The sequence below is a fragment of the Bartonella sp. MR100HLJHH genome (genome assembly GCF_042194215.1).
Taxonomy (GTDB): domain Bacteria; phylum Pseudomonadota; class Alphaproteobacteria; order Rhizobiales; family Rhizobiaceae; genus Bartonella; species Bartonella grahamii.
Map to the genome: position 1 here is coordinate 1 of NZ_JBHIMR010000010.1, position 57,671 is coordinate 57,671.

The following is a 57,671-nucleotide window of genomic DNA, read 5'->3' on the forward strand; positions in this document are numbered from 1 at the left end:
TCTTCCCATGATCAACGTGACCAATCGTACCAATATTAACATGCGGTTTTGTTCGTTCAAACTTGCTCTTCGCCATCGCTATTAATCTCTTGTTTTATTCCCTATTCTTGTTAGCACCTAGGGACAGTCCTGCAAAACTCAATCCGACTAGGCTGTAACCAGCTCAATCACCACAACTCTTAGACGGAAAACCCCACCCAATCTATAAATGGAATATCCTCCATCATACCTATTTGCCCAATCACCAACAACTATTTGGAGCGGGTAGCGGGAATCGAACCCGCATATTCAGCTTGGAAGGCTGCTGCTCTACCATTGAGCTATACCCGCTTGACTCACATAATAACTCTCCTTCGATGAATGGTGGAGGGGGTTGGATTCGAACCAACGTAGCATACGCAACGGATTTACAGTCCGCCCCCTTTAACCACTCGGGCACCCCTCCATTACACCGGTAAAGTCGCGCAATGAGACATTACGAAAACCATCTTGAATACCCATTCAATTCAATCTGATTGCGAAGTGGTTATGACGATTACTATTGTATCTGTCAACAGAATAAATACAATTCTGTACAAATTTCCTGCTCATAACTTTAAATCACAGATTTTTTCTCTCTATTTTTCTTATTAACACGCTATAAAGAAGCTATGAAAGAAAAAACATCACAAAATTCTCATTATGCTCGTTTACGTCGCCGATATCGCGATACAAAAGGCTCTCCTTCTCGATCTTTTACACACCTAAAGAAGAAAGCTGCTTCTTTACAGCAAGGGATCATCCATCTTTATGGCATTCATTCTGTTCAGGCAGCTTTAGAAAACCCAAAAAGAATTTTAAAATGTCTTTACGTTACACAAAATGCCTTAAAACGATTAAATATATCCGAATCAGATTATCCTTGCTCTGTTACATTATGCACCCCCAAATATCTTGATTCGCTTGTTGGAAGTGAGGCTGTTCATCAAGGTATTGTTTTGGAAACTTTACCCCTCAAACCATGCAAACTTTCGGAACTAACCAATACTGATCTGGTCATTGTCATGGATCAAATTACCGATCCGCATAATGTTGGCGCTATTATGCGCTCTGCAGTTGCATTGAAAGCTAAAGCGCTTATTACAACTTGCCGTCACTCTCCCCACGAAAGCGGTGTTCTTGCGAAAGCGGCATCTGGAGCTCTGGAAATGATTCATTATATTACCGTACGAAACCTCGCTGAAGCTCTTCAAGAACTTCATCAAACAGGTTTTACAAGCTTTGGTCTCGATTCAGAAGGGGACAAACCTCTAGAAACAGCATTAACAGGGAATAAAATTGCTCTTGTTTTAGGAGCAGAAGGTAAAGGTTTACGTAAAAAAACACGTGAAACCGTTTGCGCTTTAACACGCCTTGATATGCCTGGAAATATTAAATCATTAAATGTTTCAAATGCAGCAACAATAGCGCTTTATGTGGCACATAAATATCTTAGATTCTAGTTTTTAATTTTTTTGTGAAACATCAAAAAAACCAACCAACAAAAAACCCGCAAGAAACCCGCCAATATGAGCTTCCCATGCTATTGAGATGCCATTTTCTTCAAACAAAATAGAAGAAATACCTATGATAAAATCAGCCGTCAGCCATACACTCATATAAACAAGTACCCCCTTAGAACACAGAGCTTTTTTGACGGACAATAAAGGTCCCAAAAAATTTTCGTTCTGCGCATTAACAGATAGATAACCACTAGAAAAACCGTAACGTGCAATAGCTCCCATCATTCCAGATACGGCACCTGACGCCCCAATAAGTGATATGGTACTTTCTTGATGAAATGTAAAATAAGTCAAAACAGAAATAACTGCCGTTAACACCCAAAAAATTAAAAAACGTAAAACACCAAAATGCCTTGCTAAAGGAGAGCCAAAAACCAAAAGCCAAACCATATTAAGAGCAACATGTTTAAAACTACTATGCATAAATGAATAACTCACCATGGTATAACAGAGTGCTACAGGATCCCTCTTAAACAATGCTGGTATAAATGAAAAAAATTCAAGACTTTCAACATAAACCTTATGAGAAAAAAAATACTGAGAAATGCAATAAAGACAAAAACAAAATGCTATCAAAACAACTATAATAAATGGAACATTCAACAAGGGTTCTTTAGGTTGTTTCGGTAATCGAGAAACATTATTATGTTGGTGACTAGAAACTTTCATTTTATAAAATCTCGTATTCTTTAGAGAATGGGTTATTCTTTATACAAAATAAATATACCACTCCCAGTGATGCAGAATCTTTTCAACGCCTCTTCGAAGCCCCTTTTTAAATTTTCAATAGCTCTACATGAAAACACGTGTATTTTATACAAAAGATTTTAAAAAGCACGGATATCAAGAATATGATTTACAAACTTAGCGGTATCCTGCTTATTTAAATGTGAAGTTATCATGTAATATACAAGAACTTACGAATAGACAAACTCACTTATGAGGTGGTGTATAATAAAAATATATAAACATTGTTTTTTTACTAGAAACATACTGATCATTGCATTTTATAACCAAACTATACTTCGATTGATAAACTTTAAATAATCTTAAATCTCAATTTTTCCATTAATATAGCTTGCATTGCTTCTACTCTTTGAATGAAAAACAACATCTCTATGAGAAAAAACTGTCAACACATCTTTCTCTAGATATACTCATTGGTGTTTTATGATGAACTACTCACTTGGTAGTCTGTTTCCCTCATAAATGTAAAAGCTTCAGTTCATCTCTTTAACAAATATCAACAAGCCTTTCATTTCAACCTCTAACAAATATAATTCAAGAACTGTCTCCTATGAAACACTGCAAAATATGTTGATTTTAATGATGCATCTTTGAATTTAAACAGTTCATGAAGGAAATTTTTATTCCTTATCTTAGAGAATCTTATCTGCACATCCGACACTTGTAATGCGCAAGAGAATAATTTGGATTAATTCAATATAGAAAAATTTTAAATGAGGCAATCATAGGAAATTGAACCTCTTATTAAGTTGTAAAACGATAAAGGACCATTATAAATCAATGTATTATAAATAGATAACACACTAATCATTGAAGAGGAAGATCTTGAGAATTCTGCTTGCAATCCTTTAACCACACATCATAAATAGGATGCTCAACAGCGTTCAAACCAGGACTATCTGCAAACATCCATCCTGTAAAAATACGCCGTACTTTTTTATCTAATGTCACTTCATTGACTTCAACAAAACCAGTTGTACGCGTTGGTTCATCTTTAGAGCTCGTATAACACGCACGTGGCGTTACCTGTAATGCACCGTACTGATAAATTTTACCAAGAGTAACTTCAAAACGTGTGGTCCGCCCCGTGATTTTGTCAAGACCTGCAAAAACAGCAATTCCATTGCTAATACGCTCAGCCCGCACTCCACTATTTAAGGATAAAAATACTAAAACTCCCATTAAAGAAATATATATAAAATGCTTCACCCCTAACAATAAAAAAAATCTCATCATATCAAAATCAATCGCATCTTAAAAAATAATTCTTTTCATAACATAGAGTCAAATAAGACAAAAATACACGCACACACTAAAATCTTTTATTTTTTAGGTGACCACGCATCATAATCTTCATGCACACAAGAACGCTCTCCATTGGAGGTGATAGCCCCCTTTGGTCGATAGTCCTCACTTGTTCCTGTCATATTTGCAACATGAGGCTTTTCCCATTCATAAGGATGATAATCCTCCTGTGTTGGTGGGCACTCACAGCGATGATGAATCCAGCCGTGCCAACCTGGTGGAATAGTAGAGGCCTCAGAATAGTCTTTATAGATAACCCAACGGTGCGGATAACCATCCTTATGAAGTCCCCCTTCATAATATATATTTCCAAATTGATCTTCCCCTATCCGCTTACCTTTGCGCCATGTGAAAAAACGCGTACCAATGGTATTGCCATTCCACCATGTGAAGATTTGCTTAAAAAAACGAGCCATCTGCTATTCCATTCATTTAGTGCGCTCATGAAATTAATCGTTGGAATAAAACTGTTAACGATTGAAATTACCGAAAAAGTTACTAGTAAATTCAGCTACAATTCCAATTGATAGGATAACGTGCTATCCCTTAATTTCAAGAAGATATCATATGTATGGCTTCTTCTCCACCCCATAAAATTTAATCTATGCCAAGTTTCATCTTAACCAATTCATTAACAGCTTGAGGGTTTGCCTTACCACCTGTTGCTTTCATTACCTGTCCAACAAACCAACCAGCTAAAGCGGGTTTCTGTTTTGCTTGCGCAACTTTATCAGAATTATTAGCAATGATTTCATCAACGGCTCTTTCAATTGCCTTTGTATCTGTCACCTGCTTCATATTTCGCTCTTCTACAATTTGGCGTGCATCTCCCCCCTCATTCCAAATAATCTCAAAAAGATCTTTGGCAATTTTTCCAGAAATAACTCCTTCTTTTATGAGATCAATAATGCTTCCCAATTGATTTGGCGATACCGGTGACTCTTCAATCTCACAATTATCTTTATTTAAAGCCCCTAAAAGGTCATTAATCACCCAATTGGCAACTATTTTGCCATCACGCCCACGTGCTACTTCTTCAAAATAATCAGCAATAGCCTTTTCTGTCACAAGAATGGAAGCATCATACACTGTCAATCCCATTTCCTTAACAAAACGTGCTTTTATAGCGTCAGGCAATTCTGGTAAGTCTGCTGCCAAAGCATCCACAAACGCTTGATCAAATTCTAATGGTAAAAGATCAGGATCAGGAAAATAACGATAGTCATGTGCTTCTTCTTTTGAGCGCATAGAGCGCGTTTCACCTTTAGCCGCATCAAAAAGCCGAGTCTCTTGATCTATGACGCCTCCATCTTCTAAAATTGCGATCTGACGACGCGCTTCATACTCAATGGCTTGACCAATAAAGCGAATAGAATTAACGTTTTTAATTTCACAGCGCGTTCCAAAATTTTCACCAGGACGACGAACAGATACGTTGACATCTGCACGCATAGAACCTTCATCCATATTGCCATCGCAAGTGCCCAAATAACGAACAATCGTACGCAATTTTGTCATATAGGCTTTGGCTTCATCTGATGAGCGCATATCAGGTTTGGAAACAATTTCCATAAGAGCAACACCAGAACGATTAAGATCTACAAAAGACATCGTTGGATGTTGATCGTGCATCGATTTTCCAGCATCCTGTTCAAGATGCAACCTCTCAATTCCTACTTCAATATCCTCAAATTGGCCATTCGAATCTGGACCAACAGATATGATAATCTTTCCCTCTCCTACAATGGGATAGCGAAATTGAGAGATCTGATACCCCTGCGGTAAATCTGGATAAAAATAATTTTTGCGATCAAAAACAGATTTTAAATTAATATGCGCCTTTAATCCTAACCCCGTTCGAACCGCTTGACGGACACATTCTTGATTAAGAACAGGCAACATACCTGGCATGGCTGCATCAATAAGTGATACATGATTGTTTGGCTCTGCACCAAATTTGGTTGATGCTCCTGAAAAAAGTTTTGAATTTGATATGATTTGCGCATGAACTTCCATGCCAATGATGACTTCCCAATCACCTGTAACTCCAGAAATAAAACGCTTAGAATCAGGAGTACGCGTATCAATGATGCTCATTGCCAATCCACTACCAATATTTTAAAATATACTCATGGCTTATCTAAAACCATTCTCTCAGTGCAATCCTAGGATATAAATCTTACAAAAAGCCCGATTCTATCGGGCTTTTTCTGTTTGCATAAATATTAAGCTTTTTTAGGAGCTTTTTTCTTAGCTGATGTTTTCTCTGTAGACGTTTCTTTCACTGCAGACTTTTTCTTTGCCGGCTTTTCTTCAGGGACATCTGATTCGTCATATTCTTTCATCAACTCTTCAACCGTCACTTCTTTATCTGTGACTTTTATCTGTGCTAATAAATGATCAATGACCTTTTCTTCAAAAATCGGAGCACGTAGATTTTCAACAGCTTCCGGAGTCCTGCGGAAAAAATCCATAATCTCTTTCTCTTGTCCAGGATACTGGCGAACCTGATCAAAAACGGCTGCTTTTAGCTCATCCTCACTAACTTTAACACCAACCTTCATTCCAATTTCAGAAAGCACCAAACCAAGACGAACACGACGTTGCGCAAGGACACGATATTCCTCCCGTGCCTTTTCTTCTGTAATACCTTCATCTTCAAAACTGCGCCCAGCCTTTTTCAAATCATCATTAACCTGAGCCCATATATTGTTAAACTCAATCTCTAAAAGTTCCTCAGGAATCTCAAAATTATAATCAGCATCTAAAGCATCAAGAATTTGACGCTTAACTTTTTGACGTGTCACTGAACCATATTGGCTTTCAATCTGCCCACGAACGACCTCACGTAAGCGATCTAGAGACTCTAAACCAACTTTTTGTGCTGCTTCATCATCAATTTTTAATTCATCTGGTTTAAAGACAGCTTTGACAGTAATGTCAAACTCTGCTTCCCGTCCGGCCAAATGTGCTGCACTGTAATCATCAGGAAATTTAACAAAAATCGTTTTTGCATCCCCAGCTTTCACACCAACCAATTGCTCTTCAAAACCAGGAATAAATTGTTTTGATCCAAGAATCAGTTGTGCATCACTATCTGCCCCACCTTCAAATGGAACGCCTTCAAGCTTACCTTGATAATCTATGGTAATACGATCACCTTCTTCAGAAGCCCCCTCTTTTAGGGAATAATTACGCGTAGAAGAAAGGACGCGATTGATTTGATCATCAATATCCTGTTCAGGAATAGTTGCAATTTCACGGATAACCTTAATATGTTCAAAATCTTTAATTTCAATTTTTGGTAAAACTTCATACTTTAAACTAAAAGTAAAATCAGCTTTGCCATCTAGAATTTTTTCATCTTCATCTATATCAATTTTTGGCTGCATCGCTGCACGTTCATTGCGATCTGCTAAAATAGACCGAGGCGCATCACTGAGTATCTCATTGAGAATCTCCGCCATAAAGGATTTACCATACATTTTTCGCAAATGCCCACTAGGCACTTTACCGGGACGAAAACCATTAAGCTTGATTTTTCCCTTGGTATCATCCAATCTTTCATTCAGCTTTTCTTCTAAATCTTTCGCTGGAACCACGATCTTAATTTCGCGCTTCAGTCCTTCATTAAGCGTCTCGGTAACCTGCATTAAACACCTTCATTTTCCTAAGGAGAGGGATAAACCCACTCTAATAATCATTACATTCTAACACTTCAAGTGTTACATTTACCATGAAGCGGAATTTCAGACACGTAGAAATCCGTAGCACTTAAGGGATTGCTTTGGTGCGGATGGAGGGACTCGAACCCCCACGGTCTCCCGCCAGAACCTAAATCTGGTGCGTCTACCAATTTCGCCACATCCGCTCAAACTTACAAGCTAATAACCTTATACAAGCGGCGTCTCTATACCATTAATTACGGGAAAAAAGCAAACAAATATATTAAAAAAAACAAAATCTATGCTTTTCATACATAACTGCTTACGCTAAAAGTCAATTATGTTAAAGACATTCGATATCCCAATTCATATCATCGGTGGTGGTCTTGCGGGGTGTGAAGCAAGCTGGCAAATCGCTCAATCAGGAATTCCTGTTGTTTTGCATGAAATGCGACCCGAAAAAAAATCCGATGCCCATAAAACCGATAATTTGGCAGAACTGGTTTGTTCAAATTCATTTCGTTGCGATGATTCATTAACAAATGCCGTAGGGCTTTTACATGCTGAAATGCGATTAGCGAAATCGTTAATTATGAAAGCTGCTGATGCCAACAAAGTTCCCGCAGGTAGTGCCCTTGCTGTTGACCGTGATGGATTTTCAAAAACCGTTACGACAGCAATCGAAAACCATCCTCTTATAACAATCAAACGTGAAGAAGTTCAAGAAATTCCTAAAGCTTGGAAACATGTTGTCATTGCAACGGGTCCCCTTACATCACCTGCACTTGCTCAAGAATTACAAGCAATAACCGGTATAAAAGCTCTTTCTTTTTTTGATGCGATTGCACCTATTATCCATACCGATAGTATTGATATCAACATTTGTTGGTATCAGTCTCGCTATGATAAAATTGGTCCTGAGGGAACAGGAAAAGATTATCTTAATTGTCCCCTCAACAAAGAACAATATAAAACATTCGTTGAAGCATTAAAAAATGCTGAAAAAACAGAGTTTCGTGACTTTGAAAAAACGCCCTATTTTGATGGATGCCTCCCCATTGAAATTATGGCTGAGCGCGGACTTGAAACGTTAAGACACGGTCCTATGAAACCTATGGGCTTAACCAATGCCCATAACCCTACAGTTAAACCCTATGCTGTCGCTCAATTACGCCAAGATAATAAACTTGGAACGCTTTACAATATGGTCGGCTTTCAAACAAAACTGAAATATGGTGAACAAATTCGCATTTTTAGAATGATTCCCGGTCTTGAAAAAGCAGAGTTTGCGCGTCTTGGTGGTCTTCACCGCAATACCTACCTCAACTCGCCAATTATTCTTGATCAAACCCTTCGTTTAAAACAAAAAAAACAACTACGCTTTGCAGGGCAAATTACCGGATGTGAAGGTTATGTAGAATCAGCGGCAATAGGGCTTCTTGCTGGACGTTTTGCTGCTGCCGAATATCATCATATTTCCCCTTGCCTACCCCCACAAACGACAGCATTCGGAGCCCTTTTGAATCATATTACAGGGGGACACATCATAGATGAAAAAGCAGAAACACAGTCCTTTCAGCCAATGAATATCAATTTCGGACTCTTTCCCCCTATTGCTTCTATTAGACATTCAGGAAAACGCTTAGCAAGTAAAGAAAAAAAATTAGTAAAAAAACAAGCCATCACAGCAAGAGCTCTCAATGATTGTACTCAGTGGTTAGCAGATAAAGAATAAAAGAGTTCCTTATAAAAATACACGATTCGCCTCTCATCTACTGAATAGATCTTTATGACTTTCGTGAAAAAATCATTCTAAAGCCTTTTAAAGACTGTCTCCCCCAATCAATAAATACTACTCTACGTTTCATCATTTATTTAATTATGTAGGTGCTTGTAAAATAACTTTTGGCTATAAAAAACCTTTACCGCTATCAACAATTTAATATGATTTAATGACTAAAAATAAAATAATCATATCAATATATTATAAATAATAAAAAATTAAATAGATGGAAAATAAACAAGCAATACTGTATTATCTCTATTAATATTTTTTATATTACGTAATATACATTATTTTATAAGAGTAATTTTTCTGTTTTTTAACTTCCTCCATCAAAATTTGTGATATTCTCTCACTTTAACTCTTGTGTGATGAAGAAAAAACGCTCGCTTGCATACCACAAGTGAAATAGGGATATGGAAAAAATATTTGTAGGATAGAGCTGGATCTATCTCTTCCCTCTCAAATGCCAAGAAAAATCAAAATATTGAAAGTGAAATCTGAATATCATAAGATTCTTTCATTTCAGAATCTCTTATAATAAATCAATAAAAATTATTCTCTTGGTGCGTCACAAGCAAGGTTGGCGTATAAGTAAAAGAATAAAACTATCCCTTATACACTCGTCTCAGATATTGAGGGCTAATTGCAACATTATAGGAACTGAGAAAAACAGTACGGCGGCACCAACATGCACTTTTATTAAGCGTAAATGGTGGTATATAATAACTTTTATAGAGTTTACAGAGTTTTTTGCCTCATACTATTTACGGATCTTGTTTTGAAATAAATACCGTAACACTTCAGCGTAATAAAAGTTAACATTACATTTTATAAGCCACACTGGTACTGCATTAATACAGTGCAATATTTTACTGAAAAGGCTAAAAAATATATTTTAAGCTGACAGTATTTTATACAACACTTAAAATTATTTTCAAAAATACAAGTAATACATGAAAATAAAAAATATCGCAAAGATCTCAACGTGTTATATGAAAAATGGGCATAATACATGTGTTAAAAAAAACCCGCTTATAAATAAATCGGGTTTTTTTATGTAGCTTAAATTATTTTTTATTAACTGCTTCTTTAAGGCTTTTTCCTGCAGAAAATTTGGGTACAGAACGTGCCGGAATATCGATTTCAGCACCAGTTGAAGGATTACGCCCCTTTGTTGCAGCACGATGAGAAACTTCAAAAGAGCCAAAACCTGGAAGACGAACATCTCCCCCTGAAGCCAAAGCTTCTGTTACAGAAGCCATAAAAGCATCAACAACAGCACCAGCTTGCGCTTTCGAAACACCTGCCTTTTCAGCAACGGAGCTAACCAATTCACTTTTATTCATAAAATATTTCCTTTCCCTATATTACCTGACAACATGACTTAATCATGTTATTGGTCAGTTTATTGAAAAGTACAGCAAACAGAAGTCTTATTTTTATCCAAAACATTGTTTTTTTAGCAATAATCACAGTTATTCACGGAATTTTTCACTTTTTCCAACAAAAAACAGAATAATAACCTCAACAACGCCTTCTGCCACCTAAAAAATGCCGTTATAAATGAGATAAGTGAATCAGTGTGCAATCTGTATTCCTTCACTATCACTTCCCTCTGACCGGATTGGGACAGCCACCGTAGAGGGTTCTTTCCATTCAATAGTGTCTGGAAAACGAACCAAAGCGTGTTTCAAAACTTCACTCACATGATTTACCGGAATAATTTCCATATTATTTTTGACATCGTCAGGAATATCAACCAAATCTTTTGCGTTTTCTTCAGGAATAAGTACCTTTTTTATCCCTCCTCGAAGAGCTGCTAGGAGTTTTTCTTTTAATCCACCAATTGGTAAAACGCGTCCACGTAAAGTAATTTCACCAGTCATTGCAATATCTTTATGCACAGCTACTCCTGTAAGAACCGAAACAATTGCTGTCACCATTGCAATCCCAGCAGATGGGCCATCTTTTGGCGTAGCACCCTCTGGAACATGAACATGGATATCGCGTTTTTCAAAAAGTGGAGGTTCAATACCAAAATCAACAGCACGAGAACGTACATAAGATGCTGCCGCTGAAATGGACTCCTTCATAATATCACGTAAATTTCCAGTTACAGTCATCTTACCTTTGCCGGGCATCATAACTCCTTCAATGGTCAATAACTCTCCACCGACTTCTGTCCACGCAAGGCCTGTCACAACACCAATTTGATTTTCTCCTTCAATCTGATTGTAATGATAACGTTTAACACCCAAGAAATCATGAATATTACTTTCTGTAACTTTTACAGATTTTTGATGCGTTTTGAGAATTTTTGTAACAGATTTGCGGGAAATTTTCATGAGTTCACGCTCAAGGTTACGAACGCCTGCCTCACGTGTATAAAACTGAATAATTGACCTTAGTGCTCCATCAGAAATACTGAGTTCTTTTTTAGACAAACAGTGATCTTTTAGTGCCTTTGGTAAAAGATGCTGTTTAACAATTTCCATTTTCTCACATTCAGTATAACCAGCAATACGAATAATTTCCATACGATCCATTAACGGACCTGGAATATTAAGCGTATTGGCAGTTGTGATAAACATGACATCAGAAAGATCATATTCAACTTCCAAATAGTGATCAATGAATGTACTATTTTGTTCAGGATCAAGAACTTCTAATAAAGCGGATGAAGGATCTCCACGAAAATCTTGTCCCATTTTATCAATTTCATCAAGCAAGAAAAGAGGATTAGATTTTTTTGCTTTTTTCATAGACTGGATAATTTTTCCAGGCATCGAACCAATATATGTTCGACGATGTCCGCGAATTTCTGCTTCATCCCGCACACCTCCCAATGAGATACGAACATACTCACGCCCCGTCGCCTTTGCAATAGAGCGCGCTAATGATGTTTTCCCTACACCAGGAGGACCTAACAAACAAATAATGGGACCTTTTATCTTTGACGCGCGACTTTGTACAGCCAAATATTCAATAATTCGCTCCTTAACTTTTTCAAGACCGAAATGTTCATTATTCATGACCTTTTCAGCAAAATCTAAATTGTTTTTAATCTTAGATTTTTTACCCCAAGGCATTGCTAATAACCAATCAAGATAGTTACGGACAACTGTCGCTTCTGCAGACATAGGAGACATATTCCGTAATTTTCTCAATTCTGCCCCAGCTTTTTCCTGTGCTTCCTTGGATAGTTTTGTATTCTTGATACGTTCTTCTAATTCAGAGAGTTCATCTCGGCTATCATCACCTGCCCCTAACTCTTTTTGAATAGCCTTCATCTGCTCATTGAGATAATATTCTCGTTGGTTTTTTTCCATTTGCCGTTTAACATGCGAACGAATACGTTTTTCAACCTGCAAAACAGAAATTTCTCCTTCCATGAAGGACAAAACACGTTCAAGACGGGCCCGTACAGGTAAGAGCTCTAATATTTCCTGTTTTTCTGCAAGTTTAATCATCAAATGAGAAGCAATCGTATCAGCAAGCTTAGAAGGATTATCAATCTGACCAATCGCATTAACAACTTCAGGAGAGATTTTTTTATTAAGCTTTACATAGTTTTCAAAATAAGCAATCACTGACCTTGAAAGAGCTTCAATCTCAACATCACCCTCTCTAGATTCTTCTGTAACAGTCGCATATGCCTGATGATAACCTTCACTTAAAGCAAATTGACTAATTTTTGCACGTGCAGTTCCTTCAACCAAAACCTTTACAGTACCATCAGGAAGCTTTAAAAGTTGAAGAATATTAGCAAATGTACCAATATGATAAATATCCTCTGATTTTGGATCGTCATCAGAAGCATTTTTTTGTGTCACCAATAGTATTTGCTTGTCAACCGCCATCGTTTCTTCAAGAGCACGAATTGATTTTTCGCGGCCCACAAAAAGTGGAACAATCATATGGGGGAAGACTACAATATCACGAAGAGGTAAAACAGCATAAACCCCATCTCTTACTTCATCTGTCTTTTCATCAATATATTGCATAACTCTCCTTTCTGGAGCCTATGAGCTATCTACAACAACCAGCCCACCTTTAGAAAACCTCAGCTCTTCACAATACATGAAGTGGTAATTACTAATACATAAATCAAGCATTATAATGATATTATTATAAACACCCATCAAATACCGTTCATTACCACCTTTCATATTGTGCTTAGCACAATATCATGCTGATACATTTTCTTTATCTTCTGCACGTTCTGAGTAAATATAAAGAGGGCGCGCTTTCCCATCAACGACATCACTCGAAATAACCACTTTTTGAACGCCTTCAAGAGCCGGTAGCTCAAACATCGTCTCAAGAAGGATCTTCTCCATAATAGAACGTAAACCACGAGCACCAGTTTTACGTTCAATTGCTTTCTTCGCAATAACACGTAAAGCATCTTCATGAAATGATAACTCGACATTCTCCATTTCAAAAAGACGCTGATATTGCTTTACTAAAGCATTTTTAGGTTGTGATAAAATTTGCATGAGGGCGTTAACATCTAAATCCTCTAAGGTAGCGACTATAGGAAGGCGCCCAATAAATTCTGGTATTAAACCAAATTTTATAAGATCTTCAGGCTCTAAATCACGAAAAATTTCACCGACACAACGCTCATCAGGAGCCTTAACGGTCGCAGAAAAACCAATAGAAGTTTTTTCACCACGCCCTGAAATAATTCGTTCTAAACCAGCAAAAGCTCCCCCACAAATGAATAAGATGTTTGTGGTGTCAACCTGAAGAAACTCTTGTTGCGGATGCTTACGTCCACCTTGAGGAGGAACAGAAGCAATCGTTCCTTCCATAATTTTTAATAACGCTTGCTGAACTCCTTCCCCCGAAACATCTCTTGTAATAGAAGGATTGTCTGCTTTACGAGAAATCTTATCGACCTCATCAATATAAACAATGCCACGTTGTGCACGTTCAACATTATAGTCAGCAGCTTGAAGAAGTTTCAAAATAATATTTTCTACATCCTCACCTACATAGCCTGCTTCCGTCAAAGTGGTCGCATCCGCCATCGTAAAAGGCACATCAATAATACGTGCTAATGTTTGTGCAAGATAAGTTTTACCACAGCCCGTTGGACCAACAAGAAGAATATTTGATTTAGCCAACTCAATATCATTGCTTTTAGACTGATGCGCCAACCGTTTATAATGATTATGAACAGCAACAGAAAGAACACGCTTTGCATGCTGCTGACCAATAACATAATCATCAAGAACTGTTATAATTTCCTGTGGCGTAGGAACACCATCACGCACCTTAACCCCAGAAGACTTATTTTCTTCCCGAATAATATCCATGCAAAGCTCTACACATTCATCACAGATAAACACAGTAGGCCCCGCAATGAGCTTCCGCACCTCATGCTGACTCTTGCCGCAGAACGAGCAATAGAGAGTATTTTTTGATTCGTTCCCGCTATTGCTAATTTTGCTCATTTTTCTTTCCTTTCACCACGATATATGAATACTTTGCCTTTTCAAAGGAAGCTTTTCATCATGAAAACTAAAAGACATATAGAAAACCATGCATGTCTCAATATTTTTAGGTGTTTCTCTTATTTTGCGATATTTTTTATAAAACTCTGTGATTTAAAGTAGCTGTTTTTTCTATAAAAATTCTTAATCTTTTTCTTCTTTTTCAGTTTCTGCACGATATTGTATAACATCATCAACTAAGCCAAACGCTTTGGCTTCTTCTGCTGTCATAAAATGATCGCGATCGAGAGTTCTCTCAATAATCTCATAATCTTGACCTGTATGTTGAACATAAATTTCATTTAAACGCCGTTTCATCTTTATAATGTCTTGCGCATGTCGCTCAATATCTGAAGCTTGACCTTGAAAACCACCAGATGGTTGATGCACCATAATACGTGCGTTTGGCAATGTAAAACGATGACCTTTTGCTCCAGCTGTTAACAATAAAGACCCCATAGATGCCGCCTGCCCCATGCAAAGCGTAGAAACAGGAGGGCGAATAAACTGCATAGTATCATAAATAGCCATACCAGATGTTACGACACCACCTGGAGAATTAATATAAAGACTAATTTCTTTTTTAGGATTTTCCGCTTCTAAGAAAAGCAATTGTGCACAAACAAGCATTGCCATACCATCTTCGACAGGACCATTAATAAAAATAATCCGCTCCTTTAAAAGACGGGAAAAAATATCATAGGCCCGTTCACCACGATTGGTTTGTTCAATAACCATAGGAACAAGGCTTAATGCTGTTTTCATTGGATCACTCATATTTTTACTTTCCGTTCATATAACAACCGCTTTTTACACATTCAATGTTTTTATCCATACGTTAACATTACTCTCTTGCGCAAGCTACAATCAAGAGCTGTTTAAGATAGATTAAAATCCCAATAGTTAAAATAGCAATAATAACTCTACTTAAACAAATGATGAACATCAGGAATGCGAAATACCGCCCAATGGTAAAAACTTCCTTTCTGAGGTCTTTTCGTGGTCTTTGTCTTTCTGTGAATATGAAAGCCTATCAAGCGTGAATCTGTAAGCGGCTTTACGCCAAAAGCTGGTTCAAAAATACGTTCAGCTTTTCGCCCAGTCCAATAATAAAAAGTTTCCTTTTCCTTTGCTTCATGAAAAAAACCATATCGTTTTGCTAATCGCGAAATACCATCATTGCCAAATATCGTAACGCCAAGACTTCCCGGCAAAATCGGCATTTTTTTCCTCTTTAACCAGAACGGTCTCCAAACACGACGCTTAAACCCAAGCCAATGAGGAATAATTTCTGTGCCTGCCTAATAATCTTCAAATACTTTTATAATAGGGTTATTAGGCGGAAAATAAAGTGCAGAAACGCCTACTCTTGTATTATTTTCTCTTGCCAACCAAACCTTATCCGCATCTGGATGAAATTGTTTAACAAGGTAAACATCTGTATCTAACCAAACTCCTTGTTGATATTTCATCAGCATAACACGAAAAAAATCCGAAAACTGAACAATTGTGCACCCTAGTTTATCATCAGAAAAATCGGGGTCAAGGCGATAAATTGCTGAGCGTGGTAAAATTGATTCGGCTTCATGCAACTCAACACCGGCAGGAAGATTATCTATTTTTTTATCATAACTAAAAAGCTTAACGCGCTGTCCAGTTTTAACCATTGAGGACACACAAAGCCTATCCACCAATCTTAATTGTCCACTATACCAAAAAGTACAAATATCCATAGATAATATATCAAAAATATTCTAAACTTACGCGAAAGAGTTGTTCAACATCACGAACCCTATCAGCAAGAGCAAAAATCACTATTCTATCACCAGACAAAATGCGCGTATCTGCCGAAAGCTGTATTATTGTCTTATTGCGATAAATTGCACCAATTCTCAAACCATCTGATAAATTGAGCTCTGATAATGACTTACCAACCAATGAAGATGTTTGCATCACTTCAGCTTCAATAATTTCTGCTCGGCCATTAAAAACTGAATGAACAGAACGAATACGTCCACGGCGCATTTGTTGCAAAATTCTCGATATTGTAACGCTATGGGGATTAAGATATGCATCCACACCAACAGCACGACTAAATTCTTGATAGGCAACATTATTAATCAATACCATATTGGCTTTGCAGCCCAATCTTTTAGCAATAATAGCGCTTAAGAGATTAACCTGATCTTGATTGGTCAAGGTAATCATTAAATCGGACTGATCAATTCTCGCATCTTGAAGAATCACTGGATCTAACACGTTACCGTATAAAACTGTTGTTTTTTCAAGCTGATCAGCAATCGTGAGAGCTCTTTCTCTATGCGATTCTATAATCTTCAATTTTAATTTATGGAAACGCTTTTCAATAGCCTGTGCAACATAAAGGCCAATGTGACCGCCTCCTGCAATAATCATGCGGTGGGCATCTTGTTCTTTATGACCAAAAAGCCCAACAGCACGGCGCATTTGATCACGAGCAACAACAAGATAGGTTATATCACCAACGCGTAATTGCGTTTCTGAATGTGCAACCAATAATTCCGTACCACGTTTAATAGCGGTAACCGTCGTATGAAGATCTGGAAAAAGCTCTGTTAATTGACGCAAAGGTGTATTAATAACTGGACAATCTTCCATACATTCCAAGGCTAGCGCAACAACATCATCATTACAAAAATAAAGGACATCTATCGCACCAGGTAAGGCAATACGGCGCAAAACCATTTCCCCAACTTCAACTTCTGGCGAAATAACCACATCAATGGGAATATTCTCTCTGGAAAAAAGCGTCTTATAACGTGGTTCTAAATAAGATTGTGAACGAATACGAGCAATTTTTGTGGGCACATTAAATAATGAATGTGCTACTTGACAAGCTACCATATTGACTTCATCAAACAAAGTGACAGCAATCAACATATCGGCTTTATCTGCATCTGCAGCCAAAAGAACTTCAGGACGTGAACCGTGACCAACAAAACCTCTCACATCCAATGTATCGCGAATCTTTTCAATTAATCTCGTTTCAATATCAATAACAGTAACATCGTGATTTTCAGCAGCAAGACGCTCTGCTATCCCATAACCAACCTGTCCTGCTCCGCAAATAATAACACGCATCGCTTTAAGAAACTCCAAGCGCTTTAAGTTTACGGTGCAAAGCTGAACGCTCCATGCCTATAAATTCAGCAGTACGTGATATATTTCCACCCAAACGCCCAATCTGTGCCACTAAATATCTCTTTTCAAACAATTCTCGTGCTTCACGTAACGGCAAATCCATTATACTTTCATCTGAATCCATTTGAAGACGTGGCAAAGAATCACTTACTTCACTGGGAAGAAAGTCCGCTGTTATAGGACCATCACCATCCCGCACAAGAATAAGAAGACGCTCAATATTATTACGTAATTGCCGCACATTACCCGGCCAAGCATGCGTTTGCAAAATAGCAATCACATCATCACTGATTGCACGCGGTTTAATCCCAACCTGCTGTGATATTGTTTTTACAAAATGATGTACAAGTTCTGGAATATCTTCACGACGCGCTGAAAGGGGCGGAACAGCAATAGGAACAACGGAAAGACGGTGGAAAAGATCTTCTCTAAAGCGCCCATCGGAAATGAGGTTTTCAAGATTTTGCGCTGTCGAAGAAATAATACGGACATCCACCTTAACACGTTTTGTGCCGCCAACTCTTTCAAATGTCTGCCCCGTTAACACCCGAAGAATCTTACCTTGAGTCTCACGTGGCATGTCAGCAATTTCATCAAGATATAATATACCGCCATGAGCTTCCTCTAAGGCACCGATCTTGCGCTCTCTTCCTTCCATTTCACTACCAAACAGCTCTATTTCCATTCTTTCCGGAGTAATCGTTGCAGCATTTATTGTAACAAATGGCCCATTCGAACGCGTTGAGAGCGCATGAATAGTTCGTGCAACAGTCTCTTTTCCTGCCCCTGAAGGACCTGTTATCATGACGCGACTATTGGTTGGTGCTACTTTTTCTATGATTTGACGCAAATTTTTTACAACTGTCGATTTTCCGAGCAACTCTAATGTCTCGTTCGAACGCTTTCGCAATTCTAAAAGCTCACGTTTTAAATTTGAGTTTTCAAGTGTTCTCTCTGCAACCAATACAAGTCTATCAGCTTTAAAAGGTTTTTCAATGAAATCATATGCCCCTCGCTTTATAGCGGAAACAGCCGTCTCAATATTACCATGACCAGAGATCATAACGACCGGAAGAGCCGGATATTGCGTTTTAATTTCATCAAGCAGTGCTAAACCATCAAGACGACTACCCTGTAGCCAAATATCCAAAAAAATGAGCTTTGGAATACGCTCACTAATTTGAGCCAATGCTTCATCAGAGTTACAAGCAACACGCGTTTCATAACCTTCATCATCTAAAATACCAGCAACAAGCTCACGAATATCTGCTTCATCATCAACAATCAAGATATCTGATACCATACTATTCCCCTATCTTATGATTTATGGCTTGTATAATACTACCCTGCTTACCCCCATCCGCCGGAAACATCAAACGAATCATCGCACCACGACCTTCATAAAAACTCTCCGGTGCATCATGAAGCTCCATGGAACCACCGTGATCTTCAATAACTTTGCGCACAATGGCTAACCCGAGCCCTGTTCCTTTTTCCCGCGTTGTTATATAGGGCTCTAATAACTTTTGTCTTTGCTCTTTAGGAAGTCCTTTCCCATTATCAACAACATCCACAACCACCCATTCCTCTTGACGATAAGAACGGATAAGAATATGACCGTGAATATTTTCCTCTCGCATAACTGAATCTATGGATTCGCTCGCATTTTTGATCACATTGCAAAAAGCTTGTACAATGAGACGGTTATCAAATGCACCCATAAGTGGTAGACTTCCTAAATCTTGCTCAAAATGAATATCATGTCGTGTCACTTCTATCAAGAAACATGCTTCGCGCAACAATTCTCGTATATCTAAAATATGCATTTGTGGTTTGGGCATACGTGCAAAAGAGGAAAACTCATCAACCATACGCCCAATATCTCCAACCTGTCGAATAATTGTCTCAATACACCGCTCAAAGACCTCTCTATCTTGTGTAATAACTTTGTTATAACGTTTACGAATGCGTTCAGCGGATAACTGAATGGGTGTGAGAGGATTTTTTATTTCGTGTGCAATACGCCGTGCAATATCCGCCCACGCCGCTGTACGTTGTGCTGCAACAAGGTCTGTAATATCATCAATTGTTAGGACCCAAGATTGCCCCTGTCCATCATCCTCTTCCATCGTAACTTGGACATTACAGACACGCTCTTTTCCTGCAACGTTTAAAGTAACCTGCTCACGATGATTTTTACGATCCAATGAACGTGCAAACTGAAAAACCTGCCAAATTTCAGCACTTAAAGATAAAAGACTTTGTCCAACAACGTGTTCAGAGCGAATATCAAACATCGCTTCAATAGATCGATTAATAATTGTAATATCACCATTATCATCTATACCCGCTACTCCTGCTGTTACACCCGATAACACTGCTTCAGAAAAACGCCGTCTCTCATCAATTTGATCACGTACTGCAATCAACTCATTGCGCCGACTTTTCAATTCACTGACCATGTAATTAAAAGTTTTGGATAATTGCCCAATATCTCCGTCCTTCGCGCGTACTGGCACAAAAATTTCCATATTTCCAGTAGCAACATCATCAGCAGCACTAATGAGAAGACGAATAGGACGTACTAAGCGATCAGCGACAGCAATAGCAGCCCAAATAGCCGATAGGAATAAACTAAAAAAAAGACATAAATAAAGCATACCAAATGCAATTTGCGTCAGCAGGCGATTTTCATTTAAATCACGATAACGATCTGTATTGACTTCTGTTAAACGCAAAGCAGATAAAACACCTTTATCAACGTCACGCACCAAATATAAAAATGTGTTTGGAATGTTGGTAAATTTTAAAATAATACCAAAATAATCATGCACGCCTGGTTGAAAAGAAAAAGGCCTCGCACTGGTTGCACGTTCAATAAGATTGGAAGGAGGAATTGGCAGTTTATCTTCATCACCAAGAGCACTCGATATAAAAATAGCTCCGCTAGAACTTAACAAAAATGCGCCACGCAAATTGCGTCCTATAGCATGACGCGTCAATTGCATCCTATATTCAGCCGGATTACGTTCTAAGAGTTTTTTGTTATCAAGTGCAAATGCCATCGCGTAGGATAAATTTTTTAAATTTTGAAGCATTTCATCTGCATAAGCATTTGCTAAATCAATAGAAGAGCCCACAATTTGCCGCGTTGTTGTATCAAACCATCGATCAAGTCCCAAATTTAGTGCTGGACCCGATACAAGAGCTACAGCAACAGCCGGCATTGTCGCAACAAGTGCAAACAATGAAATAAGGCGCACATGAAGACGCGATCCTGCACGCCTTGAACGCCAAGCACGAATAATCGGAATCATCTCATAAAAAACGATGACAATAAGCCCTAAAACCCAAAAACTATTAATCCCTATAAGAATAAGGGTTACTGTTCTACTGGGAACAACAGGGGTTAATCCAATAAGAATAATAAATGAAACAGAGGCCGTAAGTAACGCCAATACAATAATTGTAATCCCTAAAAAAATATATACCTTACTTAAACGATACAACTCATCGTTATAAGTATTTTTATCTATGTCTTGAAGATTCGTTACAGATGTTATATTCGTCATGAGCTTACATACCCTTATCCCATTATTCTCATATAACCTTTTGTAGCAAAAATTGACAATACTAATACTACATTTAAAATAGGGCAAATATAGTCAATGAGAAAGAACTTCTACATTTTGCAAAATATCTTAAAATAAACTGTGTTCGACGATACTTTACGAAGGAAATGAGATGCGATTAACAAAACAAACAAATTATGCTCTTCGAATGCTCATGTATTGTGCAGATAATCAGGGAACTCTCAGTCGTGTTCCAGAAATTGCTAAAGCATATGCCGTTTCAGAACTTTTTTTATTTAAAATCCTTCAGCTGCTTGTTCAAGCAGGTTTTATACAAACAGTGCGTGGACGCAATGGTGGAGTTAGGTTGGCGAAACCCGCAGCAGAGATTTCAGTCGCTGATGTTGTGAAAGTAACAGAAGACAACTTTTCCCTCGCAGAATGTTTCGATACTGCAGAACCGACTTGCCCCTTGATTGATTTTTGTGGTTTAAATACCGCACTTCAAAAAGCATTAAATGCTTTTTTTGAGGTGTTATCCGTGATATCCCTTGCTGATCTACAACAACCATCCTTTCAAAATCATTTTAAAATTAATGACAAAAAAGCAAACTAAGATTATAACACGAGGAGATTAAGTATTTCTATTGCAGCAATAATATTAGCTGCTGGACGCGGTGAAAGAGCAGGGTCTCCCCATAAAATTCCAAAACAATATCGGCTTCTAGGACAAAAGCCGATTATTTATCATACCGTGCATTGTTTTTTGCAGCATCCAGCTATCACAACAATTATCCTTGTTATTCATCCAGAAGATCGTCAAATCTGTGAACAAGCTATCGGCGATTTTAAAGAGCGCCTTATTATCGTTGAAGGAGGCAGGACACGTCAAATCTCTACCTTACATGGACTTCAGGCACTCAAAAAATTCAATCCCCAATATGTGCATATTCATGATGGTGCACGCCCCTTTATCGAAAACAAGCTTCTTGATAACATTCACAACACGATCACACCTCAAGAAGGTGTTCTTCCTGTTCTGCCCATCTCTGATACCCTTAAACGTATAAATAATCAGCATGTTTTAGAAACAATTCCCCGTACCCATCTTTATAGTGCACAAACTCCACAGTGTTTTCCCTTTGAACATATCTTAGCGGCCCATAAACAAGCAAAACAAGCTTGCAAAAAAGAATTCACTGACGATTCTGCGATTGCCGAATGGTTTGGAATTCCTATGCGTACCGTTCCTGGGGATCCTAACAACATAAAAATTACATGGCATGAAGATTTTAATACTGCACATTTATATCTCCAAAAGAAAATGCAAATATTTCCTGATATCCGCACCGGCAATGGTTATGATGTTCACTCTTTCGAGGATGGTGATTTTCTTATTTTATGTGGTATAAAAATTCCTTTTCATAAAAAATTGAATGGACACTCCGATGCGGATGTTGCTCTTCATGCGCTAACAGATGCCCTGCTCGCTACGCGAGGTGCTGGAGATATTGGCACACATTTCCCTCCCTCTGATCCTCAATGGAAAAATGCATCATCAGAAATTTTTCTCCGTCATGCTCTTGATATTCTAAAACAAGCAGGTGGTCGTATCGCCAATGTTGATATCACAATTATTGCTGAAAATCCTAAAATTGGTCCCTATCGTCATGCCATGACAGAAAATCTTATGACGATACTTTCAATAACACCTGATCGAATCTCTATCAAAGCAACAACAAATGAAAGGCTTGGATTTATTGGTCGCGGTGAAGGAATTGCTGCTCTTGCAACAGTGAGCGTTCTTTATTCAGGAGAACTTCCCCAATGACATATCTTTGTGAAAAACAAGCACATGAAGTCCTTAATATCTTTCGCCAAAAAGGTTTGCTGTTAACAACTGTAGAGTCTTGTACAGGAGGACTCATTGCTGCAAGCCTCACAAATATTGCAGGCTCGTCAGATGTTCTCGATTGTGGATTTGTTGTTTATTCAAATGAATCTAAAACACGCCTTGTTGGCGTTTGTGCTGAACTTATAAGAACCTATGGCGCCGTTTCAAAAGAAGTTGCTCTTGCAATGGCTGAGGGTGGATTAAAACATTCACAAGCTGACATTGCAGTCTCTGTAACAGGAATTGCTGGTCCAGGAGGAGCAAGTCTTGATAAACCTGTAGGACTTGTGCACTGCGCAGTTGCTTACAAAAATCATAAAACTCTGCACAAAGAAATGCACTTTGGTCATCTTAACCGCAATGCTATCCGCCATGCAACTGTTGAAAATGTTTTTAAAATGATTCTGGAATTGCTTCACTGAATTCCCCATACTAATTTCAAAGCTCTCTATTCCACATTGAGTCTATAATCGTCAACATCTTGAAAAAATGATTTATTGTGCCACAACTTTAAGTTGAATCAATCAAATTTATTCACTTGCACGCCACAAGAAAAAAACTGTATAAATAAAATGATTAAAGAAAGGGATACTTGTACCTCTCTCAAATGCTAAGAGCTCGCGCAACATCTTGAGAGATGGCAAATAAATGGTGCAGGCTGACTTTTTTATAAGTGTAAAGATGTTGATTTATATACTTTTACGAGTATCTCTACTATTTATTATGAAATGGGTATGAAGCAAGCATGTCCTATTTGGGCGTTTTGTTTGGATATGCCTCTATTAAAAAAGAGAAACAAAAGCGTAAAGCTGTGCATCATCTTCATCATTTAAAATGATATTCCTTTAATATGCTTTTCAAAGCTGAAAAAGATGAATTAAAACAAATAGTAAAGATGAAAACCAGTTTTCACCTTCACGCTGTTATAAGCAATACGTATTGTTAAAAAATAACAGAATAGACTATGTTATCGTAGAGCCATAAATCTGATGCGCACGCTTCTCAAAAGCGTCGGTGAATTTACGAAACGCAATATCAAACATTGAGCCCATCACTAATCCAAGCGTTTTACTTTTAAATTCATAATCAATAAAAAACTCTACATTACATGCATTGGTATTTTCAATATCATGAAAGGACCAACGATTTTCAAGATATTTGAATGGACCATCAATATATTTAACTTCTATAAGATTTTTTTCCGGCTGAAGAAATACTTGAGTCGTAAAAGTTTCACGGATAATCTTATAGCCAACGGTCATATCCGCAAGAAGCAACATTTTTTTCCCATACTCTTTTCGAGAACGTACTATCAAAGACTCACACATTGGTAAAAATTCAGGATAACGCTCAATATCTGAAACCAGCTCAAACATTTCACTGGCACTATGGGTGATCTGCCGATGTATTGTAAAAATCGGCATATTTATCTCTGTAAGGAAAATTTTTCATCACGCGCTTTTTGCAAAATAGCAAAATCATCTCCAGCATGATGAGATGAACGCGTCAGAGGATTGGAGGCCATATGTAAAAATCCTTTTACTTTACCAATCTTGGCAAAAGACTCAAATTCTTCAGGAGGCACAAAACGAACAACTGGATGATGTTTTCGTGTAGGCTGCAAATATTGTCCAATCGTCATAAAGTCAACATCAGCAGAGCGCAAATCATCCATCAATTGCAAAATTTCATTTCGCTCCTCCCCAAGTCCAACCATAATTCCCGATTTTGTAAAAATTGTTGGATCAAGTTCTTTAACGCGTTGTAATAAACGAATTGAATGAAAATAACGTGCCCCTGGACGAACCTTCAAATATTTAGAAGGAACTGTTTCTAAGTTATGATTAAAAACATCAGGCTTAGCAGCAACAACAACTTCTAAAGCGCCATCCTTATGACGAAAATCAGGTGTCAGAACTTCAATTGTTGTTTTAGGAGTTTTTTGACGAATCGCATAAATAACTTTTGCAAAATGCTCAGCACCACCATCAGCAAGATCATCACGATCAACAGATGTAATGACAACATGTTTTAATTCCATCCGTGCAACAGCATCGGCTACGCGTTCTGGCTCATTATCATCAACGGCAAGTGGAATACCTGTTGCAACGTTACAAAAAGCACAAGCACGCGTACATATTTCACCTAAAATCATAAAGCTAGCATGCCGCTGGCTCCAACATTCGCCAATATTAGGGCAACCAGCTTCTTCACATACAGTCACTAACTTATGCGTACGTACAATACCATGTGTTTCCTTATAAATTGGTGATGTTGGCGCTTTTACACGAATCCAATCTGGCTTTTTTTGAACGCTTGTATCAGGACGATGTGCCTTTTCAGGATGACGCAAACGTCTATTTGTAACTCTATCAACAACCGTAACCATTTAAGCCTTTGCCTTATAAATACGAAGTAACAATCAAAAATATAAAATCTTTCACACAATCCAGTCATCAAGCGTTTAAAACTTGACCATAAGCATCCAACACACTTTCTTTCATCATTTCCGATAAAGTCGGATGTGGAAAGACAGTATGCATTAATTCTTCTTCTGTTGTTTCAAGATTCATGGCAATAACAAAACCCTGTATCAATTCTGTTACCTCAGCCCCTACCATATGGGCCCCAAGAAGCTGTCCTGTTTTTTTATCAAAAATCGTTTTTACTAACCCCTGATCTTCACCCAAAGCAATCGCCTTGCCATTCGCAGCAAAAGAATAACGACCAATACGTATATCATAACCTGCTTCTTTTGCTGTAGCTTCTGAAAGCCCTACAGAGGCAACCTGTGGTGTACAATATGTACACCCTGGAATTTTTCTTTTATCAAGCGGATGAGCATTCTTTAAACCTGCAAGATGCTCAATACATATCACACCTTCTTCTTCTGCTTTATGTGCCAACATAGGAGGACCTGCTACATCACCAATAGCATAAATGCCTTCCACCCCCGTCCAACTCCATTCATCGGTTACAATGCACCCGCGATCGGTTTTTATTCCCAAAGCTTCTAAACCAAGATTCTCAATATTACCTTGCACCCCAACAGCGGAAATCAATCGGTCAACAGTCATTGACTCTATTTTACCTTGAACATCAATATGTACAGTCACAGAATCAGAAGATTTTTCAACCTTTGTTACTTTTGCTTGACGAAGAATGCGTAAACCTTTTTTCTCTAACTGTTTACAAGCAAACGTTGAAATTTCAATATCTTCAGCAGGCATGATGTGGGGCATCATTTCAACAACAGTTACCTCAGCTCCCATATCACGATAAAAAGAGGCAAATTCAATGCCAATAGCCCCAGACCCTATAACCAAAAGCGATTTTGGCATTGCTGGCGGTATCATAGCTTCAAAATAAGTCCAAATGAGTTTTCCATCTGGCTCAATACCAGGAAGGACACGAGGACGTGCGCCCGTTGCAATAATGATATACTTTGCTTGATAAGTTCCCTCCCCTAACGTCCCTTTAGGGACTGGATTTTGCGGTTGCATAATCGGTTTTGAGGATGAAGAAACCATAATTTCCGCAGGATGGCTTCCCTTCGCTTCTTTGGTAAGCTTTGCTTCACCCCAGATAATATCAATTTTGTTTTTTTTCATTAAAAAATCAACGCCAGCATTTAAACGTGCTGAAACACCGCGTGAACGTGCCACAACATCTTTGATGTTTGCCTCAATTGAACCATTAATTTTTAATCCATAATTTTTTGCATGTTCAGCAAAATGTTTCATTTCCGCTGAACGTAGAAGGGCCTTTGTTGGAATACATCCCCAATTTAAACAGATCCCTCCCAAATGTTCACGTTCAACAATCGCAGTCTTAAAACCACATTGTGCTGCACGAATTGCGGTTACATATCCGCCTGGACCTGATCCAATCACAATTACATCATAAAGATTTGCCACAGTAATTCCTCCATGGATATATATAAAACGGATATGCATTTTTTGAACTTAAGACTGCAAAACAACATCACAGAATTATCTTATGTCTTTTGCTTTAAGCTTCACGTAAATGCTTTACCCAAACCAGAAATAGCAATAACATTGCTCTTCAAACTCTTAAATTTGTTTTTATTCTCTTAACACACTCTCTCACAACTTACGTGAAGAACTGTTAAATAGTTCAAACTAACATTGCTAATGGATTTTCAATTATCTTCTTAAAAGTCCGCGCGAGCTCTGCGGCTAAAGCACCATCGACAGCACGATGATCCGCAGAAATTGTAACTGACATAACTGTCGCAACAACTAATGTACCATTTTTAACAACGGCGCGTTCTTCCCCTGCACCAATCGCAAAAATCGTCGCATGCGGTGGATTAAGGATAGCCGAAAAACTTTTTATACCATACATCCCCATATTTGATACAGCTGTTGTTCCACCCTGATATTCTTCCATTTTTAACTTGCCCTCACGCGCACGCTTTGAAAAATCCTTCATCTCTTTGGAAATAAGGGATAACTGCTTTTCCTCTGCATGGCGAATAATCGGCGTAATTAATCCATTGGGAATAGAAACAGCAACCCCAACATCACAATGTTTATGATGAAGCATTCCGCCTTCAAGCCAAGAGACATTCGCATCAGGAACAGCTTTCAAAGAAAGTGCGACAGCTTTGATCACCATATCATTAACAGAAAGCTTATAAGTAGGCTGAGTTTCTTCCTGCCCCTTAATCATTGGTGCAGCAGCATTCAGTTGTGTACGCAGTGCTAATAGCGCATCAAGTTCACAATCTACCGTTACATAGAAATGTGGAACTCTCTGTTTTGATTCCATCAAACGTGTTGCGATTGTTTTACGCATATTATTATGGGGTGCGAAGGTATATTCATCCTCTTTAAAGAGTTTCAGTATCTGTTTGTCAGAAGCACCTGTAGCTACTAGCTCCCCTATTTGTGATGAATAAGACACTTTAGAAATATCACTACTTACAGCTTTTTCTACATCGCGCTTGATAATACGCCCATGCGGACCACTTCCAAAAATAAGGGATAAATCAAGACCTTCCTGAGATGCTAATCGCCGCGCTAAGGGAGAGGCAAAAAGACGCGCTTCCTTTTTATCTTGCTGCATTAATTGCTGAGCTGATGATTCATGAGACATTTTTGTACCCTTTGAGTCCGTCTGTTTCAGAGAATCTGTCTGTTTTACGCCCTCTGGTTCTTGTCTTGTAGAAGAAGAGATTTCTTCTGAAACTTTTGCAGCTTCAGCTAAATCTTCACCTTCTTCTGCTAAAACAACAATTAAAGCATTTACTTTAACGCCTTGTGTTCCAGCAGGAACAACAATTTTGGCAACCCTACCTTCATCAACGGCTTCGACTTCCATTGTCGCTTTATCCGTCTCAATTTCAGCAATAACATCACCAGAGAAAACTTTATCTCCCTCCTTAATATTCCATTTTGTTAAATTTCCCTCTTCCATCGTAGGGGAAAGCGCTGGCATTGTAATTTTAATGGGCATTATGCTTTCCTCCGTTATGCTCTGTATGTCACAGCCTTAACGGCCTCAATAATTTCAGCAATATTAGGCAAAGCCAACTTCTCAAGATTAGCGGCATAAGGCATCGGAACATCTTTGCCAGAAATCGTAGCAATTGGCGCATCAAGATAGTCAAAAGCCTGCTGCATAACACGCGTTGCTATTTCAGTTCCCACGGATGACTGAGGAAATCCCTCTTCAATTGTTACCAAACGACCTGTTTTTTTAACCGAAGAAAGAATTGTTGGAAGATCCATCGGGCGAATGGTTCGTAAATCAATCAATTCAACATCAATACCAAGCTGTTCAATTTCCGGCAACGCTTGAACGGCATAATGCATTCCAATTCCACACGCGACAATCGTCACATCTTGTCCAGACTTATGAATACGCGCCTTACCAATAGGCAAAACAAAATCATCCAGTTGAGGGACATCAAATTGATGCCCATACAAAATCTCATTTTCAAGAAAAATAACAGGATTATCATCACGAATAGCAGCTTTCAGCAAACCTTTTGCATCTGCAGCACTATAAGGCATGACAACTTTCAAACCTGGTACATGACTGTACCATGCAGCGTAGCATTGAGAATGTTGAGCACCAACACGGGCAGCCGCACCATTGGGACCTCGGAAAACCATAGGAGCGGTCATTTGTCCACCAGACATATAACGTGTTTTTGCTGCTGAGTTAATAATTTGATCCATCGCCTGCATCGCAAAATTAAAGGTCATAAACTCAACAATGGGACGTAACCCTCCAAAAGCAGCCCCAACAGCCAACCCAGCAAAGCCGTGCTCTGTAATTGGGGTATCAATAACTCGGCGCTCTCCGAATTTTTCCAATAAACCCTGACTAACCTTATAGGCACCTTGATATTGCGCGACTTCTTCCCCCATGAGAAAAACTTTTTCATCACGCCGCATTTCTTCAGCCAAAGCCTGATTAAGCGCTTCACGAACTGTCATTGTAACCATTTGTGTTCCCGCTGGAATATCAAAATCAGGAGACGTATCAAAAGTAGGAACCTGCGGAACTGACGAAGGCAGAGAAAGAGGAGATTCCTTAGGTTTTTGTGCTGTATCCGTAGGTTGCGAAATATCCTCAGCACGCTCACCTTCTTCTAACAAAATCGCAATAACAGTGTTGACCTTTACGCCTTCAGAACCTTCAGGCACAAAAATTTTGCCAAGAGTACCTTCATCAACGGCCTCTACTTCCATTGTAGCCTTATCCGTTTCAATTTCAGCAATAACATCGCCAGAGCTAACCTTATCACCTTCTCTCTTGAGCCATTTAGACAGTTTACCTTCTTCCATAGTTGGTGAAAGCGCCGGCATCAAAATATCAATAGACATACTTGCTTCCCTCGCATCAAACTAAAATATCAGTATAGAGCTCAGAAGCATCTGGCTCTTGATCACTTTGTGCAAAATCTGCCGCATCAGCAACAATTGCACGAACCTCTTTCTCAATAGACTTTAAATCATCTTCGTTCGCCCAATTTTTCTTAAGAATCCGACTTTTTACTTGATCAATCGGATCGTGTTCCTCTTTTATTTTTTGGACTTCTTCCTTTGAACGATATTTTGCTGGATCAGACATGGAATGACCACGATAGCGATAGGTCTGCATATCAAGAATGATCGGTCCTTTACCTGAGCGTGCCCAAGAAATCGCTTCATCAGCAGCTCCTTTTACTGACCGAACATCCATGCCGTCAACAACAATACCTGGAATTTCAAAAGAAAGACCACGTCGGGAAAAATCAGTTTCTGCAGATGCACGTGAAACTGACGTTCCCATAGCATACTGATTATTTTCAATAATATAAACAACAGGAAGCTTCCAAAGTGAAGCCATATTAAAACTTTCGTAAACCTGCCCCTGATTTGCGGCACCATCACCAAAATAAACCAATGTCACATTATCTTTACCAAGGTACTGATTCGAAAATGCCAAACCTGAACCAATTGGAACCTGCGCACCAACAATACCATGTCCTCCATAAAAGTTCTTTTCTTTAGAGAACATATGCATCGAGCCACCTTTCCCTTTGGAAAAGCCACCTTGACGTCCCGTTAATTCTGCCATGACACCACGCGGACTCATCCCAACGGCTAACATATGACCATGATCACGGTAAGACGTAATAACCTGATCACCTTCTTTTGCCGCTTTCAATGTTCCTATAACAACGGCTTCCTGACCAATATAAAGGTGACAAAATCCCCCAATAAGCCCCATACCATAAAGCTGTCCTGCTTTTTCTTCAAAACGGCGAATTAAAAGCATTTCACGATAAGCATCAATTTCTTCTTCTTTTGTAAAGTCTGCTATTGGTGCTTTCTTTGTGGTGCTTGATAATGCAGTGCGCGCCACCGACGCAGAATTTTTTTTAAGTCGTTCTGCCATATTAAACTCCCTTTTATGATTATTTAGGAATAACCTTTACGAACAAAAGTTACAAGCCTTATCAATCGGCTTAAACAATATCATTGCTGATTGTTGTTTAAATTAAGCGATTTTTCATTTACCTTTGGTATCATTTCAAGGTATTAAGATTGTCAGTTCATTTGGCTTAGAAAAGTTCAAATTCTTTCGGACATACTCATCCAACATATCTTTTTCTATATGTCCATTGCGTAAAAGAGAAATACGCTTTTCCATGAATATCCGCTCAGCTTCTATTTTATGAAGCTCCTTTTCTAATTCGCTAATATGCTGATTAACTTCACTGCGTGAATACAATCCATACTCACCATGATAAATGTGATAACTGAAATAGCTTAAGACTCCCACCGTCATAAGAGGTAGTACAAAGCGCACTTTGATTGATCGACGTTTCTGCTTTGTCCACATAAAATAGCACAGTCTTTATAGCACAAATTTTTTAATATTTTGCCCAACTATGCACGATTTTGATTAATACCTCATTACCAAATCTATACACGCAAACAATTTGTTATCACCAATTTATCCCCATCTTTGTCCTTAAAATTTCCTGTTAAAATAAATATAAAATCAATCAATGCCCAAAATATAGTTATCAAAGTATAGTTGTCAAAAACCCGATCCCCAGAAATAGTAGACCTATTACACTTATAAGAAGCATTATAAGGCCCGATACAATTTTACCAACCATTAAAGTGATGAATCCCCAATGCACAAAAAAACAGGTAAACGATCGCTCGCATCACATTTAATTTTTGTGACTGACCTTCAACCGAGATAGGAAAAATAGATTTAATGGTATCCATTCACAGACAAAATCAATGGTATCCCCTACCTTTGGTGTTTTTTCCCTAACAAATCTTCAGGCGAAAATTGATAACGCTTACCATCATCTCCAAAAACGAGATAAACCCTTTGATCCTGACCATAATCTTACCTTTCATCCTCGACCACCTATAAAGCTTCTCCTCATGTGTTATTCATAAAGAGATTATTTCTTTTTATAATATGTTGATTAACCTCACGGTGTAAATAAAATTTGTAGCAGCCGTGATAAACGTGAAATTAAAATAGTTTTGATCCCCCCCAATGAGCTAATGTTTTCTGCTGCTATAAGCAGCAATACAAAACACACCTTAGTGGATTTACGCCGTTGTTTTACTCACATAAAATAGCACAGTCTTTTTCAATACTTTTATTCAACTGTGCATATTTCTCTTAATATCTCACATTAAAGACATATAGTACAATAATTCGGCATTATGAACTTAATATATTGATAAAAATAACAAGAGAACTGAATTACTTTCTCTTTATTATAAAATTTTTAAAAATCTGTAATCTGATTCCCATCTTTATCCGTAAATCTTCCACCAAGAATGACTATAAAATCAACAATTGCCCAAATACCGGTAATTATCAATCCAAACAATGATAAGGATAGAACCAGCATTAAAGCACCAGTCCGAACTTTACCAACCATAAAGCGATGGACACCAAAGATACCTGAACACCAACAAAGGAGTGCGAACATTATCTTTGAGTTCTCTGTACCTGGTCTCAACAATGGAAAAACAGAACTGACAACACCCCCCTCACAAACAAAATCAACAGTACAACCGATCCTTGGCGGATTCTTTCCCATCCAATCCCAAGTCGCAAACTGATAACGTTTACCATCATCACCCGAAACGAGATAAGTTCCTTGATCTTGACTAATAATTATACCTCTCATCTTAATCCCTATAAATTTAAACACTTAAAAATTATTGCGTATATGCCTTTGATAAGAAATCTCAATTTCATAGTCTAAATGATCTTATACTTTCATATTTTGTGCTCACAACTATACACGATATAAATCACCAGCATAACGCGCTTGGGCCCCTAGCATTTCTTCAATACGAATAAGTTGATTGTATTTTGCTAATCTATCCGAACGTGCAAGAGAACCTGTTTTAATTTGTCCACAATTCGTTGCAACAGCAAGATCTGCAATAAAAGAATCCTCTGTTTCGCCTGAACGATGAGATATAATGGCACGATAACCTGCCTTATGTGCTACTTCTACAGCATCAAGTGTTTCACTCAATGTACCAATTTGATTAACTTTTATGAGAATAGAATTGCCTACCCCCATTTTGATGCCATCACGCAAACGTGCTGAATTCGTTACAAACAAATCATCGCCAACAAGCTGACATTTTTCTCCAATTGTGTCAGTGAGTAACTTCCAACCTTCCCAATCATCCTCAGCCATTCCATCTTCAATTGTAATAATAGGATAATTTTTCACAAGCTGCGCTAAATAATCTACCTGCTCTTGGATGTCACGGCATTTCCCCTCACCTTTATAAAAATACGAACCATTTTTATAAAATTCGGTTGAAGCACAGTCTAAACCAATGGCAATTTGTTCCCCTGGTTTGTAGCCACATGTTGTAATAGATTCCATAATAAAATCAATTGCTTGATCAGCACTTTTAAATTGAGGTGCAAAACCACCTTCATCACCAACATTGGTATTATAACCCGCATCTTTTAAACGCTTTTTCAATGCATGGAAAATCTCAGCGCCATAACGGATAGCTTCTCTTACAGTAGGGGCTCCTATAGGAATAATCATAAACTCCTGAAAATCAATCAAATTATCAGCATGAACGCCACCATTAATAATATTCATCATAGGGGTTGGAAGAATATGCGCTTGTGTACCACCAATATAACGATACAAAGGTAAATTTAATGAATCCGCAGCTGCTTTCGCAACAGCTAATGAAACACCAAGAAGTGCATTGGCACCAAGACGGGCTTTGTTTGGCGTTCCATCCAAAGCAATCATTGCTTGATCAATAGCGATTTGATTTGTTGCATCCCGCCCACCAAGTTCTTCAAGAATTTCGCCATTAACTGCAGCAATCGCTTTTTCAACACCTTTCCCTTGATAGCGCAAACCACCATCACGAAGCTCTATAGCCTCGTGTGCTCCTGTTGAAGCTCCCGATGGAACCAGAGCACGACCAAAAGCTCCATTCTCCAAATGAACATCAACTTCTACCGTTGGATTACCACGGCTATCAAGAACCTCACGTCCAATGATATCGACAATTATAGTCATATGTGTTTCCTTATCCAATAAAAGTCTCGATTCATTTCTAATGCCCTATTAATAAAATATTTTTTCTCTTCTTAATTCAACTTCTTTGACAGATAATCAAACTCCATTAAAGTCTCAAGCAATCTTTTTAAATTATCAAGTTTAACCATGTTGGGTCCATCAGAAGGTGCATTATCTGGATCTTGATGCGTTTCTAAAAAAATACCTGCTACCCCAACAGAAACAGCCGCACGTGCTAAAACTTCAACAAATTGACGCTGTCCACCAGATGAAGCACCCTGCCCCCCAGGTTCTTGAACAGAATGCGTTGCATCAAAAATAACAGGAGCACCAAATGAACGTAAAATAGGCAATGAACGCATATCAGAAATAAGTCGGTTGTAACCAAATGATGTGCCTCGCTCACAAAGCATAACATTCGGATTACCACTGTAAACAACCTTTTTTAAAACATTCTCCATGTCCCACGGCGCTAAAAACTGACCTTTTTTAATGTTAATAACACAGTCTGTTTTGGCGGCTGCTACCAAAAGATCTGTTTGACGACATAAAAAAGCCGGTATTTGTAAAATATCAACCGTAGAAGAAACAATTGTACATTGCTCTTCTGTATGCACATCAGTTAATATGGGACAATCAAACTCCTTTTTTAAATCAGAAAAAACAGCCATTGCTTTTTCAAGACCAATACCACGTGCCGCCCCTAAAGAAGTTCGGTTAGCTTTATCGTAACTCGATTTATAAACAAACCCGATACCAAGCTGATCGGTAATTGTTTTAATACGACCAGCCATTTCAAAAGCATGATCGCGACTTTCCATCTGACACGGCCCTGCAATTAATGAAAGAGGCATTTCATTTGAAAAAATAATATTTCTAACTTTCACACGGGCATTTGGTTTAGTCATTTTATCCCTCAAAAGCAAAGTAACCCAATTTATGCATTAAACCAATCGACTTTGTTCTACAGCGGCTTCAATAAAAGAAGAAAAAAGCGGATGTGGATCAAAAGGACGGGATTTTAATTCTGGATGATATTGAACACCAATAAACCATGGATGATCTGCATATTCTATAGTTTCTGGTAAAATACCATCAGGAGACATCCCAGAAAAAATCAAACCACACTGTTCTAACTTATCCTTATAATCAATATTGACCTCATACCGATGACGATGTCGCTCGACAATCTTGGTCATCCCATAAATTTGAGCAATATGACTCTCTTCTTTTAATTCAGCAGCAAAAGCACCAAGACGCATTGATCCGCCGAGATCACCGTTTCTTGTACGTTTTTCAAGAACGTCTCCTTTAAGCCATTCTGTCATTAAACCTACAATTGGATTTTCTGTTTCGCAAAACTCACTTGATGAAGCATTCTTAATCTGTGCAATATTGCGCGCAGCCTCTATACAAGCTAATTGCATCCCAAAACAAATCCCTAAAAATGGAACTTTACGCTCTCGTGCAAATTGAATTGCTCGAATCTTTCCTTCTGCCCCTCGTGCCCCAAAAGCACCTGGAACCAAAATTCCATGGGCTTTTTGCAAAGCTGAAACAGAATCTTCTTTTTCAAAAAGTTCCGAATCAATCCACTCAATATTAACTTTTACTTTATTCGCTAAACCACCATGCGCAATCGCTTCAATAAGAGATTTATAAGCATCCTTTAAACCCGTATATTTTCCTACAACAGCAATCGTAACTTCTCCTTCAGGATGGTGAATACGATGCGTAATATCTTCCCAACGATCCATCTGAGGAGAAGGTGCCGAATCGATTCCAAAAGCGCAAAGAACTTCAGAGTCCAACCCCTCCTTATGATATGCCATAGGAACATCATAAATTGTTGGCATATCTAATGCCTGAATGACTGCATTGGAGCGAACATTACAAAAAAGTGATAATTTGCACCGTTCTGTTTCTGGAATAGATCGATCTGCACGTACAAGCAAAATATCAGGAGAAATACCAATTGCTTGCAATTCTTTGACAGAATGTTGTGTTGGTTTCGTTTTTAATTCACCTGCCGAAGGTATATAAGGCATTAATGTGAGATGGACATAAACGACACTTTGTCTTGGTAGCTCATTGCGAAGCTGACGAATCGCTTCTAGAAAAGGCATTGCTTCAATATCACCAACCGTTCCCCCTATCTCACACAAAACAAAATCAAACTCTTCATTTCCCATCGTAATGAATCTCTTAATTTCATCCGTAACATGAGGAATAACTTGAACTGTTGCCCCCAAATAATCACCACGCCGCTCTCGTTCAATGATATTGCGATAAATACGCCCTGTTGTGATATTATCTTGGCTATTTGCAGACCGCCCAGTAAAACGCTCATAATGACCAAGATCAAGATCCGTTTCTGCACCATCATCGGTCACAAATACTTCACCATGTTGATAAGGTGACATCGTACCTGGATCAACATTTAAATAAGGATCAAGTTTTCGAAGACGTACACGGTAGCCACGAGCCTGTAATAACGCTGCTAACGCCGCCGCTGCGATGCCTTTTCCAAGGGAAGAAACCACACCACCAGTAATAAAAACATAACGTGCCATGGGCTTATGGTGATAAGCAATTTATAATGATTTTTCCAGCAAAAAATGCAAAAAGAAACAATTTTTCTTCTAAAATAAAAAAGGTGAAAAAATCACCTTTTAAAAAGTCTATATTTTCTTAAAAAACTATTTCGTACTGTTATCCGGAACTGTGTTTTCAAGAATCGGTGGAACTGGGCTTTCTGCTTCAGGATTTGTGGACTGTTTCTGTTCCTGCGGAGAATTCGAATTGCCTCCTAGCTGTTCAAGAATAGAAGGGGAAGACTCACCATCTGATGATGGGACTGATTCTGAGGCTTTATTGGTAGAATTCTGCTCTGAATTAACCGGTATACGCTTTAAAATATCAGAACTAGAATTTGATATATTACCCACCACGGTAAGCCCAATAGACACAACAAAAAAACAACAGGCTAAAATAGCAGTCAAACGTGTTAAAGGGTTTCGAGATCCACGAGTTTTCATCAACCCTGAGCTATTACTCACACCTAGCCCACCACCTTCTGAAGGTTGGATTAATATAACACCAACCAAAGTAATCACAATCAACAAATGAATAATTATAAGTACTGTTTGCATAAACCCTGCTCTTCAAATAACTCTTTCATAGCTATTTACACATAAATAATACACAATCCAAGGGGAAACTCAAATTTCTCTACTATAGTTTACGACAAACATCGCAAATAGTTAAAAAATCAATCGCTTTTAAGCTTGCTCCACCTATCAAAGCACCATTAACATGAGGAATGCTTAAAAGCTCAAATGCATTGGATGGCTTTACGGACCCACCATAAAGCAGACGTATCTTATTGCCTTCATCACTAAAACGAGAACGCACCTTATCACGAATGAAATGATGTACTTTTGCAATATCTTCTGGAGTCGCTGTATTGCCGGTGCCTATCGCCCAAACAGGTTCATAAGCGATAATGGTATTCTCTGCTGTTGCATCATCTGGTAAAGATTCTTCAAGCTGCTGCGTGAGAATATCCAGCACTTTATTATCATTACGCTCCTCCAATGTTTCACCAATACACACAAGGGCCACAAGACCTGCTCGCCACGCAGCTTGCACTTTGGCACAGACAATCGCATCATTTTCCTGATACACTGTACGACGTTCTGAATGCCCAATAATGACATGACTTGCTCCTGCTTCTTTAAGCATAAAAGCTGAAATATCTCCAGTATAGGGACCATGATCATCAAAATGACAATTTTGTCCTCCCAAAAGGAGATTTTCACCATCCAGCATATCAGAAGCACGAGATAAAAGCGTTGCTGGGACGCAAATAAGCGCCTCAAAAAGATGATTGAGATCAGAGCTAACGCCTGTAGCAATAGCACGCAACTCTCCAAGCGATTCACTCGTTCCATTCATTTTCCAATTTCCAGCAAGAAAAGGCCGAGTATTTGGAGACATATTTTCACCTCAAGAGCTCTTACAATACATTGTTTATCTGTAGTTACCAAATTATAACATGAAAGCAAGTCTTTAAAGCTTGCATCTTTCATCTCTTTATTGCAAATTCCATTAGCTTTGATAATAATTCACATTAAAAATGGACTTGAACAATGCTTGACATCATAAGAAATGCTACAAATTCTTGGATTTCTAGAATTTTCCTTGCTATTTTACTCTTATGCTTCATTCTTCTATGGGGAATACCGCAATTACACAAAAAAAGTGAAAGAGATCTTATTACTTCTGGAAAGTCCACAGTAACTGTCGATGATTATCGTCTTGCACTTGCCGATCAAAGCGCTCGTTTAGCATATGCTGCTCATCTTGGACGAATGTTTACAGCAAATGAAATGCAGCAATACCAAATTCCTGCTTTTGTATTTAATCAATTACAACAAAATGTATTGCTTGATGAACAAGTACGTAAAATGAAAATAAGTCTTTCAAAAGATACGATAGCTCATACGATTGGTTCTGATAAGATGTTCCAAGTAAATGGCACTTTTGATAAAAATTTGTTTTATAACTATCTTCAGCATTTACGTATTAGTGAAAGTGCTTTTCTTAATTATTACACCAAACAAGAAAAGCGTAACCAACTTATTTCAGCTTTACTCTCTGATATGAAAGCACCAAATCTCTTTTATAAAGCACTTGCTCTTTATCAAGGAGAAATGCGTATTGCTGATTATCTCGTTATTGATCTAAAAGAAAAGGAAACAATTGCTGATCCTGATGACGAAACACTACAAAAATGGTTTAAAACACATCAAAGTCAATTTCGTGCTCCAGAATACCGCACTGTCTCTTTGCTATCTATGGAACTTAATGATTTTGTAAAACCTAAAGATATCTCAACAGATGAGGCAAAAGCCTATTATACACAAAATGCTTCACGTTTTGTAACGCCTGAAAAGCGTACATTCGAGGAACTGCAATTCCCCTCACGTGAAGAAGCCGATAATGCAGCAAAAAAAATAGTTGATGGATTGAGTTTTGATGAACTGGTAAAAGCTGAAAACAAGACTCTTAATGACATAAAAAAAGGTCCTCTCGCAGAAAATGAACTTCCTAGTCATCTAGCCTCTGAAATTTTTGAACTTCAACAAGGCCAAGTCAGTACTGTGATAAATGACTTACAGGGACCTATTATCATTCGCGTCACGCATATTGAACCCTCAAGCTCTCTTCCTTTTGAAAAGGTCGAAGAAAATATTCGCCAAACACTTGCCAAAAATCGTGCTACTGATGATATCCGTAACAATTATGTAGCCATTGAAAATGCTCGTTTTGAGGGTGCTTCTCTCAAAGAGCTAGCTGACCAATACAAGTTATCTTTGCGCACAATTACCATTGATAAAACGGGAAAAACGCTTGAAGGTGCAGCACTCACGGATTTACCTCAAAAAGATATTTTACTGAATGCCATCTATCAATCAAATGAAGGAGTCGATCTTGATCCTCTCTCTTTTCAAAATGGTGGATATCTCTGGTATAAGGTCGATAAAATTATTCCTGCCCGCGATAAAACACTTGAAGAGGCTAAGCTAGATGTTCTTTCTCAATGGAAAAGTGAGGAAATCCAACGTCTTCTTGATGAAAAAGCTCAAAATGCTCTCAAACAGCTCACGGAAGGAAAAAGTCTTGTTGCTCTTGCTCGTACCCTTGGTGTTACAAAACAAACAACACCAGCCCTCCGGCGTCAAGACTCATCTGACCCTCTTGGCGTTGAAGGGATTAAAGCATTATTTTCTGCTCCCAAAGGTCATTATGGCATCATAAAAGGTCCACTTGCAACAAACCGTATCATTTATCAAATAAAGACTGTCACCATGCCTAAAGATATCACGCCTCATACTCTTTCAACTGAGGTCCGCGCCAATATAGATATGATGATAAGAGAAGATCTCAAGCTAGAAATGCTACAAATTGCCAATAAAGAACATCCTTTGGAAATTAATAGCACAAATTATAATCAGATCTTTAACGCTCTCCAATAAAAAGGTTGTACATAATTTAAAGAACTTATTTGATAAAGTTTCCATCAGCTCTTCGTCTATAGTTGAAGAGGTAAGATAGGTCTCTTGTTTGCCTATCTTAGGATCAACATTTGTATAATGATTAATTCTCTCGCAAATCAGTGCATGTATGGATTTGCGAGAAAATAGTCAATGGAATGTAGAGTCGTTTTTGCAACGCATTAAAAAATATTATCCATCCAAAGGTTGTAAAAGTTGTCGCACACTAAGCTATACCCATTAAGCTATAAATGTCATCCCTATCGTCATTCATTTATAGCTTATCATATTGCTACTCTTAATACTCATTCATAAGGAGCGTATTGCTTTTTCTTTAAATGATTTCATTTACACACCCAACTTATAGTATACAAAAAACTATTTTTAAAATTCATTATAAAAATGAAGAAATCTTTTTCTATTCAAGACTCTCATTCAATATGAGAAAAAACGAATTATCATTATAAATCAATATATTCATAAATCATAACAATCATCAATTATGATTTTATAATTTCTCAAAAATAAGAGTTTTTATAGACTTATAGACTGCCAAGATAACTTCTCTCATAAAATTTCTTATTCTTTTGCGCTCATAACAACCAAAACATCAACATTTTTTATAACAAAAAATGGTTTGGAAACACCATAGCTCCTTTTATCTTCATATGAGAAAATCAGTCTATATGTTACGCATTTCAACGTGGTAATATTCTTTTACAATATCTTTGGAAAATTGCCGCTTATTGCTGCCCTTGTTATCAACCAATAGCGATATATCAATGGCAACGTTGCACTCTCTTGAAAAATTGCAGCACCCAGCTGTATAGCTTTTTGAAGAGAAGCTGGAACAATGACCAATGGAAGAAAAGCTGGCTTAAGAACTCTAGGTAAAGCACAAGAATACTCGTAAAATTTGGTATAATGATCGCGCGATAATGCTACCATAGCTTCAACAATACGATCCTTTTGTTGATCACTGAGACGATGAGATTCCAAATCTTCCCTATTCACTCCTACAGCCTTTAATATATCAGTAGGTAAATAATATTGATATCGTGATTGCATGAATGATAAAAGACGCAATACACCGCTTAATCCTTGAGAAATCCCTCCATGTTCATAGATATCTGTAAACTCTTGTGCAGTATCAGGATCTAATATCTGACAAGAAAGCTGTAAAATTATGCTTGCTGTCTCACCACAATAATGCTCTAGATCATGAAGCGTTTCTATTGGATTGTGATAAAGATCTAAAATTTGTGCATTACAATAACGTAAAAAAGCTGTCTTAGGTAAATTAAAAAGAGTTATTGCTTTCAATAAATCACTCAAAATCGGATTATTTCCACTCGTTTGCATTTCACCATGAGCAATAGAATCATACCACCAACGTAACCGTATTTCTCCTATGAGTGGATCATGTACACTTTCGCGAATACGAGAAACTTCAGCATTAAATACATAAAGAGCAGCCAATGCTTGGCGCTTTTTTCTAGGTGCAAATAAAACCGATATATAGCGATCACGATCTATGGTACGTAAAATATCAAGACAATAAGGAAGAGAGCCTATCATTTGAACCTATTAACGTCCCTTTTTTAGTAATGAAATTAATATCCTCTTTTTATTCATATTAAAAAATGAGGGATAAGCAAATACAGTTCAGAAAATAAGATTTTTAAATGTGTCTTTTAACTGTATTATGAATTAGAATTTCTTTTCTAGTCACTTTTCGTTTTAGAAAGAAAAAAATTAAATAAATAACTTTTCTGATAAAACTTATCTTATCGGGCTTCAAGTTTTCATTTGCAGTAAAAAAAGCTAAAAACTAATCGTAACATGCATAGTAAAACTTAGAATAACAAACAACGCAAAACACTTTTTCACTAAATAGATGACAATGTTATTTTATAAAAATGCACTGATCACAAAAACTTCATCAAATCATTAACCTCCTCCCCACCCTAAAGGACAAAGATTCTTACCAATACCAATTTGTAAAAAATCCAATTGCTCTCGGTGAGTTTCTATTACTATCAACGCATTTATTTATAATGATAATTCATTGTTTTATATGTTAAATTAGAATCTCAAATATCGTAGATATGCTTTCATTTCAAACCAATTCCATGTTGAATCAATCAAAACTATTCCCTTGCACGTCACAAGCGGGGCTGGCTTGTAGGTAAAAACTGTATAAGAAAGAATTAAAAATGCCTCTTATGAACTGTCTCAAGTGCCAAGAGTTGATCACTCATGTGATTCATTGAACTACGAACAAGCTCTGCCCTGAATACTTGCTACTGTATTTAAAAACACTTAATGTGTTAAGTTATGTATATTTTATTCCCCTTCTATCACCACTTTAAACGACGGTATTTTACGGCGCAGTAAAATAATCACACAAGTCTTTCATACTAGACGAGAGCATTTGTTTTATTAAACAATACTCTATTCTACCGCAAATAATAATGCCGCAACAGCGCGATCTTCAGCCAATAAAACATTAAATGTACGCACCGCCGCTCCCGTACTCATTGTATCTGATGAAATACGTTTTTCCCATAAAAGCACCCGTAACTCTTCAGGTAATCGCAATAATTCAATTCCAGTACCTATTAATAAAACTTCGATTTCAGAAGCTTCTTCTAAAATACGAGATAGATCCCCTTGAGTGGGAATAGGCCCTGCCATGTCAATACCATAAATACCCGATGGTACACAAATAATAGAACCTCTATGAGACATATCAGCAAAACGAAATCCACCATTTCCATAAGCATCAATAGGTGCGCGACTTGGAAAATGTGCTTCACGAATTTGAATTGCATCGAACATGAAAAAGCACCCTTTATTTTTGTCTTTGCTACTTCTTACCATAAAAATTAAAGGAAGACTGATACAAACATTGATATGTTAACCATAGCCTAGTATTGAAGTGAAAATTTTATATAAAACCTTAATCTTCTCATACAGCAAGTATATGAAAATTTGATAATAAACCGCGATCAAATGCTCTACCTGCTTAAATAAATCTACCTTTTAAAAAGTTTTCTCAGTTTATTTACTCACAAGTTTCTTTTTATAGAAACAATGATCTTGTTTAAAAAACAGAAAAAAATTGCGTAATATTCTATAAATAAAGCAACTATTTTAATAATCTCAAGGAAACAAAAACTCGATTTTCTGTATCCACTATAAAAGCCACTTTTCCAATGAAATTGTCTTGATCTTGCCAAGCTTTTTATAAAAATGCTTAAAAAATGTAATAAACTGCCATTACACCTTAAGATTCATTTTCTTTTGATATAGCTTTTTTCTCTTTAGAGACACTCATATTTTCTTTCGTTGTCGTTTTAGATTTAGACTTTTGTGGTGTTTCTGCTTTAGCATTAAGCTTTGATTTTTTTTCTGCAATCGGCTCACCTTTAACGCGCACATCAGCTAATGTTGAGCGAATAACACGAATATTCATACTCTCACCAATTGCAACCTCTAATTCACCACTCTCGTCGTGAACCTTCGTAACCTTGCCGATAATACCACCACCCGTTATAACTGTATCACCACGACGTACTGCATTAAGCATTTCTTGGCGTTTTTTCATTTGGGTACGCTGTGGACGAATGATAAAAAAATACATAATTGCAAAAATTAAAATGAGTGGGACAGCGCTAACAAATGAAAATCCACCGGAAACATCGCCTGCAACTTGAGCATAAGCGTTCGTAATAAACATTTTTATCTCCTATAGTTAAACTTCAGGTATTCCCCACTCTATTAAAATAAAATTCCGATTCAGAAAAAATTCTTAAAGAATTTATTATAAAAAGCAATAACTACATAATCTAATCACAGCTTTACAAAAATGCAATAAATCCTTAAGAGACAGAATACCAAAATACAATGAGAAAAATCTTTAAAAATAGATTCATTTTTCCCTATTATATATCCTACAATGTAAACCTTTTCACTAACTCAATAAATGATACAAGATAATTTTTCTAATGAAAAAACTTTAATTTATATAGATAATTTATCGTTTTTGATATCGAATGACAGACATAAATACAGTAAAATGCTCTCATTTCAAACCCTCTGAATTAATCAAAACGATTTTTTTGCACGTCTCACATATGAAATGAGCCTGTAGATAAAAACTTTTTAAGAAAGGCGTGAAATATCTCTTTTCATGCTTCTCTCAAATGCAAGAGCCGTTGAAACACTGAAAGCTGACAAATAAGTATGATACTATTGTTTTACACTTTCATAGACACAAAGATGGTAATATCTAACGACCCCAACGAACTGCTCTCCTTAAAGCAATGATTTTTTTGCTGCAGTGTTATTGATTTAAGAAAATCAATTGTTTTTCATGAAGTTTCTATAAACTATAAGACTATTTAAATTTAAAAATCATCAATAAATTAGTTTTCTAAATATTTAAGGGGATCAACAGGTAATGAATTCTTACGCATCTCAAAATAGACACGTGGCGTTTTAACATTTCCTGAAACACCAGATTTAGCAATCTCATCACCACGTCTTATCCTTTGTCCTTTGTTAACAACAAGCTTACTGTTACATCCATAAATAGTGATAATATTATTTTCATGTCGAATCATCACAACATTACCAAGCTCTTTTAATCCATCTCCCGCGTAAATAACAACACCATTTTCTGCCGCCTTTACCGAAGATCCTTCCGGCACTGCAATATCTATTCCTCGATTCATTACTGTTCCCTTTTTTTGACCGAACTGGCTTAATAAACGCCCTCGTACTGGCCAACGCATCTTAGAAATTCCTGTGGCTTGCGGAGTCGTCATATTATCGGTATTCGTAACAGTACTTGATAAACCAGTCTCATGATTCAATTGCGTCATCTGTTTAGAAAAACTTTTCTCAGAACTTGATTTGTTCATCTTTGCAGAAGGGGGCGTTGTTACAGGCGCTTTATATATAGGAGAGGACTTCTTGTTTTTTATAGAGGACATCACTTGAGATTGGAATGCAGATTCTGTTTTTGACACTGCCCAATCGTTATTAGTGTGTGCATTTGAAGCTGCTAATGTACGCCTGCTTGGAACAACAAGTACCTGACCGATATAAATGGAATTGCTGTTTATACCATTTGCTAATTTTAATGCCTCAACACTAACCCCTATTTGTCGTGAAATACTGAGCAGTGTATCTCCACTCTGGACAATATAAGAGTTCCGCCGAAAAATAGGAGATTTATCCATTTGTGAACGGGAAAGTGTTCCAAGATTACGTGGAGGGACTCCCATAACGCGACCATCAGAAGAAGTTATCCTACCTTGATGTGGAGAATTATAGGGAGAATTGTCATCTCCCCACGAATCATCGCTTGATTCCACAGGTGGCAATTCAGTGCTTTGTATCATACCACTACCGTACGATAGCATTCGCGGATCTGTAGACATAGTGCTCGATATATTTGATTGAGATGATACCGTACGATGAGAGACAATGTTAGAAAAACGCTGTGTACCAGAACTACAACCAGCAACAATAGTTACCACCGCTAAAAAAGTTATTCTCTGAAAATTATGCTGGAAAATATTATCCAAAGCTTTTAAACACATCGTTTTGCTCACTCATCAATAATCAACTCACTCCATTAAAGCTTTTTTAAATTACCGAAGAGTTAAAATGAGATGTTTTATTCATAAATATCTTTATATAAGATCAAAATGAATTTAACGTAGACAATTTGCAGCACTTTCTTAACTTTCAAAAATTAAAGTATCTCCGCAATGCCTTTAATAAAAGGTTGGTAACGCACTTGAAACAGTTCTAAACACTCAAATCGACTACCAATTTTTGTATAGCGCGTCACCGTTTGTACCCCTTCGTCAGGTCCTATCGCCTGAATGAGAATTCCGTTTTCAGCTAAAAGTTCTAAAAATTCCTTGGGTTCATCAAAACGTGATGGCCAAATAAGAATGCGATCAAATGATCCCAAGCCTGTCACACTATGACTTCCATCAATCTGCCGTATAATAATATTTTCAATTCCTAAAGTTTGAAATTTTTGGCGCGCCAAATCAACAAGCGTTTTATAACGATCAATCGTTGTCACACGGTCACTCAGACACGCCATAAGCGCAGTACAAAAACCAGATCCTGTACCGATTTCTAAAACACGATGCCTTTTTTTCAACGATAATGCCGAAAGAATTAAGAGTTGTTCTTCCAAACGTTCCATATATTCACCACACTCAAGGGGAATAACCTTATTATCATAAGCACTATTAAACCAAGGAGCAGAAACAAACTGTTGACGCGGAATTTTCTCTAATGCCGAAAAAAATCGCACGTCATCAATGCCTTTGCTACGCATTTTCAGTACAAGAGCGGCTAACTCCTCACGAAATTGTAAAATACCCTTTTGCCCCATAGTATCATTCAATCTCCAATGGAGGTGCACTTTTATTATACTGACAAACTGCTTCTTTTAAAATGGCAAAAACTTGCGTTTGTATATTATCACCTCTTGGCAATAAACGCATATTGTCTCTCCTTTCGTAAAATTAAGCAGTAATACAACGCATGCCTCCCATATAAGGTTGTAAAACATCTGGAATAATAATTGATCCATCAGCCTGTTGATAATTTTCAAGCACGGCAATAAGACAACGTCCAACAGCTGTACCAGAACCATTAAGGCTATGAACAAAATGTAATTTTTTATCGCCTTCTGTACGATAACGTGCATTCATACGACGACCTTGAAAATCTCCACAAACTGAACAGCTGGAAATTTCACGATAACATTCTTGACCAGGAAGCCAAACCTCGATGTCATAGGTTTTACGTGCTGCAAACCCCATATCACCCGTAGAAAGAACCACTGTGCGAAAAGGCAAACCAAGTCGTTTTAATATATCTTCTGCACATTCCGTCATACGTTCTAATTCAATTAAAGACTGCTCTTCACTGGTAATTGAGACCATTTCAACTTTCCAAAATTGATGCTGACGCAACATACCGCGCGTATCACGACCGGCTGCTCCCGCCTCTGAACGAAAACAGGGAGATAAAGAAGAAAATCGCAGTGGTAAATCTGATATTTCAAGAATTTCATCGTTGACCAAATTGGTTAATGGCACTTCTGCCGTAGAAATAAGCCATCGACCATCTGTTGTACGAAAAAGGTCTTCAGCAAATTTCGGCAATTGTGCTGCTCCGTAAACAATCTCATCACGAACAAGAAAAGGTATTGAGACTTCTGTATAACCATGCTCATTGACATGCACATCAAGCATAAATTGACCTAATGCTCGTTCTAGCCGTGCTAACGCCCCTGACAGTATTGTAAAACGTGTTCCAGACAAACGACTAGCTCGTTCAAAATTCATCTGCTTGAGATCTTGACCAAGATCAAAATGTTCCTTTGGCGTAAAATTAAATGTTGGAGGTGTACCAAAATGTCGAATGACGACATTATCACTTTCATCTTTACCTTCTGGAACATCATCTAATGGAATATTTGGAAGTGCTGAAAGAATTTTTTCAAGACTCTCCGTCAGCTGTTTTTCTTCCGCTGTTGCAGAGGAAAGAAAGATTTTAATCTCTTCACCTTCAGCTCTAAAGCTTTCAGCCTTTTGCTGATCAGATACCGCTAAAGCCTGTCCTATTTCCTTTGAAACCGCATTGCGACGTTCCTGCGCCAATTGTACCTTAGCAATATGCGACCGACGTGCAAGATCAAGTTGTATTAACCTCTCAGCTTGTGGCTCAAGACCTCTACTTACGAGTGCTTTATCTAATTTCTCAGGATTGTCACGAATCCACTTAATATCAAGCATAAAAATTCCTCATTTATATTTTTTATTCATTTATATTGTTTTTATTCATTTCTTATCGCATAAAATTATACACTTTTCTTAAGCGGATTTTCTTCTCTTTTCTATACTGTAAGCAATTAAAATTGAAATCTCGTAAAGTGCTATCGTTGGTAAAGCCACTGCAAACATCGTAAAAAAATCCGACGGCGTTATGATTGCCGCAATGATAAAAGAAAGTAAAATAGCCCATTTTCGTTTAGACGCCAAATCATGAGACGTTAAAAATCCAACTTTTGTTAAAAGACTGATGACAAGAGGTAATTGAAAAATCAAACCAAAAATTAGGATAAATGATGTCATAAAGCCCAAATAATCAGAAATACGCACTATAAACTCTATTTTTAAATGAACATCTGGAAGAAATTGTTGAGAAAGGCTAAACCATAGTATTATTGGCGCTAATAGACCATAAACAAACGCTCCCCCAATACAAAATAAAATAGGCCCCCCAATGAGAAATGGTAAAAAAGCCATACGCTCATTTTTATAAAGCCCTGGTGCAATAAAACTATAAAACTGAAAAGCCGTATAGGGAAAAGATAAAATAATTCCCCCAAAAGCAGAAAGCTTCATCTTCGTTAAAAAAGTTTCCCATACTTGCGTTGATTGCAAACGAATACCCTCAGGATTACCCCCTGCTATTTTCATTGCCCACTGATATGGCCATAGTAAAAAATTTAAGATATAATCTTTAACAAGAAAACACATCATAAAAGCGATCATAAATGCAACTAGGGCAGCAATAATTCGCTGACGAAGTTCAATTAAATGTTCTAAAAGTGGTGCCATGTGGGCATCAACTTCATCTTTCTTAACATTCATGATACATCTTCTTTATCTTTAGAAGCTATAGATCCTGTCATATCTTTATTGGTTACGTTGTGATCGCATTCCAAAAATTCTTTACCTTTTTCTGATTTATGGTGTGTTGCCTTAACATCCAAATTATCGTGGATATCTTCTAATGTATTTTGAATGGGATCAAAAGTCTCTGTCAACTTCTTGCTTGTATCGCTAATATCCGAATATGTTTTTTGCAAATCGTCGAGCTCGATTTGTTTTATTGCATCATCAAACTGATGACGAAGTTCATTTGCCATTAAACACATCTGAGCTCTTACCTTTGCTATTGTCTTTAATATTTTAGGTAAATCTTTCGGTCCAACAACAATGATGAGAACAAGTAAGATTACGACAAACTCTGGTCCATCAATCCCAAACATCTCTTAATTCGACTTCCTCATCAAAAAATAACGCACAATGATGATTACGTTTTTGTTATTTGACACGCTGTTTTTTAGCAACAGATGTTTTGCTTCTTTTAGAAGCAGAAGAAGCCTTTCTGCGCGCTGTTACATGTTTTACCGATAGCGGCTGAGATTGTTGAGATTCTACATCAATTATTTGGGAAGTAGTAGCCATTTCAACTTTATCCTCAATGCCATCATCTTCTTCCTTCATATTTTTTTTGAAGGCTTTAATTCCCTTAGCAACATCGCCCATTAATTCAGAAATCTTACCGCGACCGAAAAGCACAAAGATAATCAGTAAAATTATAATTAAATGCGTTGGTGAAAAAATATTACCCATTACTCTCTCTAACTTTATGCTTTTAAATTTGATTTCATTTATTCATGCTTCTTCTGAAGAATGTATCAAATATAATATCTTAATTATATATTTTCTTCTTAACTTAAAAACAATCACACGCTTTTATTGCAAAAGAACTTTTTATCCTCTCATCCCTTTTTAGCGTACTATAACACAAACCATTCCAAAATGATAAACCGCTTCATAGAAAATTCAAAAGGCTTAAAAACTTTTCTAAAATAACTTCATCTGATCTCTTAGTTACTCATCTTCCTGTAAATACTATAGCTCATGTCTTTCCTTTTAAACAAAGTTGTACGTATCATTACAAACATTTCCTCCAATTATCCGTTACTGATAAAAATCATACCATGTTGTAAAAAATTTTACGTATTCAATTAAAAAATTCAGAAAGAACAATCTCTAAAAAACTTTCTTGACACATCATCAGTCTCTTTAAAAACTATCATCTTACGCATAATATTTATTCTTTGCGTTGGTGGGAATTTTATCATCCATTATTCCATATACAATACGAAATATAAGCCATCATCGCATTCAATTAAATATCTGACGTGTGGATAAAAACTATTAGTGGAAAGAGTAAAAATGCACTTTATGAATCAGGTCAAGTGCCAAGAGGTATGGCAATACTAAAAAATAAAAATGGTACCAGCTTGCGCCTTTATTCAGTAAAATACCTCCATATAACCAGCTCTTTGAACCGCTGCATGCCCTAACTATTACAAGTCTCCGGATTCTGGGCATGCGTTCTCATAATATCATGTGCTTAACTTATCTCAGTATTGAAAACAGAATGGGCATTAATAGAAAATTACATTCAATCAAAAGCATGGAATCGAAGCACAATCCATGTAAAAGAATTTCTTATCCTAGTCTTTTTATAAGATTATCTCATAAAGCCGCTAGATAATACAGTGTTAGAAATAGATAAACCTATTTACTTTAGTTAAAAATCGCTCATTTTATTGAGATCGCTTGCAGAGAGCATATCACTTTTCAAAAGTTTTGTTTTAGCACCATACACAATAATCTAGCCATTTAGCGTGTATAATGTAAAGCTTGGGCTCCGCTTAAACCAATGAGATTCATCCACACTTTTACAAAAATCTATCACTATAATACCAGCACTTTATTGCTCTATCCATAATTTTACGCTCGCTAAAAAAACTGATAAATGTAATAATGTTTTTATCAAGCATTTTAAATTCTTTAATCTTTAAACAAGTAAATTTATGAATGAATTTGAAAGATAACCTTAATTTTTTTAACAAACTTCACTAATATTCTCGTTAATTGCTTGTCTTTTATAGTTTTCCTGAAAGAGTCCGCGATCATAAGAAACTTCTCTTACAACATAACTATCTCTATTGAAATGTTTGCCCTCTTCCTATCTATTTTTCATATAAAAAATTAAAATCTTAACGATGAATCTCATAATATAAAAATAGCCCAGTGAATAAATGCTCCCATGACATTAATATTTTTTCTGTAGGGTATTATTTGGGAGTGAGGGTATTATTTGATTTCTATAAGAGTATTTTTATGGATATCAATTCTAATATTCTATGCTAATAATCCGGTACAGTTATACATATGATAGAGTTTATTCCATGAATTATCGGCATATTTATCATGCTGGCAATTTTGCTGATGTTTTTAAACACATTATTGTCACTCGCATTGTAGAATATCTCAAACGCAAAGAAAAAGCTTTTCGCGTTATAGATACGCATGCTGGAATCGGTATTTATGACCTTTCTTCTTTAGAAGCACATAAAACAGGAGAGTATCGCGAAGGTGTCCAACGACTTTTTTCAACTCCTATCCCAGAAGATTTAAGAGCACTCCTTTGTCCATGGTGTAATATCATTGATGCCCTCAATAAAGGGGAAAAAGAAATTGTATTTTATCCTGGATCTCCTGTTCTTATTCGTCAATTATTACGGAAACAAGATCGCCTCACCGCAATAGAATTGCACAATGAAGATTATCATATTTTAGCAAAAAACTTTGCCGGAGATTATCAGACAAAAGTTCTGCATTTAGATGGTTGGCTTTCCTTAAATGCTCATGTACCACCAAAAGAAAAACGTGGGTTTATCCTTGTTGACCCTCCCTTTGAAAAAACTGGAGAATTTTTCCGCCTTATTGAGGGATTAACGAAAGCCTATCGTCGCTTTTCTGGAGGGATCTACGCTTTATGGTATCCTGTTAAATATGACAAAGAAATTGAAAGTTTTCTTCACGCGCTTTATCAAACAGGAATTCCTAAGATTCTACAGCTTGAAATGCGTATCCGAAAAAGTTCAAGTCCACCGACAATGAATGGAAGTGGTATGATTATTATTAACCCTCCCTACCTTTTGGAAGAAGAAATGAAAAAACTCAGCCCCTTTCTTATCAATCGCCTGGGACAAGATGAAAATGCCCAAATAACGCATAAGTGGCTTCAAAAAGAACATCTATTATGTTAGATCTTTCTCTGTATTTTTTCTAAATCAAATATCATGTTGTAAGATACAAACGCATTAAATGATAAAGTTCTTTGATTTTTTGAATAATATCAACACGTTATAATGATAAGCTAATAACGATCAGCGTGAATTAATTTTTTCCCTTTTAGAACGTCTATCTTCTTAATCATCATGAATTTCCTATTCCAATCATTTTAATGAATAAATTGGGCAAATTCATAAAGCTGTTTTAGAATAACAACTCTCATATTTTTTATGAAAAATCGGCTCTCTAAAATCATACTCTTATGCTATAAGATGTTATTTATAGAAAAAATTATAAGGATATAAATAATCATTATTTAATAAAAAAGAATATTTCATATATTAAACAAAAAACATATTCTTAATAAACGGAATGGTCCTGAAAAATAATACAAATTGTCCGAAAAATGAGCGGGAAAAGCTTTCTTTTCTCTCTAACATTACATGGAATAATGCCAATCAAAGTAATGAGAAAAATCAATTCCAAGGTGTAAAATTCATACAAGAGTTTGTTAGACACCTTCCGCATAAGCCAGGGGTTTACCGGATGATTGGTAAAAATGGTGATATTCTCTATATTGGCAAAGCTCGTAATCTCAAAAAACGCGTTTCAAACTATACACGTGAACAGGGACACAATAATCGTATTACCCGCATGATTCGCGCAACATATCATATGGAATTTATCGTCACCCATACAGAAACAGAAGCACTCCTTTTAGAAGCCAATCTCATCAAAAGATTGCATCCACATTTTAATGTATTACTACGTGATGATAAAAGTTTCCCTTATATTATGATTACAGATGATCATCGAGCGCCTGGACTTTACAAACATCGTGGTGCCCGAACACGAAAAGCTCACTATTTTGGTCCTTTTGCTTCTGCTGGTGCAGTGACACAAACAGTTCATGTTTTACAACGCGCCTTCTTATTACGAACCTGTACTGATTCAGTTTTTGAAAACCGTACACGCCCCTGTTTGCTTTATCAAATTAAGCGATGTTCTGCACCTTGTACCCATGAAATTAGTGACAGTGATTATAAAGAACTGGTGAGAGGAGCAAAAGCGTTCCTTTCGGGAAAAGATCAATCTGTTAAAAACGATATGGTTCAAGCTATGCATAAAGCCGCAGAAAATCTTGATTTTGAACAAGCCGCTTCCTATCGTGATCGCTTATCAGCCCTTTCTCATATACAAAGCCATCAAGGTATTAATCCTCAAACGATAAAAGAAGCGGATGTATTTGCAATTGCGCAAAAAGAAGGAATGACCTGTATTCAAGTGTTCTTTTTTCGCATGGGGCAAAATTGGGGAAACCGTGCCTATTTTCCTAAGGCAGACCTCTCTTTTTCCCGTACTGAAATTTTAGCGAGTTTTCTTGCCCAATTTTACGATGATAAACCACTTCCCAAAAGCATCCTTTTATCTGAAGAAATTGAAGAAAGGACACTTCTTACAGAAGCATTGAGTCTCAAAGCAAATCACAAAGTGTCTCTCTCTTTACCCAAACAAGGTGAACGGAAAACTCTTGTTAATCATGCCTATCTCAATGCTCATGAAGCACTTGAACATAAGCTTTCTGAAACAGCCACCCATACAAAATTGCTTCAAAGTCTTGCTAAAACATTCCAACTACCTTTTCCTCCACGCCGGATAGAAGTCTATGACAATTCTCATATCATGGGAACAAATGCTGTAGGGGCTATGATTGTTGCTGGTCAAATGGGCTTTGTTAAAAATCAATATCGCAAATTCAACATTCGCTCAATAGATATCACGCCTGGCGATGATTTTGGCATGATGAAAGAAGTGATTAAACGAAGATTTTCACGCCTTATAAAAGAGCATGATCAGCCAAATAGAAGTCATGACATAAAAGATGATGATCTTTTTCCCATTTGGCCTGATCTTATCTTAATCGATGGTGGTGAAGGACAAATCAACAGTGTACATGCAATACTTGCTGAATTACGATTAAATGACCTCTTCACAGTTGTTGGAATCGCCAAAGGTGTCGACCGTCATGCGGGACGTGAACGATTTTTTATAAAAGGTACCCCCCCCTTTACACTTCCTCCACGTGATCCTATCCTCTATTTTTTGCAACGTCTGCGTGATGAAGCACACCGTTTTGCGATTGGAGCTCATAGGATAAAACGAAAAAAAGCAACATTCAAAAACCCACTTGATGAAATCGAAAATATCGGTCCGACAAGAAAGCGTGCGTTGCTTCATCATTTTGGAAGTGCCAAGGCTGTTGCTAGTGCCTCACTTGAAGATTTAAAAAAAGTTACGGGAATCTCTATGACAATTGCACAAAAAATTCATAACCATTTTCATGAAAAATAGGCTTGTTTCATAACCTTTGCCTTGTTACGTTTAGGAAATATATTCTCTTTCACAAGAATTAAAAATGGCTCCATGAAAAATCATACTTTTTCTTTTCCAAATATTTTAACTTATGCACGAATTGTTGCAGTCCCAATGGTTGTTGCATGCTTTTTTTTAGAAGGGCGACTACAATCAAGTGATATCACTCGCTGGATTGCTGTTTCCATTTTTATCATTGCATCTATTACTGACTTTCTTGACGGTTACCTTGCTCGTATTTGGGAACAAACATCCAATATTGGTCGCATGTTAGATCCAATTGCTGATAAACTTCTCGTCTCTGCCTGTTTGCTCTTGCTTGCCGCAGACAGTACCATCGCTGGGTGGACACTATGGGCAGCTATTATCATTCTTTGCAGAGAAATTCTTGTATCAGGATTACGTGAATATTTGGCTGAGTTAAAAGTTAGTGTTCCTGTCTCTCGTCTTGCAAAATGGAAAACTTTTGTACAGATGATCGCTATTGTATTTCTTTTAGCTGGACCAGCCGGTAATAAAATTTTTCCTTACACAGTAGAGTTTGGCATTACTATGCTGTGGATTGCTGCCCTCCTTACATTGTGGACAGGATGGGATTATTTTCGTGCAGGTTTAAAACACGTTATCCTATGAATAGTATGGAGATTTATAATGATAATTTATCTTTTTGTACTTAAATAAGAGATGAGAGTAGCATAAGATTGATTCATTTTAAATCTATTAATGATAAATCAATAAAACACTCTTTTGCACATTACAAGTAAGGGTGGCATGTAGATAAAAGCTCTTCAAAAAAATAGTAAAAAGCTAAAAAAACGATGAATGCTCCGTATGCTTTTAAAAAAGTCTATAATCTTATAAGCAAAAAACCGAAATATAGTGTTTCGGATTTTTGCTTCTTATATACGCTTTATTATTATAAACGCTTTATTAACCAACAATTTCTACCTCAGAAAACCAAAAAGCGATTTCTGTTTTTGCCGTTTCAGCGCTATCGGATCCATGGACAGAATTTTCGCCAATCGATAAAGCATGAACCTTACGAATTGTCCCTTCTTCTGCATCACTAGGATTCGTAGCCCCCATTACTTCACGGTTTTTAGCTATTGCATTTTCGCCTTCCAAAACTTGTACAACGGTTGGACCAGAAGACATGAATTCCACCAATTCACTAAAAAAAGGGCGTTCTTTATGAACAGCATAAAATTTTTCAGCCTCACGTTTGCTCATCCAGACACGTTTAGACGCAATAACACGTAGCTCCGCATCCTCAAGCATTTTAGTAATTGCGCCAGTCAAATTACGACGGGTTGCATCTGGTTTAATCATCGAAAAAGTACGCTCTAAAGCCATTTAACCACCTTTATTTCATTTATAACATTCTCTCGCCATTTCTATAGCGAGCAAGAAGCCCTTTGCCAAGTGACTCCGCAAAAATCTACACAAATTCTCAAAAATATAGAATGAATTATAAAAAAAACTTTAATAGAAATACCTTTAATTTCTCATCCCATCATAAAGATGCGCTACCGACTCTCAATAAATATTGAACCTTCTTACATAATCTTAAATGCCTCTCATCAAATTTATCATTGAAGCAATAAAGAATCATAAGAAAAGCCTAACATGCAAAATATATATCTTTTTGAAAGCCTTCTTCTTTAAAGAGGATGAACCTAGATACTCCGATCTAGGTTTGAAAATCCTTCTACACACATTGAGATCTATCAAAAAATAACCATATGATTAGAAACTATAGCGTACACCTAAAATACCCTGAAGGGACTGTTTTGTTTTACGTCCTTTAACATAATGTGCCTCACCATATAACTTTAACTTCTCACTCACTAAACTGCTCAAACCGATTCCTAACTTACCTGCATTACCCGATAAGTCAGTGGTAAATGAATGCCGTTGATTAATCAATGTATGGTTGTCATTTTTATTCTCACGCAACCATGCTGCTGTAATATACGCAAGTGATGAGGAATCCACGCGAGAACCAAATTCATATCCTAAAGTTAAGCCAACCTCACTGCGTAATGAAGTGAATGGACGCATGTTACCTGTCATGTCATTCGATAACTTGATTTCTTTACCCTCAACTTGCAACCATGTAAATTGTCCATAAGGCTGCAACCAACTGCTCTTTGACGTCTTAAGTCGATAACCTGCTTCAAAGGAGGTGCCCACCGCCCATTGCCTATAACTTCCTTCAATCCCTAAACCATTCGTTGAAACTGCCTTTAGAGTATTCTGATAATGATTATATTTTAAAATACCATCTAAATACCATCCACTATGATCCAAATAAGTGACATAAGCGCCAATGCCATAAGCATTGATACCGCTCATACCACCCCGTGCATGCGCAATGCGTGCGCGGTCATAACTGCCAAAACCACCTATATAAAATTCTCCATTTTCCCACTCCCTTAAACTATTGATCCCTAAAACAATACCTGTCTGATCCAACTTAAAATCTATATGCTCTGTAGCAATACTCTCTTTAGACTTGATCGCATAGGTCCATAAAGCTGCATTCTTTTTACTTTTATCTAAAATTCCTCTTCCCGCACGCACGGTTTGCATTTCATTGTGAAAAACCATCGCTGGAACCACAGACATAGACAATACCGCATCTGTAGAGGGAGTGGTTAAAAAGTGAGAAACTGAAAGCGTCTCACTCAATTGTGGAGAAGGCTGTTCTTTATGAACTGGACGCAAAATCATTTGATCGGCTAAAGATTGTGAAGATTCTGAAACAACAGCCTGTTGCTTTCCATCAGAAAAATGAAGAGAACTTGCTGGGGGAGACTTCACATGAGTGCGATTTTCTTTAGATGGAGATACCGAAACACTAGAGATATTCTGTCTTTCTCTTAAATGACGTGGAGGACGTGGCTTGGGTTGCTCTTTTTTAGTAGGTTTACGAGGACCGGTATTTTTTCCTCCAGAAGAAGCGCCTTGATGAGACAATGCAA

The 57,671-nt window shown here is 37.3% G+C and carries 45 protein-coding genes, 3 tRNA genes and 2 pseudogenes (1 of these 50 running past the window's edge); 9 read left to right on the plus strand and 41 right to left on the minus strand.

Features of this window, described 5'->3' with window-relative positions; genetic code table 11:
* From ACFIJ7_RS06860 to ACFIJ7_RS06870, 3 genes and pseudogenes are all read right to left on the minus strand, one after another.
* Positions 1-76: pseudogene (locus ACFIJ7_RS06860) on the minus strand (elongation factor Tu); the annotation flags it as partial.
* 180 nt (positions 77-256) lie between these two features.
* Positions 257-330 (minus strand) — tRNA-Gly (locus tag ACFIJ7_RS06865).
* Between the two features lie 31 nt (positions 331-361).
* Positions 362-445 (minus strand) — tRNA-Tyr (locus tag ACFIJ7_RS06870).
* 205 nt (positions 446-650) lie between these two features.
* Between ACFIJ7_RS06870 and ACFIJ7_RS06875 the strand changes: the two genes are divergently transcribed.
* On the plus strand, positions 651-1,481 hold the full coding sequence (locus ACFIJ7_RS06875) for an RNA methyltransferase (protein WP_026500346.1): 831 nt from the start codon (positions 651-653) through the stop codon (positions 1,479-1,481).
* Between the two features lie 3 nt (positions 1,482-1,484).
* On the opposite strand, the gene ACFIJ7_RS06880 is transcribed toward ACFIJ7_RS06875, so the two are convergent.
* The 6 genes from ACFIJ7_RS06880 to ACFIJ7_RS06905 all read right to left on the minus strand — a co-directional run bounded on the left by ACFIJ7_RS06880 (position 1,485) and on the right by ACFIJ7_RS06905 (position 7,464).
* Complete coding sequence (locus tag ACFIJ7_RS06880) at positions 1,485-2,210, minus strand: rhomboid family intramembrane serine protease (RefSeq protein WP_375636474.1); 726 nt, start codon at positions 2,208-2,210, stop codon at positions 1,485-1,487.
* An 885-nt stretch (positions 2,211-3,095) separates the two neighbouring features.
* Entirely contained in the window at positions 3,096-3,521 is a 426-nt protein-coding gene (locus tag ACFIJ7_RS06885; RefSeq protein ID WP_375644920.1) for a DUF2155 domain-containing protein, read from the minus strand.
* A gap of 89 nt (positions 3,522-3,610) precedes the next feature.
* Positions 3,611-4,009 carry an NADH:ubiquinone oxidoreductase subunit NDUFA12 gene (locus tag ACFIJ7_RS06890; protein ID WP_012755018.1) on the minus strand — a complete coding sequence of 133 codons (399 nt, stop codon included), beginning with the start codon at positions 4,007-4,009 and terminating at the stop codon, positions 3,611-3,613.
* Positions 4,010-4,190: 181 nt separating this feature from the next.
* Positions 4,191-5,690, minus strand: coding sequence for an Asp-tRNA(Asn)/Glu-tRNA(Gln) amidotransferase subunit GatB (gene gatB, locus ACFIJ7_RS06895; protein WP_375644893.1), 1,500 nt, complete (start codon positions 5,688-5,690; stop codon positions 4,191-4,193).
* Between the two features lie 128 nt (positions 5,691-5,818).
* Positions 5,819-7,246, minus strand: coding sequence for a trigger factor (gene tig, locus ACFIJ7_RS06900; RefSeq protein ID WP_375636480.1), 1,428 nt, complete (start codon positions 7,244-7,246; stop codon positions 5,819-5,821).
* Positions 7,247-7,381: 135 nt separating this feature from the next.
* Positions 7,382-7,464, minus strand: a tRNA-Leu gene (locus ACFIJ7_RS06905).
* A gap of 134 nt (positions 7,465-7,598) precedes the next feature.
* Here ACFIJ7_RS06905 and trmFO point away from each other — a divergent pair.
* Complete coding sequence (gene trmFO, locus ACFIJ7_RS06910) at positions 7,599-8,993, plus strand: methylenetetrahydrofolate--tRNA-(uracil(54)-C(5))-methyltransferase (FADH(2)-oxidizing) TrmFO (RefSeq protein ID WP_375644894.1); 1,395 nt, start codon at positions 7,599-7,601, stop codon at positions 8,991-8,993.
* Between the two features lie 1,118 nt (positions 8,994-10,111).
* On the opposite strand, the gene ACFIJ7_RS06915 is transcribed toward trmFO, so the two are convergent.
* From ACFIJ7_RS06915 to ACFIJ7_RS06950, 8 genes and pseudogenes are all read right to left on the minus strand, one after another.
* On the minus strand, positions 10,112-10,390 hold the full coding sequence (locus ACFIJ7_RS06915) for an HU family DNA-binding protein (RefSeq protein WP_012231443.1): 279 nt from the start codon (positions 10,388-10,390) through the stop codon (positions 10,112-10,114).
* Between the two features lie 231 nt (positions 10,391-10,621).
* On the minus strand, positions 10,622-13,048 hold the full coding sequence (gene lon, locus ACFIJ7_RS06920) for an endopeptidase La (RefSeq protein ID WP_375644895.1): 2,427 nt from the start codon (positions 13,046-13,048) through the stop codon (positions 10,622-10,624).
* A 183-nt stretch (positions 13,049-13,231) separates the two neighbouring features.
* Positions 13,232-14,506, minus strand: a complete 1,275-nt coding sequence (clpX, locus tag ACFIJ7_RS06925) for an ATP-dependent Clp protease ATP-binding subunit ClpX (protein WP_012755013.1) — start codon at positions 14,504-14,506, stop codon at positions 13,232-13,234.
* Positions 14,507-14,689: 183 nt separating this feature from the next.
* Complete coding sequence (gene clpP / locus ACFIJ7_RS06930) at positions 14,690-15,322, minus strand: ATP-dependent Clp endopeptidase proteolytic subunit ClpP (RefSeq protein ID WP_012755012.1); 633 nt, start codon at positions 15,320-15,322, stop codon at positions 14,690-14,692.
* A 146-nt stretch (positions 15,323-15,468) separates the two neighbouring features.
* Positions 15,469-16,278 (minus strand): annotated as a pseudogene (locus ACFIJ7_RS06935) (hypothetical protein).
* 10 nt (positions 16,279-16,288) lie between these two features.
* Positions 16,289-17,665 (minus strand): Trk system potassium transporter TrkA, encoded by a 1,377-nt coding sequence (trkA, locus tag ACFIJ7_RS06940; RefSeq protein ID WP_375644896.1) that lies wholly within the window; start codon positions 17,663-17,665, stop codon positions 16,289-16,291.
* Positions 17,666-17,669: 4 nt separating this feature from the next.
* Positions 17,670-19,028, minus strand: coding sequence for a sigma-54 dependent transcriptional regulator (locus tag ACFIJ7_RS06945; protein WP_012755009.1), 1,359 nt, complete (start codon positions 19,026-19,028; stop codon positions 17,670-17,672).
* A gap of 1 nt (position 19,029) precedes the next feature.
* Complete coding sequence (locus tag ACFIJ7_RS06950) at positions 19,030-21,297, minus strand: ATP-binding protein (RefSeq protein WP_375636489.1); 2,268 nt, start codon at positions 21,295-21,297, stop codon at positions 19,030-19,032.
* 172 nt (positions 21,298-21,469) lie between these two features.
* Here ACFIJ7_RS06950 and rirA point away from each other — a divergent pair, with 172 nt between their 5' ends.
* The 3 genes from rirA to ACFIJ7_RS06965 are packed head-to-tail and all read left to right on the plus strand — an operon-like array spanning position 21,470 to position 23,613.
* Positions 21,470-21,913 carry an iron-responsive transcriptional regulator RirA gene (gene rirA, locus ACFIJ7_RS06955; protein WP_273788340.1) on the plus strand — a complete coding sequence of 148 codons (444 nt, stop codon included), beginning with the start codon at positions 21,470-21,472 and terminating at the stop codon, positions 21,911-21,913.
* 24 nt (positions 21,914-21,937) lie between these two features.
* Positions 21,938-23,128, plus strand: coding sequence for a bifunctional 2-C-methyl-D-erythritol 4-phosphate cytidylyltransferase/2-C-methyl-D-erythritol 2,4-cyclodiphosphate synthase (locus ACFIJ7_RS06960; protein ID WP_375644921.1), 1,191 nt, complete (start codon positions 21,938-21,940; stop codon positions 23,126-23,128).
* Positions 23,125-23,613, plus strand: coding sequence for a CinA family protein (locus tag ACFIJ7_RS06965; protein ID WP_375636491.1), 489 nt, complete (start codon positions 23,125-23,127; stop codon positions 23,611-23,613). The genes ACFIJ7_RS06960 and ACFIJ7_RS06965 overlap by 4 nt, the downstream gene beginning before the upstream one ends.
* Before the next feature lie 540 nt (positions 23,614-24,153).
* Here ACFIJ7_RS06965 and ACFIJ7_RS06970 read toward each other — a convergent pair.
* The 13 genes from ACFIJ7_RS06970 to tpiA form a co-directional block, all read right to left on the minus strand.
* Entirely contained in the window at positions 24,154-24,615 is a 462-nt protein-coding gene (locus ACFIJ7_RS06970; RefSeq protein WP_273788342.1) for a type II toxin-antitoxin system RatA family toxin, read from the minus strand.
* Positions 24,616-24,617: 2 nt separating this feature from the next.
* On the minus strand, positions 24,618-25,580 hold the full coding sequence (gene lipA / locus ACFIJ7_RS06975) for a lipoyl synthase (protein ID WP_273723360.1): 963 nt from the start codon (positions 25,578-25,580) through the stop codon (positions 24,618-24,620).
* Positions 25,581-25,647: 67 nt separating this feature from the next.
* Complete coding sequence (gene lpdA, locus ACFIJ7_RS06980) at positions 25,648-27,108, minus strand: dihydrolipoyl dehydrogenase (protein WP_375636493.1); 1,461 nt, start codon at positions 27,106-27,108, stop codon at positions 25,648-25,650.
* Positions 27,109-27,328: 220 nt separating this feature from the next.
* Entirely contained in the window at positions 27,329-28,672 is a 1,344-nt protein-coding gene (locus tag ACFIJ7_RS06985; RefSeq protein WP_375636495.1) for a pyruvate dehydrogenase complex dihydrolipoamide acetyltransferase, read from the minus strand.
* A gap of 14 nt (positions 28,673-28,686) precedes the next feature.
* The gene (locus ACFIJ7_RS06990; RefSeq protein WP_375644897.1) at positions 28,687-30,051 is read right to left on the minus strand and encodes a pyruvate dehydrogenase complex E1 component subunit beta; all 1,365 of its coding nucleotides are present in this window, start codon (positions 30,049-30,051) and stop codon (positions 28,687-28,689) included.
* Positions 30,052-30,067: 16 nt separating this feature from the next.
* Positions 30,068-31,108: a pyruvate dehydrogenase (acetyl-transferring) E1 component subunit alpha gene (gene pdhA / locus ACFIJ7_RS06995; protein ID WP_273788346.1), complete on the minus strand. Its 1,041-nt coding sequence runs from the start codon at positions 31,106-31,108 to the stop codon at positions 30,068-30,070.
* Positions 31,109-31,243: 135 nt separating this feature from the next.
* Complete coding sequence (locus tag ACFIJ7_RS07000) at positions 31,244-31,555, minus strand: septum formation initiator family protein (RefSeq protein ID WP_012754998.1); 312 nt, start codon at positions 31,553-31,555, stop codon at positions 31,244-31,246.
* Between the two features lie 919 nt (positions 31,556-32,474).
* Entirely contained in the window at positions 32,475-32,882 is a 408-nt protein-coding gene (locus tag ACFIJ7_RS07005) for a TM2 domain-containing protein (RefSeq protein ID WP_012754997.1), read from the minus strand.
* Between the two features lie 111 nt (positions 32,883-32,993).
* On the minus strand, positions 32,994-34,265 hold the full coding sequence (eno, locus tag ACFIJ7_RS07010; protein ID WP_273788350.1) for a phosphopyruvate hydratase: 1,272 nt from the start codon (positions 34,263-34,265) through the stop codon (positions 32,994-32,996).
* Between the two features lie 71 nt (positions 34,266-34,336).
* Positions 34,337-35,173 (minus strand): 3-deoxy-8-phosphooctulonate synthase, encoded by an 837-nt coding sequence (gene kdsA, locus ACFIJ7_RS07015; protein ID WP_375636499.1) that lies wholly within the window; start codon positions 35,171-35,173, stop codon positions 34,337-34,339.
* Positions 35,174-35,209: 36 nt separating this feature from the next.
* Positions 35,210-36,838, minus strand: coding sequence for a CTP synthase (locus ACFIJ7_RS07020; protein ID WP_026500351.1), 1,629 nt, complete (start codon positions 36,836-36,838; stop codon positions 35,210-35,212).
* Positions 36,839-36,964: 126 nt separating this feature from the next.
* Positions 36,965-37,417 (minus strand): preprotein translocase subunit SecG, encoded by a 453-nt coding sequence (secG, locus tag ACFIJ7_RS07025; RefSeq protein ID WP_375644898.1) that lies wholly within the window; start codon positions 37,415-37,417, stop codon positions 36,965-36,967.
* Positions 37,418-37,499: 82 nt separating this feature from the next.
* The gene (gene tpiA, locus ACFIJ7_RS07030) at positions 37,500-38,264 is read right to left on the minus strand and encodes a triose-phosphate isomerase (protein ID WP_273788353.1); all 765 of its coding nucleotides are present in this window, start codon (positions 38,262-38,264) and stop codon (positions 37,500-37,502) included.
* A gap of 152 nt (positions 38,265-38,416) precedes the next feature.
* Here tpiA and ACFIJ7_RS07035 point away from each other — a divergent pair, with 152 nt between their 5' ends.
* Positions 38,417-40,306 (plus strand): peptidyl-prolyl cis-trans isomerase, encoded by a 1,890-nt coding sequence (locus ACFIJ7_RS07035; protein ID WP_375644899.1) that lies wholly within the window; start codon positions 38,417-38,419, stop codon positions 40,304-40,306.
* Positions 40,307-41,041: 735 nt separating this feature from the next.
* Here the strand turns inward: ACFIJ7_RS07035 and ACFIJ7_RS07040 are convergent.
* The 9 genes from ACFIJ7_RS07040 to tatA form a co-directional block, all read right to left on the minus strand.
* Positions 41,042-41,902, minus strand: a complete 861-nt coding sequence (locus ACFIJ7_RS07040; protein WP_375644900.1) for a phytoene/squalene synthase family protein — start codon at positions 41,900-41,902, stop codon at positions 41,042-41,044.
* Positions 41,903-42,778: 876 nt separating this feature from the next.
* Positions 42,779-43,165, minus strand: a complete 387-nt coding sequence (locus tag ACFIJ7_RS07045; RefSeq protein ID WP_012754989.1) for an Mth938-like domain-containing protein — start codon at positions 43,163-43,165, stop codon at positions 42,779-42,781.
* Between the two features lie 448 nt (positions 43,166-43,613).
* Positions 43,614-44,066, minus strand: coding sequence for a preprotein translocase subunit YajC (gene yajC, locus ACFIJ7_RS07050; protein WP_375644901.1), 453 nt, complete (start codon positions 44,064-44,066; stop codon positions 43,614-43,616).
* A gap of 688 nt (positions 44,067-44,754) precedes the next feature.
* On the minus strand, positions 44,755-45,936 hold the full coding sequence (locus ACFIJ7_RS07055; RefSeq protein WP_375644902.1) for a peptidoglycan DD-metalloendopeptidase family protein: 1,182 nt from the start codon (positions 45,934-45,936) through the stop codon (positions 44,755-44,757).
* A gap of 155 nt (positions 45,937-46,091) precedes the next feature.
* Positions 46,092-46,751: a protein-L-isoaspartate(D-aspartate) O-methyltransferase gene (locus ACFIJ7_RS07060; RefSeq protein WP_012754986.1), complete on the minus strand. Its 660-nt coding sequence runs from the start codon at positions 46,749-46,751 to the stop codon at positions 46,092-46,094.
* Positions 46,752-46,884: 133 nt separating this feature from the next.
* Positions 46,885-48,162: a serine--tRNA ligase gene (gene serS, locus ACFIJ7_RS07065; RefSeq protein ID WP_273788357.1), complete on the minus strand. Its 1,278-nt coding sequence runs from the start codon at positions 48,160-48,162 to the stop codon at positions 46,885-46,887.
* Positions 48,163-48,240: 78 nt separating this feature from the next.
* On the minus strand, positions 48,241-49,023 hold the full coding sequence (gene tatC, locus ACFIJ7_RS07070; RefSeq protein WP_273788358.1) for a twin-arginine translocase subunit TatC: 783 nt from the start codon (positions 49,021-49,023) through the stop codon (positions 48,241-48,243).
* The gene (tatB, locus tag ACFIJ7_RS07075) at positions 49,020-49,424 is read right to left on the minus strand and encodes a Sec-independent protein translocase protein TatB (RefSeq protein ID WP_273788359.1); all 405 of its coding nucleotides are present in this window, start codon (positions 49,422-49,424) and stop codon (positions 49,020-49,022) included. Before tatB ends, tatC begins: the two co-directional genes overlap by 4 nt.
* A gap of 55 nt (positions 49,425-49,479) precedes the next feature.
* Complete coding sequence (gene tatA / locus ACFIJ7_RS07080) at positions 49,480-49,791, minus strand: twin-arginine translocase TatA/TatE family subunit (protein ID WP_273788360.1); 312 nt, start codon at positions 49,789-49,791, stop codon at positions 49,480-49,482.
* A 1,634-nt stretch (positions 49,792-51,425) separates the two neighbouring features.
* On the opposite strand from tatA, the gene ACFIJ7_RS07085 reads away from it, so the two are divergent.
* The 3 genes from ACFIJ7_RS07085 (at position 51,426) to pgsA (ending at position 55,320) form a co-directional block, all read left to right on the plus strand.
* On the plus strand, positions 51,426-52,289 hold the full coding sequence (locus tag ACFIJ7_RS07085; RefSeq protein WP_375644903.1) for a 23S rRNA (adenine(2030)-N(6))-methyltransferase RlmJ: 864 nt from the start codon (positions 51,426-51,428) through the stop codon (positions 52,287-52,289).
* A gap of 397 nt (positions 52,290-52,686) precedes the next feature.
* Positions 52,687-54,666, plus strand: a complete 1,980-nt coding sequence (gene uvrC, locus ACFIJ7_RS07090; RefSeq protein ID WP_375644904.1) for an excinuclease ABC subunit UvrC — start codon at positions 52,687-52,689, stop codon at positions 54,664-54,666.
* 72 nt (positions 54,667-54,738) lie between these two features.
* Positions 54,739-55,320: a CDP-diacylglycerol--glycerol-3-phosphate 3-phosphatidyltransferase gene (pgsA, locus tag ACFIJ7_RS07095; RefSeq protein WP_375644905.1), complete on the plus strand. Its 582-nt coding sequence runs from the start codon at positions 54,739-54,741 to the stop codon at positions 55,318-55,320.
* A 297-nt stretch (positions 55,321-55,617) separates the two neighbouring features.
* Here the strand turns inward: pgsA and ndk are convergent, their stop codons facing one another.
* Both ndk and bafA read right to left on the minus strand, forming a co-directional pair.
* On the minus strand, positions 55,618-56,040 hold the full coding sequence (gene ndk / locus ACFIJ7_RS07100) for a nucleoside-diphosphate kinase (RefSeq protein WP_375622178.1): 423 nt from the start codon (positions 56,038-56,040) through the stop codon (positions 55,618-55,620).
* Between the two features lie 393 nt (positions 56,041-56,433).
* Positions 56,434-57,671 carry the 3' end of a BafA family autotransporter gene (gene bafA / locus ACFIJ7_RS07105; protein WP_375644906.1) on the minus strand. The gene runs 1,333 nt beyond the window's last position, so the window shows 1,238 of its 2,571 coding nt (coding positions 1,334-2,571); the start codon falls outside the window, past its right edge — the gene reads right to left on this strand; it ends in the stop codon at positions 56,434-56,436.

What these genes read in the sequence shown, in the direction of transcription:
- tpiA (WP_273788353.1), bottom strand. Translation starts at nt 38,264, where the DNA reads ATGTCTCCAAATACTCGGCCTTTTCTTGCTGGAAATTGGAAAATGAAT.
- uvrC (WP_375644904.1), top strand. Translation starts at nt 52,687, where the DNA reads ATGGTCCTGAAAAATAATACAAATTGTCCGAAAAATGAGCGGGAAAAG.
- rirA (WP_273788340.1), top strand. Translation starts at nt 21,470, where the DNA reads ATGCGATTAACAAAACAAACAAATTATGCTCTTCGAATGCTCATGTAT.
- ACFIJ7_RS06985 (WP_375636495.1), bottom strand. Translation starts at nt 28,672, where the DNA reads ATGCCCATTAAAATTACAATGCCAGCGCTTTCCCCTACGATGGAAGAG.
- ACFIJ7_RS07040 (WP_375644900.1), bottom strand. Translation starts at nt 41,902, where the DNA reads ATGATAGGCTCTCTTCCTTATTGTCTTGATATTTTACGTACCATAGAT.
- ACFIJ7_RS06965 (WP_375636491.1), top strand. Translation starts at nt 23,125, where the DNA reads ATGACATATCTTTGTGAAAAACAAGCACATGAAGTCCTTAATATCTTT.
- ACFIJ7_RS06990 (WP_375644897.1), bottom strand. Translation starts at nt 30,051, where the DNA reads ATGTCTATTGATATTTTGATGCCGGCGCTTTCACCAACTATGGAAGAA.
- trkA (WP_375644896.1), bottom strand. Translation starts at nt 17,665, where the DNA reads ATGCGTGTTATTATTTGCGGAGCAGGACAGGTTGGTTATGGGATAGCA.
- ACFIJ7_RS06915 (WP_012231443.1), bottom strand. Translation starts at nt 10,390, where the DNA reads ATGAATAAAAGTGAATTGGTTAGCTCCGTTGCTGAAAAGGCAGGTGTT.
- clpP (WP_012755012.1), bottom strand. Translation starts at nt 15,322, where the DNA reads ATGAGTGATCCAATGAAAACAGCATTAAGCCTTGTTCCTATGGTTATT.
- gatB (WP_375644893.1), bottom strand. Translation starts at nt 5,690, where the DNA reads ATGAGCATCATTGATACGCGTACTCCTGATTCTAAGCGTTTTATTTCT.
- tatA (WP_273788360.1), bottom strand. Translation starts at nt 49,791, where the DNA reads ATGGGTAATATTTTTTCACCAACGCATTTAATTATAATTTTACTGATT.
- trmFO (WP_375644894.1), top strand. Translation starts at nt 7,599, where the DNA reads ATGTTAAAGACATTCGATATCCCAATTCATATCATCGGTGGTGGTCTT.
- ACFIJ7_RS06950 (WP_375636489.1), bottom strand. Translation starts at nt 21,297, where the DNA reads ATGACGAATATAACATCTGTAACGAATCTTCAAGACATAGATAAAAAT.
- tatC (WP_273788358.1), bottom strand. Translation starts at nt 49,023, where the DNA reads ATGAATGTTAAGAAAGATGAAGTTGATGCCCACATGGCACCACTTTTA.
- pdhA (WP_273788346.1), bottom strand. Translation starts at nt 31,108, where the DNA reads ATGGCAGAACGACTTAAAAAAAATTCTGCGTCGGTGGCGCGCACTGCA.
- serS (WP_273788357.1), bottom strand. Translation starts at nt 48,162, where the DNA reads ATGCTTGATATTAAGTGGATTCGTGACAATCCTGAGAAATTAGATAAA.
- ndk (WP_375622178.1), bottom strand. Translation starts at nt 56,040, where the DNA reads ATGGCTTTAGAGCGTACTTTTTCGATGATTAAACCAGATGCAACCCGT.
- ACFIJ7_RS07020 (WP_026500351.1), bottom strand. Translation starts at nt 36,838, where the DNA reads ATGGCACGTTATGTTTTTATTACTGGTGGTGTGGTTTCTTCCCTTGGA.
- secG (WP_375644898.1), bottom strand. Translation starts at nt 37,417, where the DNA reads ATGCAAACAGTACTTATAATTATTCATTTGTTGATTGTGATTACTTTG.
- ACFIJ7_RS07005 (WP_012754997.1), bottom strand. Translation starts at nt 32,882, where the DNA reads ATGAGAGGTATAATTATTAGTCAAGATCAAGGAACTTATCTCGTTTCG.
- tig (WP_375636480.1), bottom strand. Translation starts at nt 7,246, where the DNA reads ATGCAGGTTACCGAGACGCTTAATGAAGGACTGAAGCGCGAAATTAAG.
- eno (WP_273788350.1), bottom strand. Translation starts at nt 34,265, where the DNA reads ATGACTATAATTGTCGATATCATTGGACGTGAGGTTCTTGATAGCCGT.
- pgsA (WP_375644905.1), top strand. Translation starts at nt 54,739, where the DNA reads ATGAAAAATCATACTTTTTCTTTTCCAAATATTTTAACTTATGCACGA.
- ACFIJ7_RS06885 (WP_375644920.1), bottom strand. Translation starts at nt 3,521, where the DNA reads ATGAGATTTTTTTTATTGTTAGGGGTGAAGCATTTTATATATATTTCT.
- ACFIJ7_RS07055 (WP_375644902.1), bottom strand. Translation starts at nt 45,936, where the DNA reads ATGTGTTTAAAAGCTTTGGATAATATTTTCCAGCATAATTTTCAGAGA.
- tatB (WP_273788359.1), bottom strand. Translation starts at nt 49,424, where the DNA reads ATGTTTGGGATTGATGGACCAGAGTTTGTCGTAATCTTACTTGTTCTC.
- ACFIJ7_RS06880 (WP_375636474.1), bottom strand. Translation starts at nt 2,210, where the DNA reads ATGAAAGTTTCTAGTCACCAACATAATAATGTTTCTCGATTACCGAAA.
- ACFIJ7_RS06875 (WP_026500346.1), top strand. Translation starts at nt 651, where the DNA reads ATGAAAGAAAAAACATCACAAAATTCTCATTATGCTCGTTTACGTCGC.
- lipA (WP_273723360.1), bottom strand. Translation starts at nt 25,580, where the DNA reads ATGGTTACGGTTGTTGATAGAGTTACAAATAGACGTTTGCGTCATCCT.
- lon (WP_375644895.1), bottom strand. Translation starts at nt 13,048, where the DNA reads ATGCAATATATTGATGAAAAGACAGATGAAGTAAGAGATGGGGTTTAT.
- ACFIJ7_RS07000 (WP_012754998.1), bottom strand. Translation starts at nt 31,555, where the DNA reads ATGTGGACAAAGCAGAAACGTCGATCAATCAAAGTGCGCTTTGTACTA.
- ACFIJ7_RS06890 (WP_012755018.1), bottom strand. Translation starts at nt 4,009, where the DNA reads ATGGCTCGTTTTTTTAAGCAAATCTTCACATGGTGGAATGGCAATACC.
- ACFIJ7_RS07085 (WP_375644903.1), top strand. Translation starts at nt 51,426, where the DNA reads ATGAATTATCGGCATATTTATCATGCTGGCAATTTTGCTGATGTTTTT.
- yajC (WP_375644901.1), bottom strand. Translation starts at nt 44,066, where the DNA reads ATGTTTATTACGAACGCTTATGCTCAAGTTGCAGGCGATGTTTCCGGT.
- ACFIJ7_RS06945 (WP_012755009.1), bottom strand. Translation starts at nt 19,028, where the DNA reads ATGGTATCAGATATCTTGATTGTTGATGATGAAGCAGATATTCGTGAG.
- ACFIJ7_RS06970 (WP_273788342.1), bottom strand. Translation starts at nt 24,615, where the DNA reads ATGCCGATTTTTACAATACATCGGCAGATCACCCATAGTGCCAGTGAA.
- ACFIJ7_RS07060 (WP_012754986.1), bottom strand. Translation starts at nt 46,751, where the DNA reads ATGGGGCAAAAGGGTATTTTACAATTTCGTGAGGAGTTAGCCGCTCTT.
- kdsA (WP_375636499.1), bottom strand. Translation starts at nt 35,173, where the DNA reads ATGACTAAACCAAATGCCCGTGTGAAAGTTAGAAATATTATTTTTTCA.
- ACFIJ7_RS07045 (WP_012754989.1), bottom strand. Translation starts at nt 43,165, where the DNA reads ATGTTCGATGCAATTCAAATTCGTGAAGCACATTTTCCAAGTCGCGCA.
- ACFIJ7_RS07035 (WP_375644899.1), top strand. Translation starts at nt 38,417, where the DNA reads ATGCTTGACATCATAAGAAATGCTACAAATTCTTGGATTTCTAGAATT.
- clpX (WP_012755013.1), bottom strand. Translation starts at nt 14,506, where the DNA reads ATGAGCAAAATTAGCAATAGCGGGAACGAATCAAAAAATACTCTCTAT.